Origin of the sequence: Enterobacter cloacae complex sp. SHL012 (assembly GCF_049237505.1) — a bacterium.
Lineage (GTDB): Bacteria > Pseudomonadota > Gammaproteobacteria > Enterobacterales > Enterobacteriaceae > Enterobacter > Enterobacter kobei.
In genome coordinates this window covers 1-55,782 of record NZ_JBMKIZ010000001.1, presented here as the reverse complement: position 1 = coordinate 55,782, position 55,782 = coordinate 1, and the positions used below count along the sequence as shown (strand labels likewise).

At 54.7% G+C, this 55,782-nt stretch carries 57 protein-coding genes (1 of these 57 only partly in view); 30 read left to right on the top strand and 27 right to left on the bottom strand.

Translation table 11 applies throughout. The features are described from left to right. The 5 genes in view from astE to ACOTY9_RS00265 are tightly spaced (at most 10 nt apart) and all read right to left on the bottom strand, a layout consistent with a single transcriptional unit that may run on beyond the window. Positions 1-848 carry the 5' portion of a succinylglutamate desuccinylase gene (astE, locus tag ACOTY9_RS00285; protein ID WP_348565583.1) on the bottom strand. The gene continues 118 nt to the left of window position 1, outside the view, so 848 of the gene's 966 nt are visible here — the first part of the coding sequence; the start codon lies at positions 846-848; its stop codon lies off the left edge, out of view. A gap of 10 nt (positions 849-858) precedes the next feature. Then, on the bottom strand, positions 859-2,184 hold the full coding sequence (gene astB, locus ACOTY9_RS00280) for an N-succinylarginine dihydrolase (protein WP_023332760.1): 1,326 nt from the start codon (positions 2,182-2,184) through the stop codon (positions 859-861). After that, positions 2,171-3,658 carry a succinylglutamate-semialdehyde dehydrogenase gene (gene astD / locus ACOTY9_RS00275; RefSeq protein ID WP_348565584.1) on the bottom strand — a complete coding sequence of 496 codons (1,488 nt, stop codon included), beginning with the start codon at positions 3,656-3,658 and terminating at the stop codon, positions 2,171-2,173. Before astD ends, astB begins: the two co-directional genes overlap by 14 nt. Continuing rightward, positions 3,655-4,689 carry an arginine N-succinyltransferase gene (astA, locus tag ACOTY9_RS00270; protein ID WP_023332758.1) on the bottom strand — a complete coding sequence of 345 codons (1,035 nt, stop codon included), beginning with the start codon at positions 4,687-4,689 and terminating at the stop codon, positions 3,655-3,657. The genes astD and astA overlap by 4 nt, the downstream gene beginning before the upstream one ends. After that, a complete protein-coding gene (locus ACOTY9_RS00265) occupies positions 4,686-5,906 on the bottom strand; it encodes a succinylornithine/acetylornithine transaminase (RefSeq protein ID WP_348565585.1) in 1,221 nt (406 codons plus the stop codon). The genes astA and ACOTY9_RS00265 overlap by 4 nt, the downstream gene beginning before the upstream one ends. Positions 5,907-6,339: 433 nt before the next feature. Between ACOTY9_RS00265 and xthA the strand changes: the two genes are divergently transcribed. The 6 genes from xthA (at position 6,340) to ACOTY9_RS00235 (ending at position 12,515) form a co-directional block, all read left to right on the top strand. Then, entirely contained in the window at positions 6,340-7,146 is an 807-nt protein-coding gene (gene xthA / locus ACOTY9_RS00260; protein WP_014883464.1) for an exodeoxyribonuclease III, read from the top strand. 6 nt (positions 7,147-7,152) lie between these two features. Beyond that, positions 7,153-7,836, top strand: coding sequence for a TVP38/TMEM64 family protein (locus tag ACOTY9_RS00255; RefSeq protein ID WP_348565586.1), 684 nt, complete (start codon positions 7,153-7,155; stop codon positions 7,834-7,836). A gap of 15 nt (positions 7,837-7,851) precedes the next feature. After that, entirely contained in the window at positions 7,852-9,012 is a 1,161-nt protein-coding gene (locus tag ACOTY9_RS00250; RefSeq protein ID WP_348565744.1) for an ABC transporter substrate-binding protein, read from the top strand. Then, positions 8,985-10,514, top strand: a complete 1,530-nt coding sequence (locus ACOTY9_RS00245; RefSeq protein ID WP_348565587.1) for a thiamine ABC transporter permease — start codon at positions 8,985-8,987, stop codon at positions 10,512-10,514. The genes ACOTY9_RS00250 and ACOTY9_RS00245 overlap by 28 nt, the downstream gene beginning before the upstream one ends. Further along, on the top strand, positions 10,514-11,134 hold the full coding sequence (locus tag ACOTY9_RS00240) for an ATP-binding cassette domain-containing protein (protein ID WP_023332753.1): 621 nt from the start codon (positions 10,514-10,516) through the stop codon (positions 11,132-11,134). The genes ACOTY9_RS00245 and ACOTY9_RS00240 overlap by 1 nt, the downstream gene beginning before the upstream one ends. Before the next feature lie 73 nt (positions 11,135-11,207). After that, positions 11,208-12,515: a sulfurtransferase gene (locus ACOTY9_RS00235; protein WP_014883460.1), complete on the top strand. Its 1,308-nt coding sequence runs from the start codon at positions 11,208-11,210 to the stop codon at positions 12,513-12,515. Here ACOTY9_RS00235 and ACOTY9_RS00230 read toward each other — a convergent pair. Beyond that, positions 12,512-13,129 carry a CDP-alcohol phosphatidyltransferase family protein gene (locus tag ACOTY9_RS00230; RefSeq protein ID WP_014883459.1) on the bottom strand — a complete coding sequence of 206 codons (618 nt, stop codon included), beginning with the start codon at positions 13,127-13,129 and terminating at the stop codon, positions 12,512-12,514. The genes ACOTY9_RS00235 and ACOTY9_RS00230 overlap by 4 nt on opposite strands. Next, positions 13,122-13,691, bottom strand: coding sequence for a carboxymuconolactone decarboxylase family protein (locus ACOTY9_RS00225; protein WP_014883458.1), 570 nt, complete (start codon positions 13,689-13,691; stop codon positions 13,122-13,124). Before ACOTY9_RS00225 ends, ACOTY9_RS00230 begins: the two co-directional genes overlap by 8 nt. 75 nt (positions 13,692-13,766) lie before the next feature. Here ACOTY9_RS00225 and ACOTY9_RS00220 point away from each other — a divergent pair, with 75 nt between their 5' ends. Continuing rightward, positions 13,767-14,183, top strand: coding sequence for a pyrimidine (deoxy)nucleoside triphosphate diphosphatase (locus ACOTY9_RS00220; RefSeq protein WP_014883457.1), 417 nt, complete (start codon positions 13,767-13,769; stop codon positions 14,181-14,183). Here the strand turns inward: ACOTY9_RS00220 and ACOTY9_RS00215 are convergent. Beyond that, complete coding sequence (locus ACOTY9_RS00215; protein ID WP_014883456.1) at positions 14,143-14,415, bottom strand: YnjH family protein; 273 nt, start codon at positions 14,413-14,415, stop codon at positions 14,143-14,145. The two genes, ACOTY9_RS00220 and ACOTY9_RS00215, sit on opposite strands and share 41 nt — an antisense overlap. Positions 14,416-14,642: 227 nt before the next feature. Between ACOTY9_RS00215 and gdhA the strand changes: the two genes are divergently transcribed. Then, positions 14,643-15,986 (top strand): NADP-specific glutamate dehydrogenase, encoded by a 1,344-nt coding sequence (gene gdhA, locus ACOTY9_RS00210; protein WP_014883455.1) that lies wholly within the window; start codon positions 14,643-14,645, stop codon positions 15,984-15,986. Positions 15,987-16,103: 117 nt separating this feature from the next. Here the strand turns inward: gdhA and ACOTY9_RS00205 are convergent, their stop codons facing one another. From ACOTY9_RS00205 to ACOTY9_RS00195, 3 genes are all read right to left on the bottom strand, one after another. Further along, positions 16,104-18,017: a DNA topoisomerase III gene (locus ACOTY9_RS00205; protein WP_063861582.1), complete on the bottom strand. Its 1,914-nt coding sequence runs from the start codon at positions 18,015-18,017 to the stop codon at positions 16,104-16,106. A gap of 4 nt (positions 18,018-18,021) precedes the next feature. Next, the gene (gene selD, locus ACOTY9_RS00200; protein WP_014883453.1) at positions 18,022-19,065 is read right to left on the bottom strand and encodes a selenide, water dikinase SelD; all 1,044 of its coding nucleotides are present in this window, start codon (positions 19,063-19,065) and stop codon (positions 18,022-18,024) included. Between the two features lie 116 nt (positions 19,066-19,181). After that, positions 19,182-19,733 carry an NAD(P)H nitroreductase gene (locus tag ACOTY9_RS00195; RefSeq protein WP_023332747.1) on the bottom strand — a complete coding sequence of 184 codons (552 nt, stop codon included), beginning with the start codon at positions 19,731-19,733 and terminating at the stop codon, positions 19,182-19,184. Positions 19,734-19,900: 167 nt separating this feature from the next. Here ACOTY9_RS00195 and sppA point away from each other — a divergent pair, with 167 nt between their 5' ends. The 4 genes from sppA (at position 19,901) to ACOTY9_RS00175 (ending at position 24,947) form a co-directional block, all read left to right on the top strand. After that, positions 19,901-21,757: a signal peptide peptidase SppA gene (gene sppA / locus ACOTY9_RS00190; RefSeq protein ID WP_023332746.1), complete on the top strand. Its 1,857-nt coding sequence runs from the start codon at positions 19,901-19,903 to the stop codon at positions 21,755-21,757. A 63-nt stretch (positions 21,758-21,820) separates the two neighbouring features. Beyond that, positions 21,821-22,837, top strand: a complete 1,017-nt coding sequence (gene ansA, locus ACOTY9_RS00185) for an asparaginase (RefSeq protein WP_014883450.1) — start codon at positions 21,821-21,823, stop codon at positions 22,835-22,837. Between the two features lie 9 nt (positions 22,838-22,846). After that, on the top strand, positions 22,847-23,488 hold the full coding sequence (pncA, locus tag ACOTY9_RS00180; protein WP_348565588.1) for a bifunctional nicotinamidase/pyrazinamidase: 642 nt from the start codon (positions 22,847-22,849) through the stop codon (positions 23,486-23,488). Between the two features lie 202 nt (positions 23,489-23,690). After that, the gene (locus tag ACOTY9_RS00175; RefSeq protein ID WP_096218205.1) at positions 23,691-24,947 is read left to right on the top strand and encodes a glycoside hydrolase family 18 protein; all 1,257 of its coding nucleotides are present in this window, start codon (positions 23,691-23,693) and stop codon (positions 24,945-24,947) included. 60 nt (positions 24,948-25,007) lie between these two features. Here the strand turns inward: ACOTY9_RS00175 and ACOTY9_RS00170 are convergent, their stop codons facing one another. Both ACOTY9_RS00170 and msrB read right to left on the bottom strand, forming a co-directional pair. Beyond that, on the bottom strand, positions 25,008-25,286 hold the full coding sequence (locus ACOTY9_RS00170) for a YeaC family protein (RefSeq protein ID WP_045135041.1): 279 nt from the start codon (positions 25,284-25,286) through the stop codon (positions 25,008-25,010). Positions 25,287-25,327: 41 nt separating this feature from the next. Then, positions 25,328-25,741, bottom strand: a complete 414-nt coding sequence (msrB, locus tag ACOTY9_RS00165) for a peptide-methionine (R)-S-oxide reductase MsrB (protein WP_023332742.1) — start codon at positions 25,739-25,741, stop codon at positions 25,328-25,330. 341 nt (positions 25,742-26,082) lie between these two features. Here msrB and gapA point away from each other — a divergent pair, with 341 nt between their 5' ends. Continuing rightward, positions 26,083-27,078: a glyceraldehyde-3-phosphate dehydrogenase gene (gene gapA, locus ACOTY9_RS00160; protein WP_014831506.1), complete on the top strand. Its 996-nt coding sequence runs from the start codon at positions 26,083-26,085 to the stop codon at positions 27,076-27,078. A 74-nt stretch (positions 27,079-27,152) separates the two neighbouring features. After that, a complete protein-coding gene (locus tag ACOTY9_RS00155) occupies positions 27,153-28,037 on the top strand; it encodes a D-hexose-6-phosphate mutarotase (RefSeq protein ID WP_058690425.1) in 885 nt (294 codons plus the stop codon). A gap of 78 nt (positions 28,038-28,115) precedes the next feature. On the opposite strand, the gene ACOTY9_RS00150 is transcribed toward ACOTY9_RS00155, so the two are convergent. Then, on the bottom strand, positions 28,116-28,862 hold the full coding sequence (locus tag ACOTY9_RS00150; protein WP_045269434.1) for a MipA/OmpV family protein: 747 nt from the start codon (positions 28,860-28,862) through the stop codon (positions 28,116-28,118). A gap of 431 nt (positions 28,863-29,293) precedes the next feature. Between ACOTY9_RS00150 and yeaG the strand changes: the two genes are divergently transcribed. The 3 genes from yeaG (at position 29,294) to ACOTY9_RS00135 (ending at position 33,186) form a co-directional block, all read left to right on the top strand. Then, complete coding sequence (yeaG, locus tag ACOTY9_RS00145) at positions 29,294-31,228, top strand: protein kinase YeaG (protein ID WP_014883443.1); 1,935 nt, start codon at positions 29,294-29,296, stop codon at positions 31,226-31,228. 74 nt (positions 31,229-31,302) lie between these two features. Further along, a complete protein-coding gene (locus ACOTY9_RS00140) occupies positions 31,303-32,586 on the top strand; it encodes a YeaH/YhbH family protein (RefSeq protein ID WP_014883442.1) in 1,284 nt (427 codons plus the stop codon). Positions 32,587-32,685: 99 nt separating this feature from the next. After that, on the top strand, positions 32,686-33,186 hold the full coding sequence (locus tag ACOTY9_RS00135) for a YbaK/prolyl-tRNA synthetase associated domain-containing protein (RefSeq protein WP_023332738.1): 501 nt from the start codon (positions 32,686-32,688) through the stop codon (positions 33,184-33,186). 16 nt (positions 33,187-33,202) lie between these two features. Here the strand turns inward: ACOTY9_RS00135 and yoaI are convergent, their stop codons facing one another. After that, complete coding sequence (gene yoaI, locus ACOTY9_RS00130) at positions 33,203-33,307, bottom strand: small membrane protein YoaI (RefSeq protein ID WP_023332737.1); 105 nt, start codon at positions 33,305-33,307, stop codon at positions 33,203-33,205. A gap of 144 nt (positions 33,308-33,451) precedes the next feature. Here yoaI and ACOTY9_RS00125 point away from each other — a divergent pair, with 144 nt between their 5' ends. Continuing rightward, complete coding sequence (locus ACOTY9_RS00125; RefSeq protein ID WP_348565589.1) at positions 33,452-33,898, top strand: DUF441 domain-containing protein; 447 nt, start codon at positions 33,452-33,454, stop codon at positions 33,896-33,898. Here ACOTY9_RS00125 and ACOTY9_RS00120 read toward each other — a convergent pair. Then, positions 33,882-34,673, bottom strand: a complete 792-nt coding sequence (locus tag ACOTY9_RS00120) for a helix-turn-helix transcriptional regulator (protein ID WP_348565745.1) — start codon at positions 34,671-34,673, stop codon at positions 33,882-33,884. The genes ACOTY9_RS00125 and ACOTY9_RS00120 overlap by 17 nt on opposite strands. Positions 34,674-34,772: 99 nt before the next feature. Here ACOTY9_RS00120 and ACOTY9_RS00115 point away from each other — a divergent pair, with 99 nt between their 5' ends. Continuing rightward, positions 34,773-35,960, top strand: a complete 1,188-nt coding sequence (locus tag ACOTY9_RS00115) for a CynX/NimT family MFS transporter (protein ID WP_348565590.1) — start codon at positions 34,773-34,775, stop codon at positions 35,958-35,960. Positions 35,961-35,992: 32 nt separating this feature from the next. Here ACOTY9_RS00115 and ACOTY9_RS00110 read toward each other — a convergent pair whose 3' ends face one another. Then, a complete protein-coding gene (locus ACOTY9_RS00110) occupies positions 35,993-36,700 on the bottom strand; it encodes a CTP synthase C-terminal region-related (seleno)protein (RefSeq protein ID WP_348565591.1) in 708 nt (235 codons plus the stop codon). Positions 36,701-36,801: 101 nt separating this feature from the next. Between ACOTY9_RS00110 and ACOTY9_RS00105 the strand changes: the two genes are divergently transcribed. Then, positions 36,802-37,146 carry a DUF488 domain-containing protein gene (locus tag ACOTY9_RS00105; protein ID WP_047344170.1) on the top strand — a complete coding sequence of 115 codons (345 nt, stop codon included), beginning with the start codon at positions 36,802-36,804 and terminating at the stop codon, positions 37,144-37,146. Here ACOTY9_RS00105 and ACOTY9_RS00100 read toward each other — a convergent pair whose 3' ends face one another. Continuing rightward, the gene (locus tag ACOTY9_RS00100; protein ID WP_045269430.1) at positions 37,147-37,452 is read right to left on the bottom strand and encodes a periplasmic protein; all 306 of its coding nucleotides are present in this window, start codon (positions 37,450-37,452) and stop codon (positions 37,147-37,149) included. It abuts the gene before it with no gap. An 80-nt stretch (positions 37,453-37,532) separates the two neighbouring features. Next, positions 37,533-37,787, bottom strand: a complete 255-nt coding sequence (locus tag ACOTY9_RS00095) for a DUF333 domain-containing protein (RefSeq protein ID WP_014883433.1) — start codon at positions 37,785-37,787, stop codon at positions 37,533-37,535. 163 nt (positions 37,788-37,950) lie between these two features. Between ACOTY9_RS00095 and ACOTY9_RS00090 the strand changes: the two genes are divergently transcribed. Together ACOTY9_RS00090 and ACOTY9_RS00085 are read left to right on the top strand one after the other, a co-directional pair. Further along, the gene (locus ACOTY9_RS00090) at positions 37,951-38,970 is read left to right on the top strand and encodes a sensor domain-containing diguanylate cyclase (RefSeq protein ID WP_213783730.1); all 1,020 of its coding nucleotides are present in this window, start codon (positions 37,951-37,953) and stop codon (positions 38,968-38,970) included. A 42-nt stretch (positions 38,971-39,012) separates the two neighbouring features. Next, positions 39,013-39,111: a YoaK family small membrane protein gene (locus ACOTY9_RS00085; RefSeq protein ID WP_014883431.1), complete on the top strand. Its 99-nt coding sequence runs from the start codon at positions 39,013-39,015 to the stop codon at positions 39,109-39,111. A 127-nt stretch (positions 39,112-39,238) separates the two neighbouring features. Here the strand turns inward: ACOTY9_RS00085 and ACOTY9_RS00080 are convergent, their stop codons facing one another. Both ACOTY9_RS00080 and ACOTY9_RS00075 read right to left on the bottom strand, forming a co-directional pair. Continuing rightward, positions 39,239-39,487 (bottom strand): GlsB/YeaQ/YmgE family stress response membrane protein, encoded by a 249-nt coding sequence (locus tag ACOTY9_RS00080; RefSeq protein WP_008500746.1) that lies wholly within the window; start codon positions 39,485-39,487, stop codon positions 39,239-39,241. A 280-nt stretch (positions 39,488-39,767) separates the two neighbouring features. After that, positions 39,768-41,252, bottom strand: a complete 1,485-nt coding sequence (locus tag ACOTY9_RS00075; protein ID WP_348565592.1) for a sensor domain-containing diguanylate cyclase — start codon at positions 41,250-41,252, stop codon at positions 39,768-39,770. 192 nt (positions 41,253-41,444) lie between these two features. Here ACOTY9_RS00075 and ACOTY9_RS00070 point away from each other — a divergent pair, with 192 nt between their 5' ends. After that, entirely contained in the window at positions 41,445-42,944 is a 1,500-nt protein-coding gene (locus ACOTY9_RS00070) for an EAL domain-containing protein (RefSeq protein ID WP_045281778.1), read from the top strand. Between the two features lies 1 nt (position 42,945). Here the strand turns inward: ACOTY9_RS00070 and ACOTY9_RS00065 are convergent, their stop codons facing one another. From ACOTY9_RS00065 to icd, 3 genes are all read right to left on the bottom strand, one after another. Beyond that, on the bottom strand, positions 42,946-43,191 hold the full coding sequence (locus tag ACOTY9_RS00065; protein ID WP_014883428.1) for a DUF2543 family protein: 246 nt from the start codon (positions 43,189-43,191) through the stop codon (positions 42,946-42,948). Positions 43,192-43,260: 69 nt separating this feature from the next. Beyond that, entirely contained in the window at positions 43,261-43,608 is a 348-nt protein-coding gene (locus ACOTY9_RS00060) for a DUF1304 domain-containing protein (RefSeq protein ID WP_348565593.1), read from the bottom strand. A gap of 77 nt (positions 43,609-43,685) precedes the next feature. Next, positions 43,686-44,936 carry an NADP-dependent isocitrate dehydrogenase gene (icd, locus tag ACOTY9_RS00055; protein WP_014883426.1) on the bottom strand — a complete coding sequence of 417 codons (1,251 nt, stop codon included), beginning with the start codon at positions 44,934-44,936 and terminating at the stop codon, positions 43,686-43,688. A 117-nt stretch (positions 44,937-45,053) separates the two neighbouring features. On the opposite strand from icd, the gene rluE reads away from it, so the two are divergent. From rluE to ACOTY9_RS00020, 7 genes are all read left to right on the top strand, one after another. After that, positions 45,054-45,707 (top strand): 23S rRNA pseudouridine(2457) synthase RluE, encoded by a 654-nt coding sequence (gene rluE, locus ACOTY9_RS00050; protein ID WP_014883425.1) that lies wholly within the window; start codon positions 45,054-45,056, stop codon positions 45,705-45,707. Between the two features lie 9 nt (positions 45,708-45,716). After that, positions 45,717-46,190 (top strand): NUDIX hydrolase, encoded by a 474-nt coding sequence (locus tag ACOTY9_RS00045; RefSeq protein ID WP_014883424.1) that lies wholly within the window; start codon positions 45,717-45,719, stop codon positions 46,188-46,190. A gap of 40 nt (positions 46,191-46,230) precedes the next feature. After that, entirely contained in the window at positions 46,231-47,343 is a 1,113-nt protein-coding gene (gene mnmA / locus ACOTY9_RS00040) for a tRNA 2-thiouridine(34) synthase MnmA (RefSeq protein ID WP_014883423.1), read from the top strand. Between the two features lie 26 nt (positions 47,344-47,369). Next, complete coding sequence (gene hflD, locus ACOTY9_RS00035) at positions 47,370-47,999, top strand: high frequency lysogenization protein HflD (RefSeq protein WP_014883422.1); 630 nt, start codon at positions 47,370-47,372, stop codon at positions 47,997-47,999. 19 nt (positions 48,000-48,018) lie between these two features. After that, on the top strand, positions 48,019-49,389 hold the full coding sequence (gene purB / locus ACOTY9_RS00030; protein WP_014883421.1) for an adenylosuccinate lyase: 1,371 nt from the start codon (positions 48,019-48,021) through the stop codon (positions 49,387-49,389). A gap of 645 nt (positions 49,390-50,034) precedes the next feature. Then, on the top strand, positions 50,035-50,817 hold the full coding sequence (locus tag ACOTY9_RS00025; protein ID WP_047363583.1) for a DUF2971 domain-containing protein: 783 nt from the start codon (positions 50,035-50,037) through the stop codon (positions 50,815-50,817). 152 nt (positions 50,818-50,969) lie between these two features. Then, on the top strand, positions 50,970-51,437 hold the full coding sequence (locus ACOTY9_RS00020) for a GNAT family N-acetyltransferase (protein WP_057056108.1): 468 nt from the start codon (positions 50,970-50,972) through the stop codon (positions 51,435-51,437). A 149-nt stretch (positions 51,438-51,586) separates the two neighbouring features. On the opposite strand, the gene ACOTY9_RS00015 is transcribed toward ACOTY9_RS00020, so the two are convergent. From ACOTY9_RS00015 to ACOTY9_RS00005, 3 genes are all read right to left on the bottom strand, one after another. Next, the gene (locus tag ACOTY9_RS00015; RefSeq protein WP_069601936.1) at positions 51,587-52,864 is read right to left on the bottom strand and encodes a DUF2254 domain-containing protein; all 1,278 of its coding nucleotides are present in this window, start codon (positions 52,862-52,864) and stop codon (positions 51,587-51,589) included. Positions 52,865-52,929: 65 nt separating this feature from the next. Further along, positions 52,930-54,927: a BCCT family transporter gene (locus ACOTY9_RS00010; protein ID WP_069601935.1), complete on the bottom strand. Its 1,998-nt coding sequence runs from the start codon at positions 54,925-54,927 to the stop codon at positions 52,930-52,932. Positions 54,928-55,129: 202 nt separating this feature from the next. Beyond that, a complete protein-coding gene (locus tag ACOTY9_RS00005; RefSeq protein ID WP_069602473.1) occupies positions 55,130-55,687 on the bottom strand; it encodes a recombinase family protein in 558 nt (185 codons plus the stop codon). Between the last annotated feature and the right edge of the window lie 95 nt (positions 55,688-55,782).

The following is a 55,782-nucleotide window of genomic DNA, read 5'->3' as shown; positions in this document are numbered from 1 at the left end:
AGCAGCGCTCCTTTGCGAAACGGCGTGAAGTTCAGGGTGTGCGCGGCCATATGAAGCTGGAAAGCATCGCTGCGGCGGGTGATCTGCTGTACGACGCGATACCGTTCAACGGGCGGATGCTCATGGTCGGGAGCCTCGCCCCCGAGCAGAGCCCGCAGCGCGAGATGCGTGGGAGCAAAACGCGTCAGATCGTTCTCACCGAAAGGAAGCGCTTTTCCCAGTTCCAGCGTACAGGCCAGGGCAGCAAAATGTTCGCAGGTAAAATGGGTAAACGTTCCGCCCGGCGACTGATGAAAGACCAGCGCCTCCAGCCCGGCGTCCCCCAGCCAGCGCAGAAAAGCTTCATCCCAGGGCTGATTCCGCTGCGGTAACACGCCAAAGCGCACATGGTAAGACGCGCGGATCGCGGTATGGAGATCAAGATGCCAGCGCACTGGCCCCGCCGTGGAGAAAAACGCGGTCACGACATTCTCAAGCCACGCGGCCCTTGCCGTTTCTTCACTTTGCGGAAACTGCGACCAGCGACCGCCAAACATGCGGTTAATGTCACTCACCAGGTAACGTTTGTTTTGCGCCAGCGCAGGCGGATTGCCCAGCACCACCAGTACGCGACACGTAAGGGTGATATCTCCGCGATATAACGCCCCCAGTAGCAAATCGACAATCTCAACGGGCGCCGTTTCATTGCCGTGAATGCCCGTTGAAAGCAGCAGCGATAGCTCGCTGTCGGTAATCGGCGTCAGCTCAAGCACCCCGCGCCCCAGCCACCGCCAGCGGAATGAGGGGCCGTCCCCCTCTGTCTGTTCCGGCGTTTCATCGGCCAGGGTCAGCGCCAGTAAATTTTCCATACCCACTCCTTTAGCGCTGGAACGGATAAACCGATCCCAGTTGCAGGATTGATGTCAACGCGTCCAGCGCCTCGCGCCCTTCACGCAGAAGCTGCGGGTCAATCAGATCCGCCTGCGTTAACCGGTCGCGATAGTAGCGATCCACCCAGTCATTAAGGGTGGTAAACAGCGCTTCGTTCATCATGACTGCCGGGTTAACGGCCTGCATTTCATTCGGCGTTAATACCACGCGCAGACGCAGGCAGGCAGGACCGCCGCCGTTAGCCATGCTTTCACGCAGATCAAACACGCGCAGTTCGTCAATGGGGTTATCGGCCTTAACCAGTTGCGTCAGGTATTGCCAGACGCCTTTATGATCCTGTGACTCCTGCGGTAGCACCAGCATCATGCTGCCGTCATCGCGGCTCAGCAGCTGGCTGTTGAACAGATACGTTTCAACCGCGTCCTGCACGCTGACGGCCTGCGTGGGCACCTGAATGGGCATAAAGCCGGGTACGCGTTCGCGCAGTGTCGCGAGCAGTTTCTCCTGATGCGCAAACGCCTGCTCATGGCAGAACAGCACCTGACGGTTGGAAACGGCAATCACGTCGTTATGGAACACGCCCTGGTCAATCACCTGCGGATTCTGCTGGGCAAAAATCACCTGTGAAGGATTGACCTGGTTCAGGCGAGCGACCGCCTGGCTGGCGGCCAGCGTCTGGCGGGCAGGATAGCGAACGGGGGCAGAATGACCGCCCTCCTCGCGCCCGTAGATAAACACCTGTACGCCAGGCTCGCCATAGTCGCCTCCGAGACGGTTATGGTTGGCCGCGCCTTCGTCGCCGAACATCGCCACCTGCGGCAGAGCCTGATGCACCTCAAAATGGGCGTCATGGTTGAAAATAGCGCGCAGCACGCGCTCGGTGGTTTCCGCTTCGGTGGCGCGGTGGAATTTGTTGTTCAGGTTAGCCACCGTCAGATGGACTTTGCCATCCAGCGTATCGGCTGACGGTGCGACGGTCGCCGCGTTCGCCACCCACATAGAGGAGGCGGAGCTCGCCGCCGAGAGCAGATGTGGCGTTTGCGTGCCCGCTTTTTCGACCACCTGCTCATCACTCCCGGTAAAGCCGAGCTGGCGCAGCACCGCCACGTTCGGCCGTTCCTGCGGCGGGATTACCGCCTGTGGAAACCCGGCATCTGCCAGCGCTTTCATTTTCTGCAGGCCCTGCTTCGCCGCCAGTTTCGGGTTGGAGACCTGAAACTGATGCTTCGTCGAGGCTTCATTACCAAAGGAGAGACCGGCATAGTGGTGGGTCAGCCCCACCAGCCCGTCAAAGTTGACTTCACGCGCTTTCATGACGATCCCCTTCGCTAAAATCCAGCCCCGGACTGAGCGTCTCCGGCAGCGTCAGCGCCGGGGTTTCCAGGCTCGCCATCGGCCATGCACAGTAATCCGCGGCATACCACGCGCTGGCGCGATGGTTACCCGACGCACCCACGCCGCCGAATGGCGCGGTGCTCGCCGCACCGGTCAGCGGTTTATTCCAGTTCACAATCCCGGCGCGCGCTTCCAGCAGCAGTTGATCAAACTTCTCGCGATGCGGCGAAATGAGTCCGCTCGACAGGCCATAGCGGGTGTTGTTTGCCATCGCAATCGCCGCATCAAAATCGTCGTAACGCCAGACGCACAGCAGCGGGCCAAAGACCTCTTCATCCGGCACGTTGCTCGCGCCGCTCATCTCAACAATACCCGGCGTCAGCAGCGAGGTTCCCGGCTGTACCTGCCTGGGTTCCAGCAGGGTTTTCGCGCCGCGCGCAACGTGGTTTTGCCAGGCGTTAAGCACATTCAGCGCGGCCTGTTCGGAAATCAGTCCCCCCATAAACGGCTGCGGATCGGCATCCCACGCGGCGGGGACCAGACGTGCGCTGACGTCGACCAGGCGTTTCAGGAAGGCATCCCCTTGTGCGCCTCGTTTCACCAGCAGGCGGCGGGCACAGGTGCAACGCTGTCCGGCGGTGATAAAGGCGGACTGGATCGTCAGGTGCACCGCGGCGTCAATATCATCGGGGTCTTCAACAATCAGCGGGTTGTTGCCCCCCATCTCCAGCGCCAGAATTTTTTCCGGCTGTCCCGCCAGCTGGCGATGCAGCTGATAGCCCGTTCCGGCGCTGCCGGTGAACAGCAGACCGTCAATATCGCTCAGCGCACTGAGCGCCTGACCGGTTTCACGACCGCCCTGCACCAGGTTCAGCACGCCCGGCGGCAACCCGGCCTGTTCCCACAGTTTCACCACCGCCTCGCCGGTTAAGAGGGTTAACTCGCTCGGCTTGAAAATAACGGTATTGCCCGCCAGCAGTGCGGGAACAATGTGGCCGTTCGGCAGATGTCCCGGGAAGTTGTACGGGCCAAATACCGCCAGCACGCCGTGCGGACGATGGCGCAGCGTCGCCGCGCCGTCCGGCATCTCGGTGTGTTGCTCGCCGGTGCGGGTATGGTATGCCTTTACCGAAATGGCGATTTTGTTGATCATCGCCGTCACTTCCGTTGCTGCTTCCCAGCGTGGCTTACTGGTTTCGAAAGCAATAATGCGCGTGAGCTCAGCTTTATTCGCCTCCAGCAGCCCGGCAAACGTTTCAACAATGGTCTGGCGCGTGGCGAAAGGCTGTTTGGCCCACGCCGGAAACGCACGACGCGCGGCATGACAGGCTTGTTCCACCTGGCTGGGGCTAGCGTCATTTCCCTTCCAGAGCACCTCATTGCCTACCGGATTGGTCTTTATGCGCAGCTCGCCTTCGCCCGTTACCCAGTCACCGTTAATCCATAATGTCATGCTGTTTTCTCCTCAGGGCAGAGACGCACCAGACGAACCGTATCGCCGGCGTTACATTTCAGGGCATCCAGTTCTGCAGCCGTCAGCACCAGACGTTCACATTTCGGGTTAGTCCGCACCAGCATGGCGCGGAAGTGGGTGTAGTTTTCGTTCGCCACCAGACATGCCGGCCAGTCACCTGGCGCGGGCTGACCTTCAGAGACCTCTACCAGGCGGCTTTTACGGATCGCGCGAACGCGGTCGATATCGCACTCAAGCGTCGGTCCGCCGTCAAAGATGTCGACATAGTTACGGTAGCGGAAGCCCTCTTTCTCCAGCACTGCGCGAGCTGGCGCGGTTTGCGGATGCACTTCGCCGATCACCGCCTGCGCTTCCGGGCTAAGGAAATGGGTATAGATAGGATGCTTCGGCATCAGCTCGGCAATAAAGGCTTTCTGGCCGGTGCCGCAGAGATAGTCTGCACGGCTGAACTCCATAGAGAAGAAGCGCTCGCCCAGGCTCTCCCAGAACGGCGAGTAGCCAGTGTCATCGATCACGCCGCGCATCTCGGCGACCACCTTTTCGTTAAAGCGATCGCGGAAGGCAGCCATAAACATAAAGCGCGATTTGGAGAGCAGATAACCGTTGCCCTCTTTGCGCCACGCCGGGTCAAGGAACAGCGTGCAGAGTTCGCTGGCACCCGTGTGGTCATTACAGAGAAACAGCGTCGGCAGCGCGTTATAGACGTTCAGCTCTTTCGACGCGTGAACCATGGTGCCGACGCGGTAGTTATACCACGGGTCGTTAAGACCGACGGCCACTTCAATGGCGCAGATCCCGGCCACCGTCCCCGTCTCGGTATCTTCCAGCACGAACACGTAGCCCTGTTCGCTTTTTGGCAACGTCCCCTGCCAGGTTTGCAGGGCGCGCTCAATGCGCGCCGACAGCGTTTTTTCATCGGCAGGAAGCGAGGTCAGCCCGCCTCCCGTCTTACCGGCAAGCTGCATGAGCCCGGCGATATCGCCGCGCTCAACGGGACGGATGACCATCATGATGACACCCCGGACTTCACTTTTTCACACGCCAGTGCAAATCGATCCAGACCGGTTTGCACCTCTTCCTCGCTGACAATCAGCGCGGGAGCAAAACGCACCACGTTGGCACCGGCAATCAGCACCATCACGCCCATTTTTGCCGCTTCCTGTGAAATAAGTTTAGCTTTTCCGGCAAACTCAGGGGTGAGCTCGCAGCCAATTAACAGCCCCAGGCCGCGAATTTCCTTGAACAGTCCGGTCTTGCCATTGATGGCGTTCAGGCGTTCAACAAACCAGTCGTGACGCTGCTTAACGCCCTTCAGCACCTGAGGGGTGTTAATGATGTCGAGAACCTGTCCGGCCACAGCGGTCGCCAGCGGGTTGCCGCCGTAGGTGGTGCCATGGGTGCCCACGGTCATCACGCTGGCGAATTTATCGGTCGTCAACGTGGCCCCAATCGGGAAGCCGCCGCCCAGCGCTTTGGCGGTTGAGAGAATATCCGGCGTCACGCCGTAGTGCATATACGCATACAGCTCGCCGGTGCGGCCGACGCCGGTCTGTACTTCGTCGAAAATCAGCAGCGCATTATGGCGATCGCACAATTCGCGCAGCCCCTGAAGGAATGCTTTTTGCGCCGGAAGCACGCCGCCCTCGCCCTGCATCGGTTCGACGATCACCGCGCAGGTGGTGTCGTTAATCAGTTCGCTGGCAGACTGCAGATCGTTATAGATGCCGTGGCGAATATCCGGCGGCAGCGGTGCGAAATCCTGCGAATAAGAGGGCTGACCGCCCGCGCTCACTGTAAACAGCGTGCGTCCGTGGAAGGCATTTTTAAATGCCACAATCCCGCTCTTGTGGGTACCGAACTTGTCGTGGGCATATTTACGTGCCAGCTTCAGCGCCGCTTCGTTGGCTTCCGCCCCGGAGTTACAGAAAAAGACTTTTTCGGCAAACGTCGCGTCAATCAGCTTTTTCGCCAGACGCAGCGCGGGCTCGTTGGTAAAACCGTTACCGGTATGCCAGAACTTCGCGGCCTGATCGTTCAGCGCCTGACGCAGCGCCGGATGCGCATGACCCAGCGCATTCACCGCAATCCCCCCGGCAAAGTCGATGTACTCTTTCCCCTGCTGATCCCACAGGCGTGAGCCTTCCCCGCGAACCGGAATAAACGCCGCCGGCGCGTATACCGGCATCATCCATTCATCGAAATTTTCACGCGTAATTGACAGAGACATAGCGACCTCATCCGGTAAATAAAAGGTTATTTGAATGTTAAATAATTGAGTGTTTGCACTGTGAATGTAGATTGCAGCCTTCGTGCCAGCCAGCGATAAAAATGCATAAACGGGTTGAGGCAACAGAATATCAATGAGTTATGATATGGAGTTATTCACTGTTACTGCATAAAAAGTGAATATTTTTACGATAAGCGGCGCTTTGCCGCATGAAAATAAGAAAGAGTATGCAAAGGCCAAATATAATTCTGGAATTGTGATCGCTCGCGAAATTTCCCGGCCATTTACGCCCTGTCCGGGGGCAAAACGCGTCATGATGGTGCAAATATTGCACCACCGGCATTATCTGTCGCAGTTATTGGTCGAACCCGGTAACAGTTGATGCAAATTCTGCTACCATCCATGCACTATTCACCTTGCACTGGCAGCGACTATGAAATTTGTCTCTTTTAATATCAACGGCCTGCGCGCCCGTCCTCATCAACTGGAAGCCATTGTTGAGCAACATCAGCCCGATGTTATCGGCCTGCAGGAGACCAAGGTTCACGACGACATGTTCCCCCTCGAAGAAGTCGCGAAACTGGGTTACAACGTCTTCTACCACGGTCAGAAAGGTCACTATGGCGTCGCGCTGCTCACTAAAGAAACCCCGGTTTCCGTGCGTCGCGGCTTCCCCGGGGACAATGAAGAAGCGCAGCGCCGTATCATCATGGCGGAAGTGCCCTCTGCACTTGGCAATATCACGGTCATTAACGGCTATTTCCCACAGGGTGAGAGCCGTGACCACGAGACAAAATTCCCCGCCAAAGCGAAGTTTTATCAGGATCTGCAGAACTACCTGACAACCGAACTGAAAAAAGAGAATCCGGTGCTGATCATGGGCGACATGAATATCAGCCCGACGGATCGGGATATCGGCATAGGCGAAGAGAACCGCAAGCGCTGGCTACGTACCGGCAAATGTTCCTTCCTGCCGGAAGAGCGCGAGTGGATGGAACGCCTGCTGGGCTGGGGCCTGGTGGATACCTTCCGCCATGCGAACCCTGAAACCCAGGATCGCTTCTCGTGGTTTGACTACCGCTCAAAAGGCTTTGACGACAACCGTGGCCTGCGTATCGACCTGCTGCTGGCCAGCTCGCCGCTGGCTGAGCGCTGCATCGAAACCGGGATCGACTACGATATCCGCAGCATGGAAAAGCCATCGGACCATGCGCCGGTGTGGGCTAAATTCAAGCTCTGATCGCGCGTGAACAGTCGAAAACTACTCTTCCTGTGCGCCCTTCTGGGCGCATTTATTCTGACGTTTGTCATGCTGCCACCAGGCACGCTCTCTCTGGAAGGGGTTAAAACTCACCAGCAGACGTTACTTTCCCATGTCGACCGCGCGCCGCTGCAGAGCGCTATGATCTTTTTTGCACTCTACGTAGCGGTCTCCGCCCTGTCGCTTCCCGGCGCGGCGATCCTGACCCTGCTGGGCGGAGCACTGTTTTCGCTGTGGGAAGGCACCGTGCTGGTCTCGTTTGCCTCTACGCTCGGGGCTACGCTGGCCATGCTTGCCAGCCGTTATCTCCTTCGCGACTGGGTTCAGCAGCGCTTTGCCCGACAGATGAATACGGTGAATACCGGTATGGCACGCGAGGGTACGGCCTATCTTTTTGCCCTGCGCCTGATGCCGCTGTTCCCGTTTTTTGTGGTGAATTTGCTGATGGGGGTGACCCGCATCACGGTGAGGCGCTACTGGTGGGTTAGCCAGGTCGCCATGCTGCCCGCCACGGTTGTCTTCCTCAACGCCGGGCGCGAGCTGGGAAAAGTGACATCGCTGCACGATATTGTATCGCCGGGTATGGTCTTCGCCTTTACACTATTGGGGTTATTGCCGCTGGCTACCCGCTGGCTGTATTCCCGTTACACCTCTTCGTTCAAAAAGTGAGGCATTATGCGCCGTGTGCGTTTTTGCACGTTTCTGACAGGCCTGCTGCTGGCCGCCCCCCTGTCTGCCGCCGACAGCTGGCAAAGTATCCAGCAACAAGCCAACGGGCAGACTGTCTGGTTTAACGCCTGGGGAGGCGATCCGGCGGTCAACCGCTACCTTGAGTGGGTGAGCGGCGAGATGCAAACGCACTACGCCATTACCCTTAAAATCGTCCCGCTGGCCGACGCTGCCGATGCGGTAAAACGGATCCAGACCGAAGCCGCCGCGGGGCGCAAAACGAATGGCTCGGTCGACCTGCTGTGGGTCAACGGCGAAAACTTCCGCACGCTAAAAGAGGCTAATCTCCTGCAAACCGGGTGGGCGCAGAGGTTGCCCAACTGGCGCTATGTCGATACCCGCAAACCTGTCACCGAAGATTTCGCCATTCCCACAGACGGCGCGGAATCGCCGTGGGGCGGCGCGCAGCTGACCTTTATCGCCCGCAAAACCAGCATGCCGACGCCGCCAGAAGATCCGCAGGCGTTGCTGGATTACGCAAGGCAGAACCCCGGCAAGCTCAGCTATCCCCGCCCGCCCGATTTTACCGGTACCGCGTTCCTTGAGCAGCTGCTGATGACGCTCACGGCTCATCCGGATGCGTTGCAAAAAGCACCCGATGACACCTTTGCCCAGGTGACCGCCCCGCTCTGGGCGTATCTCGATAAACTGCACCCGCTGCTGTGGCGTGAAGGGAAAGACTTCCCTCCCTCGCCCGCCCGGATGGATACCCTGCTTGCCAGCGGGAGCCTGAATCTGTCGCTGACCTTTAACCCGGCGCATGGGCAGCAGAAAGTGGCGAGCGGCGAACTGCCTGCCGACAGCTACAGCTTTGGTTTTCGCAACGGGATGCTCGGCAACGTCCATTTTGTGGCGATTCCGGCCAATGCCAGCGCAAGCGCTGGCGCAAAAGTCGTCGCCAACTTCCTGCTGTCACCGCGGGCGCAAATCCGCAAGGCCGACCCGGCCATCTGGGGTGACCCGAGCGTGCTGGATGTGAAAACGCTGCCCGAAGATGAAGCAAAACAGCTGCTGGCTCATACGCCGCAGGGGCTGCCGAAGGTTCTGGCAGAGCCGCAGTCCGCCTGGGTTAACGCGCTGGAGCAGGAATGGCTGCGTCGTTACGGCACCCGTTAAGCTGGCTTGTCTGGCTGGCGATGGCGATTATTTATCTGCCGCTCCTGCCCGCCGGTGCCATGCTGCTTGCTCCGGCATTTTCTGTCGTTAACTGGCAGCGGCTGCTGAACGACCCACAATTGCCTCAGGCAGCCATCGCCACCCTGGTTTCAACGCTTATCGCCACGCTGGGGGCGTTGTTTATCGCCCTTTCTCTCGTGGCCCTTTTCTGGCCCGGCAAACGCTGGCGGCATCTCAGTACACGCCTGCCGTGGCTGCTGGCCGTGCCCCATGTGGCTTTCGCCTCCAGCGCGTTGCTGCTGTTTGCCGAAGGCGGTCTGTTTTATCAGGTCTGCACCGTCTGTTCACCTCCGTATGACCGCTACGGTATCGGGCTGGGTCTGACGCTCGCGGTCAAAGAGAGCGCGTTTGTGCTGTGGGCGATTTACGCCGTGCTGCCGGAAAAACGGCTCGCACCGCAGAAGATTGTCCTGCAGACCTTCGGCTACGGGCGTTTTCAGACGCTTAACTGGCTGCTCCTTCCGGCGATCGCGCCGGTACTCGGCGCGGTGATGCTGGCGGTGCTGGCGTGGTCGCTGTCCGTCGTGGACGTGGCGATCGTTCTCGGGCCCGGTAACCCGCCGACGCTGGCCGTGCTGGCCTGGCAGTGGCTGAGCCAGGGAGACGTACAGCAGCAGGCAAAAGGGACGCTGCTGTGCCTGCTTCTCCTTCTGCTGCTGGCCGCGCTTGCTGCGCTGGGCTACGGGCTGTGGAAGGTGTGGCGTCGCACGTTTGCACATCCGACGGGCGCACGCCACAGGTCTCATCTCGCCCTGCCAGAGCGTGTATTCAGCGGCTTTCTGCCCGCGTGCGGGATACTTTGCGCCGCGGTGCTGTTGATGCTGGCCCAACGGGACGATGTTGGCCCGGTGAGTACCAGCCTTTCTTTCGGTCTGCTTTCGAGCCTTGTCGCCCTGATCGTCATTTTTCTCTGGCTGGAATGGGGGCCGCAGCGAGGCGCTCCGTGGGTGTGGTTACCGCTCGCGCTCCCGGCGCTACCGCTGGTCACGGGGCAATATGCCATTGCGTTACATCTGGGCCTCGACGGGCACTATGCCGCCGTGCTCTGGAGCCATCTGCTCTGGGTACTCCCCTGGATGCTGCTGGTGCTGCAACCGGCCTGGCAAAGGCTCGATCCCCGGCTTATTCTTACCGCCAGGACGCTCGGCTGGCGGCGGGCAAAAATCTTCTGCCTGCTGAAATGCCCTCTGCTGGTGCGCCCTGCGCTGCTGGCCTTTGCCACCGGTTTTTCAGTCAGCATGGCGCAATATATGCCGACGCTGTGGCTGGGCGCAGGTCGTTTCGCCACGCTGACCACCGAGACCGTCGCGCTCAGCAGCGGGGGCAGCATCCCGGTTCTCGCTAACCGGGCGCTGGGTTTACTGCTGGTCACGGGCACGGTGTTCGGTCTGGCCTCACTCTTCTCCCGGCTTGCGGGCCGCTATCGTCAGGGATTACGTTAATGTTGAAGGTAAAGGATCTCACCATCGAACCGCTTTTCCGCGAGGTTAATTTTTGCGTTCCCCGCGGGGAGATCGTCACCCTGATGGGTCCCTCCGGCAGCGGAAAATCGACCCTTTTTTCCTGGATGGTCGGCGCGCTGTCAGATGATTTTCAGGCACGGGGCGAGCTGTGGCTCGATGAGCGTCGCTGCGACGGCCTTCCCGTCGAATCTCGCGGGCTGGGCATTCTCTTTCAGGACGCGCTGCTGTTTGACGCGTTCAGCGTCGGACAAAATTTGCTGCTGGCGTTGCCTGAGCGGATCGCCGGACGCGCACGTCGGGAAGCCGTCGAGCTGGCGCTGAATTCCGCCGGGCTTGGCGACCGTTACGCCAGCGACCCGGCAACCCTTTCCGGCGGTGAGCGCGCCCGGGTGAGTCTGCTGCGCGCCCTGCTCGCTGAACCGCAGGCACTGCTGCTGGATGAGCCCTTCAGTCGCCTCGATAAAGCGTTACGCACGACGTTTCGGGCCTGGGTGTTTGACACCGTCCGGGCGCGCAATATTCCGGTGGTGCTGGTCACCCATGATGAGGACGATATTCCGCCCGCCGGCGAGGTGATTGAGATTTCTCGCTGGCAATAATGTGCTAACGCAATGTTTTCTGTTTCGGGAGAGACGACAATGCCCCCCTCTTTTACTGACGTCAGGTTATTCGATGAAACGTGTTTCTCAACTGACCGCGCTGGCCCTGCTCTGCGGCCTCGCTTCGTTTTCCTCTCAGGCGGCTGAAATGGCCAATTCACTCACGCTGTCCCAGCTTCAGGCGCAGCACGGTACGCCTGTCGACACCCGCGCCAGCGCGTTCTACAACGGCTGGCCGCAGACCCTCAGCGGTCCTTCCGGGCATGAACCCGCAGCGCTCAACCTTGCGGCCAGCTGGCTTGACGCAATGAGCGACGAACAGCTGGCGCGCTGGGCTAAACAGCATCAGCTTTCGCCTGCGACGCCTGTCGCGCTGTACGGCGACGATAGCGCCAACCTTGCGGTGAAAGCGCGCCTGGAGAAAGCCGGATATCACGCTATCTCGCTGCTCAGCGATGCCCTGCAAACCCCGGACCGCCTGCAGCGTCTGCCGCACTTTGAACAGCTGGTCTATCCACAGTGGATCCACCAGCTCCAGCAGGGTAAACCGGTGACAGCCGCGCCCGCGGGTGAATGGAAAGTCATAGAAGCGGCCTGGGGCGCGCCGAAGTTTTATCTGCTGAACCATATTCCCGGCGCGGGATACATCGACACCAACGAAGTGGAAAGCGAGCCGCTGTGGAATAAAGTCTCCGACGACAAGCTGAAAGCGATGCTGGCGAAGCACGGGATCCGTCACGATACCACCGTCATTTTGTATGGTCGTGACGTTTACGCCGCCGCGCGCGTGGCGCAGATTATGCTGTATGCAGGCGTGAAGGATGTGCGCATACTCGATGGCGGCTGGAAGGCGTGGTCAGATGCGGGTCTGCCGGTTGAACGCGGTACGCCAGGGAAAGTGAAACCCGCCCCTGATTTTGGCGCACCGATCCCTGGTCAGCCGCAACTGATGGTGGATATGGAACAGGCGCGCGGTATGCTGCACCGCCAGGATGCCTCTCTCGTCAGTATTCGTTCGTGGCCGGAATTTATCGGCGAAACCAGCGGCTACAGCTACATCAAGCCAAAAGGTGACATTGCCGGCGCCCGCTGGGGCCACGCGGGAAGCGATGCCACCCACATGGAAGATTTCCACAACCCGGACGGCACCATGCGCAGCGCCGACGACATCACCGCCATGTGGAAAACGTGGGATATCCTGCCGGAGCAGCACGTCGCCTTTTACTGCGGCACCGGCTGGCGAGCGGCTGAAACCTTTATGTACGCCCGGGCTATGGGCTGGAAGAACGTCGCCGTCTATGACGGCGGCTGGTATGAGTGGAGCAGTCACCCGCAGAACCCGGTCTCCCGCGGTGAGCGCGGGCCCGAGAGTACGCGTTAAGGTTTGAGTGACTTTAGCGTCACATAACCGCTCCAGATGCGCGTTGTGGTGGTCAGCCAGCACAACGCGCCAAATATCCACGCGAACACGGCAAAATGGGCCGGAAACAGGCAGCAGAGCACGAACAGCACGATGGTCTCCGTCCCCTCCGTTAACCCGCCGATGTAGTAAAACGACTTGTGCGCATAGCCGGGGTTGTCGATATTGTGCTTCGCCGCCAGTGCCGCAAAGGCCAGAAAGCTGCTCCCGGTGCCAATAAATGCGAACAGCAGCCAGGCGGCAGCCAGCGTATTCTGCTCAGGTGCCGCCAGCGCAAAGCCAAACGGCACCAGCGCGTAGAACAGGAAATCGAGTGCGATATCCAGAAACCCTCCCGCATCCGTGAGCCCTCTCCGGCGCGCCAGCGCACCGTCCAGACCATCCAGCAGGCGGTTCAGGACGATGGCGACCAGTGCTGCCGGGTACCAGCCGAGGGCCAGAAATGGCAACGTCAGCAGGCCGATGGCAAACCCCGCCAGGGTAAGTCCGTCGGGCGTAATGCCCGGCTTATCCAGCGCAGAGACCAGACGATTCAGCGCGGGTTTTATCCGTGGGTGCAGGTGACGGTCAAGCATCAGGCTTCCCTTTAAACGTGGCGCACAGCCCCTGCGCCGGAATATCCAGCGCGGCGTTAAAGCGGGCGGAGAGATTCTGAAAGGCGATGAGCGCCGTCATTTCAGTAATAACCTCATCGGTAAAGTGGCGTTTCAGCGCCGTTTTGATTGCTTCATCCACCCTGGGCGGCGTGGCGGTGACCGCCTCAGCATAGGCCAGCGCCGCGCGCTCTTGTTCACTGAACAGGTCAGAGTCTGGCCAGTCGCTCACGGCCTGGACTTTATCCAGCGCCCCGCTGCGCTCGGCCAGACGCAGGCTGTTAGCATCAATGCAAAAAGCACAGTGGCACAGCTGCGATACCCGCGTCATCAGCAGCGAGCGGAGTTGCGGCGTCAGGCGCGCGTTTCTTCGCTCCAGAAAACCGACAAACAATGCGACCAGCCAGAACAGACGCGGCATGCGCCCCCACCAGCGCGTGGGATTCAAGACTGCACCAAAGTGTTTTCGCTGCATGGCGGCAATCGGTTTTACGCTCGCCGGAAGGGTTGGGATGGGTTCTACCCAGGTGGACGACTCTTTCACCTGTTTCTCCTGATGACTGGACTCTTTGAAAGGGCACGATAATATGTCGTTTTTCGCTATCAAGTATTGACGACCATGCTAAAAACAGTCGATGTCGTTGCGGCCATCATCGAAAAAGACGACAAAATTTTACTGGCGCAGCGCCCTGCTCACGCCGATCAACCGGGAATGTGGGAATTCGCTGGCGGAAAAGTCGAGGCCGGTGAAACCCAGCCTCAGGCGCTAATCCGCGAGCTGCGTGAAGAGTTGGGTATTGAGGCGCAGCCCGTGCAGTATGTGGCAAGCCACCAGCGCGAAGTGTCGCAGCGGTTAATCAACCTGCACGCCTGGCATGTTCCTGCCTTTAGCGGAGCGTTAACCGCACACTACCACAGCGCGCTGGCGTGGTGCACGCCGGAAGAGGCGTTGAGCTACGACCTGGCCCCGGCGGATATTCCGCTGCTGGAGGCGTTTATTCTTTTACGCGCCGCCAGACCAGCGGGTTCGTGCTGATCGCGCGTTCATCACGCTGGCATTGCAGCAAAACCCCGTCCGCTTTTACCACTGCTCCTTCAGAATAATTTTGATCCTGATAGATACAGCACTGGTTACAGGGTTGCGCACGCTGGCCGCCGGAGCTAAAGACCTCCGGCGGGACATTCACCTCCACGTCCGGGCGAATGCGGTCAGCCTGCGCGCCAGCGGTCAACATCAACGAAAATGCAGCCATCACGTAACGATTCATAGACTTGTCTTCCTGTTATGTCCTGATAATGACTATAACGGTTAATCGGGCAGAATCTTTAATTTCACACATCATCGCTTTTTGTTATGACGCAGCGCGGGTCATTAATTTCCCTTTCACCCTACATTTCTGCTTGCTTCACAAAGCAGTACGGGTGGTATAGTCAAAAAAACAACACAAATCGCATAAGCAATATACATAAATGACTATAAGGGGTTCTTATATCTATGGATCAGACACGCTCTCTGGAAAGCTTTCTTGCCCATGTTCAGCAGCGCGACCCGCATCAGAGCGAGTTCGCTCAGGCCGTTCGTGAAGTGATGACCACCCTGTGGCCTTTCCTTGAAGAAAACCCGCGTTATCGTCAACTGTCGCTGCTGGAACGTCTGGTTGAGCCAGAACGGGTGATCCAGTTCCGCGTGACCTGGGTGGATGACCGCAATCAGGTCCAGGTCAACCGCGCCTGGCGCGTACAATTTAACTCCGCCATCGGCCCGTTTAAGGGCGGCATGCGTTTCCACCCTTCCGTGAACCTGTCGATCCTGAAATTCCTCGGCTTTGAGCAGACGTTTAAAAACGCGCTCACCACCCTGCCGATGGGCGGCGGGAAAGGCGGGAGTGACTTCGATCCTAAGGGGAAAAGCGAAGGTGAAGTGATGCGTTTCTGTCAGGCGCTGATGACCGAGCTCTGGCGCCACCTTGGTCCGGACACCGACGTACCGGCGGGGGATATCGGCGTGGGGGCCCGCGAAGTGGGCTTTATGGCCGGGATGATGAAAAAGCTTTCCAACAACAGCGCCTGCGTCTTTACCGGCAAAGGATTGTCGTTTGGCGGGAGTTTGATTCGCCCGGAGGCGACCGGATATGGTCTGGTCTACTTCACCGAGGCGATGCTCAAGCGTCACGGGTTAGGGTTTGAAGGGATGCGCGTGGCGGTGTCCGGCTCCGGTAACGTGGCGCAATACGCTATCGAAAAAGCGATGCAGTTTGGCGCCCGCGTGGTGACGGCCTCGGACTCCCGTGGCACGGTGGTGGATGAAGCGGGCTTTACGGCAGAAAAACTGGCGCGCCTGTGCGAAATTAAAGCCAGCCGCGACGGGCGGCTCGCAGACTATGCCCAGGAATTTGGGTTGACGTATCTGGAAGGCAAGCAGCCGTGGGGTGTTCCGGTGGATATTGCCCTGCCGTGCGCCACGCAAAACGAACTGGACGTGGACGCCGCGCGCACGCTGATCGGCAACGGCGTGAAGGCGGTGGCCGAAGGGGCGAATATGCCGACCACCATCGATGCGACGGATCTGTTCCTCGAAGCGGGCGTGCTGTTTGCCCCAGGCAAGGCCGCCAATGCGGGCGGCGTGGCAACCTCCGGCCTTGAGATGGCGCAAAACGCCGCGCGTCTTGGCTGGAAGGCGGAGAAAGTGGATGCCCGTTTGCACCATATCATGCTAGATATTCACCACGCCTGCGTGGAGTACGGCGGTGAAGCGTCGCAAACGAACTACGTGCGCGGAGCGAATATCGCCGGATTCGTGAAGGTGGCGGATGCGATGATTGGGCAGGGTGTGATTTAAGCTTTCACTGTGTTCTCGCCCTGTAGGCGCGGTAAGGCGTAGCCGCCACCGGGCTTTTTTTCAGGCCGCAGAGCTGCTTTTCGCCGGGTGGCGGCTACGCCTTACCCGGCCTACGGTTTAAGAAGCTGCCGCGCTCTTTTTCTTTTTAAAGGGCTTCTTCGCGCCGCTACCCGGCGCAACCATCCCTCTGAACCGCTTCACCGGCGTACTGCGTGCCTGATCGATCAACTGATACAGCGTCCCCACCAGCGGCTGCATAAAGTCCTGGTAGCGGCACTGCTTTTCACTGATTTGCGTTAGCACGGATTCCCAGTGCGCGGTCATGTCCGGCCTCGCGGCCAGCTCCGGAAGGGAGTGGATGAGCGCCCGCCCCGGCTCCGTGGAGTGGATATAGCGTCCTTTTTTCTCCAGGAAGCCGCGCTTGAACAACAGTTCGATGATCCCCGCTCGCGTCGCTTCCGTACCCAGACCGTCGGTGGCGCGCAGGATTTTCTTCAGATCTTTATCCTGCACAAATCGGGCGATCCCGGTCATGGCCGACAGCAGCGTCGCATCGGTGAAATGGCGTGGCGGCTGGGTCTGACGTTCAACCACTTCACCTTTCTCGCACAATAACTCGTCATCTTTGGCGACAACCGGCAGCGGCGTACCGTCGTTCTCCTCGTCACGCTCTTTGTTGCCGAGCAGCGTGCGCCAGCCCGCTTCCGCGAGGAAACGCGCTTTGGCGATAAACTTACCTTTGGCAATCTCAAGCTCAATGACGCATTTGCGGAACACCGCGTCCGGGCAGAACTGCATCAGATACTGACGGGCGATGAGGTTATAGACCTTCGCTTCGTTATCCGTCAGGTTAACGTGGCTGGCGCGTGCCGTCGGGATAATTGCATGGTGGGCGTCCACCTTTTTATCATCCCAGCAGCGGTTATGGGTGTCCGGATTCACCACCGGCTGCGGCAGGAGATCGGCGGCGTGTACGCTTATCGCATTCAGTACCGCGTGGCGACCGGCAAAATGTTCTTCCGGCAGATAACGGCTATCCGAACGCGGGTAGGTGATCAGCTTGTGGGTTTCATAGAGCTTCTGGCAGATATCCAGCACGTTTTGCGCGCTGAGGCCAAAGCGCTTCGCCGCCTCAATCTGCAAGGCCGAGAGCGAAAACGGCAGCGGTGCGGGTTCTAATTCCCGTTTATCGTTATAGCTGGTGACGATGGCAGGCTGACCGGTAATACGGTTAACCACATGCTCCGCCAGCGGACGGTGCAGCAAGCGCCCCTCTTCATCCTGGTACGATTCACAGGCATCGCTCGGCTGCCAGACGGCGGTAAAGCGTTCGTCCTTAGGCGTAACGATATGCGCTTTCACTTCAAAGAAATCTTTGGCGACGAAGTTCTCAATCTCTTCATCACGACGCACCACCAGCCCCAGCACCGGCGTCTGCACGCGGCCCACGGAGAGTACCCCCTGATAGCCCGCATTACGCCCGAGGATGGTGTAGGCGCGGGTCATGTTGATCCCGTACAGCCAGTCAGCGCGCGCGCGCGCAAGCGCCGAGACGCACAGCGGGATAAACTCGCTGTTGGCACGCAGACGCGAGATCGCACGCTCTACCGCCTGCGGGTTGAGGTCGTTTATCAGGCAGCGCTGTACCTGCTGGCGTTTTTCCGGCGCCAGCTCGAGATAGTCCAGCACTTCATCTACCAGCAGTTGCCCTTCCCTGTCCGGGTCACCTGCGTGAACCACTTCAGAGGCTTCGTGCAGGAAACGCTTGATCACGTTCAGCTGTTTGGTCACCGAAGGCCGGGGCTGCAGGCGCCATTTTTCCGGCACGATGGGCAGATCGTTGAGGTTCCAGCGGGCGTAGCGGCTGTCGTAGACGTCCGGCTGCGCCTGCTCGAGCAGGTGACCAATACACCAGGTCACCACCTGCCCGTTACCGCATTCGATAAAGCCGTCGCCCTTGCGGTGCGGCTTCGGCAACACGTCGGCGATGGCGCGCGCCAGGCTCGGCTTTTCGGCAATAAACAACCGCATCGAATTAACGGATCTCAATCATCGGTCGGCCACCGCGTGCGGTCACCAGCTCGCCGATCGCCGTCAGGGTAATGCCAAACTCGGCGGCCGTTGCCTGAACGTCAGCTTCGGCTTCCGGTGTGACCGCCAGCAGCAGGCCGCCGGAAGTTTGTGGATCGCACAGCAGGTTGCGCCACTCTTCAGGCATCTCGCCCATCAGGTGACCGTAGCTGGCAAAGTTGCGCTGAGTACCGCCCGGCACCGCGCCCTGCGCAATATACTCTTCCACGCCCGGCAGTTTCGGCACGTCCTGATACCAGACCTGTGCCTGCACGCCCGCGCCCTGACACACTTCGGAGAGGTGTCCCAGCAGACCAAAACCGGTCACATCGGTCATCGCCTTTACGCCGTCGATATTGGCGAATGCCGCGCCCGCAAGGTTCATCTGGCACATCACTTCCGTTGCCAGACCTTTGTGTTCCGGCTTCAGCAGGGATTTTTTCTCGGCGGTCGTGAGTACGCCAATGCCGAGCGGCTTGGTGAGGAACAGCTTGCAGCCCGCCTGCGCGGTGCTGTTGCGCTTCACGCGCTCGGTCGGCACCACGCCCGTGACGGCCAGGCCAAAAATAGGTTCAGGCGCGTCAATCGAGTGACCACCGGCCAGCGCAATTCCCGCCTGCTGACAGGCGAAACGGCCGCCATCAATGACGTCGCGGGCAATTTCCGGCGCGAGGGTATTAATTGGCCAGCCCAGAATGGCGATGGCCATAATCGGCTTACCGCCCATCGCGAAGATATCACTGATGGCGTTGGTGGCCGCAATGCGCCCGAAATCGAAGGGGTTATCGACAATCGGCATAAAGAAGTCAGTGGTGCTGATAATGCTGGTGCCGTTACCTAAGTCATAAACTGCAGCATCGTCACGCGTTTCATTGCCGACAAGCAGGTTCGGGTCGACAAACTTCGCCTGTTCACTGTGCAGAATGGTCTCCAGCACTTTCGGGGAAATTTTACAACCGCAACCGGCTCCGTGGCTGTACTGCGTTAAACGAATGGTTTGCTCGCTCATGGACGTCTCCTGTCATCTCAATCGCGCTATGGTAGCGCTCATTCCATAAAGAGGTAAGTATGACTGTCTGAATTCTGCGGCAGATGCTCAGAATCCAGACAGTTTAGCGTGGGTTATCAGAAACGGCTGACGAAAGGCGTAGTGTCCGGCACGCTGATGGTGCTGGAGGCTTTAAGCTGCGGCGTACCGAGGTAGAGGAAACCGACAATTTTATCGTGCTCACCGCAGCCAAAACCGTCACGGACTACCGGGCTCTCGGTCAGCGGACCGGTACGCCAGATACCGTTAAACCCCTGTGCGACAGCGGCCATTTGCATCGCCATTACCGCGCAGCCAGCAGACATTTCCTGCTCCCAAACCGGGACTTTGTGGCCAGCCTGACATTTCGCCACGACGGCGATGATCATCGGCGCACGGAACGGCGCATTGCGCGCTTTATCGATACCTTTCTCATCCTGCCCGACGGCAACCGCGCCCTGCTCCAGCAGCTGGCTGAAACGATCGCGGCCTTCACCTTCAATCACAAAGAAGTGCCACGGCTGCAGCGTGCCGTGATCGGGGGCACGCATCCCGGCACGCAGAATGTTTTCCAGCTGCTCGCCCGCCGGGGCAGGTTCGGCCAGACGTGACGCGCTGCGGCGGTTAACAAGCAGTTCAAGTGCGTCCATTGGTTAACTCCTTTATTGAAATTTACTCACAAAATTAACACGGCCGCAGATTTTGTTACAGCCTGGCAGGCGATTCCTGCTGACAAGTGGCGGTTGGGTCATTACGATAACCCAACATTACCGTCCAGTGGCGACGGAAACAGTCATTTTCTGGTTAGGGAGAATACATGCGAACCCTTTGGCGAATCTTTGCCGGTTTCTTTAAATGGACGTGGCGACTGCTCAACTTCGTCCGCAACCTGGTGATGAACATCTTCTTCATCCTGCTGGTTCTGGTTTGCGCAGGCATCTGGATGCATATCAGCAATGCGAATCAGGCGCAGCATTCAACTCGCGGGGCGCTGTTACTCGATATCACCGGCGTCATCGTGGATAAACCGTCCACCAGCAACCGTCTGGGGGTCATTGGCCGTCAGCTGTTTGGCGCGACGTCCGACCGCCTGCAGGAAAACTCCCTGTTCGATATTGTCGATACTATCCGTCAGGCCAAAGACGACCGAAATATCACCGGGATCGTACTGGATCTGAAAGATTTTGCCGGAGGCGACCAGCCTTCAATGCAGTACATCGGTAAAGCGCTGCGTGAATTCCGCGACAGCGGTAAGCCAGTGATCGCCGTGGGCGACAGCTACAGCCAGGGGCAATATTATCTGGCAAGCTTCGCCAACAAGATCTGGCTCTCTCCGCAGGGGACGGTCGATCTGCACGGCTTTGCCACCAACGGCCTGTACTACAAATCGCTGCTCGACAAGCTGAAAGTGACGACCCACGTCTTCCGCGTCGGCACCTATAAATCAGCCGTGGAGCCGTTTATTCGCGACGATATGTCCCCTGCTGCCCGTGAAGCGGACAGCCGCTGGATTGGCGAGCTGTGGCAGAACTATCTGGGCACCGTGGCCGCTAACCGTCAAATTACCGCTGAGCAGGTCTTCCCGGGCGCACGTGGCGTGCTGGAGGGTCTGCGTAAGGTTGACGGCGATACCGCGAAATATGCCCTCGACAATAAACTCGTTGATGCGCTGGGTACCAGTGCAGATATCGAAAAAGCCCTGACCAAACAGTTTGGCTGGAGCAAAGAGGACAAAAACTACAGCGCGATCAGTATGTATGACTACGCTGCGAAAAAACCGGACGAGAGCGGTGACAGCGTAGCCGTGGTGTTTGCCAACGGCGCCATCATGGACGGTCAGGAAACCCCGGGTAATGTCGGCGGTGACACCACCGCGTCGCAAATCCGTGACGCGCGCCTTGACCCGAAAGTGAAAGCCATTGTTCTGCGCGTAAACAGCCCGGGCGGCAGCGTGAGCGCCTCCGAAGTGATCCGCGCTGAGCTGGCCGCGGCCCGCGCTGCGGGCAAACCGGTCGTCGTCTCCATGGGCGGAATGGCGGCATCAGGTGGGTACTGGATCTCCACGCCAGCCAACTACATTGTGGCTAACCCAAGCACGCTGACCGGCTCTATCGGCATCTTCGGGGTGATTAACACTGTGGAAAACAGTCTGGATTATCTGGGCGTGCACACCGACGGTGTTTCTACGTCGCCGCTGGCAGATGTGTCGATAACAAAATCCCTGCCGCCGGAAGTGTCGGAGATGATGCAGCTGAGCATTGAGAACGGGTATAAGCGCTTTATTACGCTGGTGGCTGACTCGCGTAAAAAGACGCCAGAACAGATTGACCAGATTGCTCAGGGCCACGTCTGGACCGGTCAGGACGCGAAGAACAACGGACTGGTGGACAGTCTGGGTGACTTTGACGACGCCGTGAAGAAAGCGGCCGACCTGGCGAAGCTCAAGCAATGGCACATTGAGTATTATCAGGATGAGCCGTCATTCTTCGATATGGTGATGGACAGCATGTCTGTCTCCGTTCGCGCCATGCTGCCGGAGGCGCTGCAGGCTTACCTGCCTGCGCCGGTTGCCACTGCAGCGAAAGCGATGAAGACGGAAAGCGATAAGCTCGCGGCCTTTAACGATCCACAAAGTCGTTACGCGTTTTGCCTGACCTGCGCGAACGTCCGTTAAAAACCGTCCCCTCTTCCCGCGAAGAGGGGATTTTTTTCTTTTGAAGAACAAGAACTCACTACCATGCAGAAGAAATCGATTTATGTAGCCTACACTGGCGGTACCATCGGTATGCAGCGCTCTGAAAATGGCTATATTCCTGTCTCCGGCCACCTTCAGCGTCAGCTTGCGTTGATGCCTGAGTTCCACCGTCCGGAAATGCCTGACTTTACCATCCATGAATACGAGCCGCTGATGGACTCCTCCGACATGACGCCAGAAGACTGGCAGCACATCGCGGATGACATTAAAGCGCATTACGACCAGTACGACGGCTTCGTGATCCTGCACGGTACCGACACCATGGCGTTCACGGCCTCGGCGCTCTCCTTCATGCTGGAGAACCTGAGCAAGCCGGTTATCGTCACCGGGTCGCAAATTCCGCTGGCGGAGTTACGCTCCGACGGGCAGATCAACCTGCTGAACTCCCTGTACGTGGCGGCAAATTACCCGATTAACGAAGTCTCGCTGTTCTTTAACAACCGTCTGTATCGCGGCAACCGCACGACGAAAGCCCATGCCGATGGTTTTGACGCCTTCGCCTCACCGAACCTGCAACCGCTGCTGGAAGCCGGGATTCATATCCGTCGTCTGGGCACGCCGCCTGCACCGAATACCGCTGGCGAGCTGATTGTGCATCCGATTACCCCGCAGCCCATCGGCGTGGTCACCATTTACCCGGGTATTTCCGCCGACGTGGTCCGCAACTTCCTGCGCCAGCCAGTGAAAGCGCTGATCCTGCGCTCCTACGGCGTGGGCAACGCCCCGCAGAACGGTGAGTTTCTGAAAGAGCTTCAGGAAGCCAGCGAACGCGGAATTGTGGTGGTGAACCTGACCCAGTGTATGTCCGGCAAAGTGAATATGGGTGGCTATGCCACCGGCAACGCGCTGGCACATGCGGGTGTCATCAGCGGTTTCGATATGACCGTTGAGGCGACGCTGACTAAACTTCACTATTTACTGAGTCAGGATCTGGACATTCAGTCCATTCGCAACGCCATGATGCAAAATCTGCGCGGTGAACTGACCCCTGACGAATAAGGAGGCCTCATGACGCAACGCGCCCTGCTACTGGTCGATTTGCAAAATGATTTCTGCGCAGGCGGCGTGCTGGCCGTCGCCGAAGGTGACAGCACCGTTGACGTGGCGAATACGCTGATTGACTGGTGTAAAGCCCGCGGTGAATCGGTGGTCGCCAGCCAGGACTGGCACCCGGCTAACCACGGCAGTTTTGCCAGCCAGCACAACGTCGAACCGTTCACTCAGGGTGAACTCGACGGGCTGGCGCAAACCTTCTGGCCGGATCATTGCGTGCAGCAAACGGAAGGCGCGGCGCTGCATCCGCTCCTGAATCAGAAAGCCATCGACGCGGTGTTCCATAAGGGTGAAAACCCGACAATAGACAGCTACAGCGCGTTTTTTGATAACGGTCATCGTCAGAAGACCGCGCTGGACGCGTGGTTACGCCACCATGAAATCACGGAGCTGATTGTGCTGGGGCTGGCGACAGATTATTGCGTGAAGTTTACCGTACTGGACGCGCTCCAGTCAGGCTACACCGTCAGCGTGATCACCGACGGCTGCCGCGGGGTCAACATTCACCCTCAGGACAGTGCTCAGGCGTTTATGGAGATGGCTGCCGAAGGCGCGACGCTGTATACCCTGGCAGACTGGCTGGAAACGCAGGCGTAGTTTTTTAAGCCGGGTGGCGGCTTCGCCTTACCCGGCCTACTTTCTCTGGAGCGCAGCGCCACCCGGCATTTCTTCTCCAATCCCCATAAAGTGAACTCCCTCGCATCCTCAGCGAAGCGGCAATGCTATTCTCGTCAGGTTGTTTTTTCGCCACGCCTTTTCTGTGGCGTGGTTATTTTTATTAAGTCAAAGAGGAAATTATATGAAACGTTTGCCCTTGTTGGCAGCATTACCCTTGCTTTGCGCGTCACTGGCTTCCGCTGCGCCCCTGATGTCCGTCGGCTATTTCAACGGGGGTGGCGATGTCACCGCCGGACCGGGTGGCGACATTAATAAACTGGATGTCCGCCAGATCACCCACCTGAACTATTCGTTTGGTCTGGTCTACAACGACGAGAAAGACGAAACCAACGCCGCGCTGAAAGATCCGACGAAACTGCATCAGATCTGGCTTTCGCCCAAAGTGGCATCCGATCTGGCCTTAATCCCCACTCTGCGTAAACAAAACCCGCACCTTAAAGTGCTGCTCTCTGTTGGCGGCTGGGGTGCGCGTGGTTTCTCTGGCGCAGCGGCCACCAAAGAGAGTCGTGCGGTGTTTATCCGATCCGCTCAGGAGGTTGTCGACAAATACGGTCTGGACGGGATTGATCTCGACTGGGAGTACCCGGTCAACGGCGCGTGGGGACTGGTTGCCAGCACGCCAGCCGACAGGGACAACTTCACCGCGCTGCTGAAAGAGATGCGCGACGCATTCGGGCAGAAAAAGCTGGTGACCATTGCGGTAGGCGCCAATGCGGAAAGTCCGAAAAGCTGGGTGGATGTCAAAGCCATCGCTCCCCTGCTCGACTACATCAACCTGATGACCTACGACATGGCGTATGGTACCCAGTATTTTAACGCCAACCTCTATGATTCCAGCGCCTGGCCGACGGTGGCTGCTGCCGATAAATACAGCGTGGACTTTGTGGTAAATAACTATCTGGCCGCGGGACTGAAACCACAGCAGATGAACCTCGGGATCGGGTTTTACGGTCGCGTACCGAAACGCGCCGTTGAGCCGGGTATCGACTGGAGCAAGCCGGACGCACAAAAAAATCCGGTCACCCAGCCCTACTTTGGACCGCAGGAGCTCGGCTTGTTCAGGTCGCTCGGCTATGACCTGTCCAAAGATACCTACGTGAAGTACAACGATATCGTGAAAAAGCTGCTGAACGATCCGCAGAAGCGTTTTACCGAGCACTGGGACGACCAGGCGAAAGTGCCGTGGCTCTCCGTGGAAGCAGCCGACGGCAAGGCGCTCTTTGCGATTTCGTATGAGAACCCACGTTCCGTGGCGATCAAAGCGGACTACATTAGACAGAAAGGTCTCGCCGGGGCGATGTTCTGGGAGTATGGCGCGGACGATAACAACCAGTTAGCGAAGCAGCTGGCAGAGTCATTAGGGATCCCGCAAAAGTAGCGACGCATTCAAGCCCTCTCCCCGTGGGAGAGGGTTGGATGAAGGCATCAGCCCGCACGGTTATTGCATTTTCAGCGTCGCAATTGGCTTCGGCGTGATGCCAAAATCTTCTTTCAGCTCTCGCTTGCTCTTCATCACCATCTGGCCGTTGGTATCGATCGTCATGTGCTGCGCGTCAGTATTGTTGCGCGCCTGCCACAGCATCACCAGCTGCAAACTGTTCTCTTTTTGCTCAGGGGTAAGCGCCACGCCATCCGGCCATTTTCCTAGCTCAACGGCGGTGACCAGACGCTGATAAACATCCTGGGTCATCCCGTTAATCATGTCATCAATATTCACGATCTCTCCTTTTCAAAGGAATAATTTGCTGAATCGTTTTTTCAACCCTTGATCTGGTCGCCGTTTTCATCATCCGTGAAGCTCATGGAGGCCGAATTGACGCAGAAACGCTCCCCCGTTGGCTGTGGACCATCCGGGAAGACGTGCCCCAGGTGCGCGTCGCAGGTCCCGCAACGGATTTCCGTGCGCACCATGCCGTGCGAGGTGTCAGTCAGATAGCGGATGGCCTCATCGCTCACCGGCTCGTAAAAGCTCGGCCAGCCGCAGCCGGAATCGAATTTCGTTTGTGAGTTAAACAGCGGGGCATCACAGACCAGACAGTGATAGACGCCGTCTCGCTTGTTGTGCAGTAAACGCCCGGTGAATGGCGGTTCCGTGCCGTGGTTCTGCGTCACGTAAAACTGCATTTCTGTGAGGTTTTTTTTCAAATCGTCAGGGTTACGTTGGTTCGACATATGCTTACATCTCGCTGTAGAAACAGACATCTTTTAACCCGGATTCTAACAAAACATTAACACCCTTGCGTGCACTTTTGTTCTAAACTTATGTGTCGCGAAAAGGCGGTCAGGCAATTGTGATCATGTTCACATTTTTATCCTGCGAGGACTTTAAAATTCCGGGCGCAGCCCCCATGTGGTTGCAAGCTCAAAGGGAAAGTGAGGCGAGTCAGTCGCACAAACGTTAGTCACAGGATTGATTTGTCGCAATGATTGACACGATTCCGCTTGACGCTGCGTAAGGTTTTTGTAATTTTACAGGCAACCTTTTATTCACTAACAAATAGCTGGTGGAATATATGACTATCAAAGTAGGTATCAACGGTTTTGGCCGTATCGGCCGTATTGTTTTCCGTGCTGCTCAGAAACGTTCTGACATCGAAATCGTTGGTATCAACGATCTCCTGGACGCTGAATACATGGCGTACATGCTGAAGTACGACTCAACTCACGGTCGTTTCGACGGCACCGTTGAAGTGAAAGACGGCCACCTGGTTGTTAACGGCAAAACCATCCGCGTTACTGCTGAGAAAGACCCAGCTAACCTGAAATGGAACGAAATCGGTGTTGATGTTGTAGCTGAAGCTACCGGTATCTTCCTGACCGACGAAACTGCACGTAAACACATCACTGCAGGCGCGAAGAAAGTTGTTCTGACTGGTCCTTCTAAAGACAACACCCCAATGTTCGTTCGTGGTGCAAACTTCGAAACTTACGCTGGCCAGGACATCGTTTCCAACGCATCCTGCACCACCAACTGCCTGGCACCGCTGGCTAAAGTTATCAACGACAACTTCGGCATCATCGAAGGTCTGATGACTACCGTTCACGCTACCACCGCTACTCAGAAAACCGTTGACGGCCCGTCTCACAAAGACTGGCGCGGCGGCCGTGGCGCGGCTCAGAACATCATCCCATCCTCTACCGGTGCTGCTAAAGCTGTAGGTAAAGTACTGCCAGAACTGAATGGCAAACTGACTGGTATGGCGTTCCGCGTTCCAACGCCTAACGTATCCGTTGTTGACCTGACCGTTCGTCTGGAAAAAGCTGCTTCTTATGAAGAAATTAAGAAAGCAATCAAAGCTGCTTCCGAAGGCGCAATGAAAGGCGTTCTGGGTTACACCGAAGACGACGTTGTATCTACTGATTTCAACGGCGAAGTGTGCACTTCCGTGTTCGATGCTAAAGCTGGTATCGCACTGAACGACAACTTCGTGAAACTGGTTTCCTGGTACGACAACGAAACTGGCTACTCTAACAAAGTACTGGACCTGATCGCTCACATCTCCAAATAAGTTGAGATGAGTGTTTGATCCAAAAAGGCGACTTCGGTCGCCTTTTTTATTGTTTTTAGACAGAGGATTGCTTAATGATTAATAAAATATTTGCACTTCCGGTAGTCGAACAACTTACCCCTGTGCTCTCCCGCCGCCAGATTGACGGCGCTGATGTTATCGTCGTTGACCACCCGCGCGTGAAAGCCTCCGTGGCGCTGAATGGCGCCCACCTGCTCTCCTGGAAGCCTGAGGGCGAAGAGGAAGGACTGTGGCTGAGCGAGGCCACCTCGTTCAAAAAAGGGGCTGCTATCCGTGGCGGCGTCCCCATCTGCTGGCCATGGTTCGGCCCGTCCACACAGCAGGGTTTGCCGTCTCACGGTTTTGCCCGTAACCAGCAGTGGACGCTGAAAGCGCACAATGAAGATGACAACGGTGCCGTGCTGACCTTTGAGCTGCAGGCGAATGATGAAACCCGCGCCCTGTGGCCGCATGATTTCACCCTGTACGCCCGTTTCAAGCTGGGTAAAACCTGCGAAATTGAGCTGGAAGCGCATGGCGAGTTCGAAACCACGTCTGCCCTGCACACCTACTTCAACGTGGGTGACATCAACGCAGTGAAGGTGAGCGGCCTCGGCGATACCTTTATCGACAAAGTTGATAATGCGAAAGAGGGCAAGCTAAGCGACGGCGTTCAGGCTTTCCCCGATCGTACCGACCGCGTCTATCTCCACCCGGAAGCCTGCAGCGTGATCCACGATGGTGCCCTGAACCGCGGCATTGAGGTCGTTCATCATCATCACAGCAATGTGGTGGGCTGGAACCCAGGTCCGGCATTGTCTGTCAGCATGGCCGATATTCCTGATGACGGTTACAAAACATTCGTTTGTGTAGAAACAGCCTGCGTGACCACGCCGCAGAAAGCGAGCGAAGAAAAACCGTCTCGTTTAGGGCAGACGATCCGTATTGTTAAGCGATAATCGCCCTGCACCACAAAAAAGCAAACGGGGCGCAAGCGCCCCGTTTTGATGCAATGATTGCACTGAATTAATGCACAATCAGAACTTGTAGGTCACACCCACAGAGAAGATACCCGCCCAGGACTTATCGACCATCGGGCTATCTTTCACTTCATCGCTCAGACGCTCATAACGGCCAGTACCGTAGACGCTCCAGTCGCCAAGGAAGTTATAGCTCGCGGTCAGCTCCAGGTAGGGATCCCAGCCATCATCTGCGCTGTAGCTTTTCAGACCACTGCGGCGAGACTCGTTTTTAGAGACGCCGTAATAGTAGTCGTTGTAGTTCTCGCTGCTGTACAGGACACCGATGCCCGGCGTCAGGGTGAGCCCGCCGTTGGTATAACGGTACAGCCATGCCAGATCCCAGATAAAGCCGTTGCTGTTGTCCAGCGTATCACCTGCCAGAGCCGTACGCAGGAAGCCATACTCGGTGTTATGCACGTATGAAAGCCCGGCCATCATGCTACTTTTGCGCTTATCGAGCTGGCGAAGCGCGTGGCTGTCGCTGTCTCCCGGCTTGAAGTGCGTTGGATCGTAGTAGGCCATGATCGAGAGCTTGTCGGCCGTGTCGTTCCAGAGATAGTAGCCGCCGCCGAGACCGCGGAACCAGACGTTCTCGCCTTCATAGGTGATAACGGGAACAGGATATACGTCACGATCGTACTGTTTGTATGGGCTGTTAATGACGCCAACACCCGCGCCAACCGTCCACTGACTTTCCGCCTGAGCGGTGCTAACTGCGGTCGCGGCAAGGATGCCCAATGCCAGAAGTTTGAGTTTGGTCACAATCCATTCTTTCCTGTAGTCAAATAATCAGCGGGAGAAGTGTAACCGCCATTCCCGTACAACCCAAAATTTTTTGCCTGCTAATCAGTCTGATTAACCCGTTATTTTTCACTTTTCAGATGACAGCACGCTTTCATTTATATGACCACTGAATGAAAAACGTGCTTAAGCCTTATAACCCAGGTGGAAATTTTTGGATGAGTTATTGATATGTCATTGAAATTAGATTTTCTCAGCATGCAAGTTTGGCAAATGCCATCTACGCTTAATTTTAAGAAGAGTTTTCCTGAACGCCCTGCGGTTCTTAGCCTCTGACCTGGCACACAGGTTGCTGCTCTGGCAGTGAGGTGCGAGAGATTCTCTTCCGGGAGCCTCCACTACTCATACGAACGGCTCTTATCCTGTGCTAAAAAACGAAAGGACGGCATGCCATGAATATATTCGATCACTATCGCCAGCGCTATGAAGCTGCCAAGGACGAAGAGTTCACACTGCAGGAGTTTCTTACCATTTGTCGGCAAGATCGCAGTGCCTATGCCAATGCGGCAGAACGGCTATTGATGGCTATTGGTGAGCCAAACATGGTTGATACTGCCCTGGAGCCACGGCTTTCCCGTCTATTTTCGAATCGGGTGGTCGCCCGATATCCGGCGTTCGAAGAGTTCTACGGCATGGAAGATGCCATTGAACAGATTGTCTCCTATCTGAAGCATGCCGCTCAGGGTCTGGAAGAGAAGAAACAGATCCTCTATTTACTCGGCCCGGTCGGTGGCGGTAAATCCTCGCTGGCTGAACGCCTGAAGTCGCTGATGCAGCGCGTGCCGATTTATGTGTTGAGCGCTAATGGCGAACGCAGCCCGGTGAACGACCATCCGCTGTGCCTGTTTAATCCACAGGAAGATGCGCAAATTCTGGATAAAGAGTTTGGCATTCCGCGCCGCTACCTCGGCACCATCATGTCGCCGTGGGCGGCAAAACGCCTGCATGAGTTTGGGGGCGATATCACCAAATTCCGCGTGGTGAAAGTGTGGCCGTCTATCCTTGAGCAGATCGCCATCGCCAAAACGGAACCGGGTGATGAGAACAACCAGGATATCTCGGCGCTGGTGGGTAAAGTTGATATCCGTAAGCTGGAAAACTTCGCACAAAATGACCCGGATGCCTACGGCTATTCCGGTGCGCTGTGCCGCGCCAACCAGGGGATTATGGAATTCGTGGAGATGTTTAAAGCACCAATCAAAGTGCTGCATCCTCTGCTGACGGCGACCCAGGAAGGGAACTATAACGGGACGGAAGGTATCTCCGCCCTGCCGTTTAACGGGATAATCCTCGCCCACTCGAACGAATCCGAATGGGTGACCTTCCGTAATAATAAAAACAATGAGGCCTTCCTTGACCGCGTGTACATCGTCAAGGTGCCTTATTGCCTGCGGATCTCCGAAGAGATCAAGATTTACGAGAAACTGCTCAACCACAGTGAGCTGGTGCACGCTCCCTGCGCGCCAGGCACGCTGGAAACGTTGTCGCGCTTCTCTATCCTTTCGCGTTTGAAAGAGCCGGAAAACTCCAGCATCTACTCAAAAATGCGCGTCTATGATGGCGAAAGCCTGAAAGACACCGACCCGAAAGCGAAATCCTATCAGGAGTATCGTGATTACGCCGGGGTCGATGAAGGGATGAACGGCCTGTCCACCCGTTTCGCGTTTAAGATCCTCTCCCGCGTCTTTAACTTCGACCATGCGGAAGTGGCGGCCAACCCGGTTCACTTGTTCTACGTGCTGGAGCAGCAGATTGAACGCGAGCAGTTCCCGCAGGAGCAGGCTGAACGCTATCTTGAGTTCCTGAAAGGCTATCTGATCCCGAAATACGCCGAGTTCATTGGCAAAGAGATCCAGACAGCCTACCTGGAATCCTATTCAGAGTACGGACAGAATATTTTCGACCGTTATGTCACCTACGCTGACTTCTGGATCCAGGATCAGGAGTACCGCGACCCGGATACCGGCCAGCTGTTTGACCGTGAATCCCTGAACGCGGAACTGGAAAAAATCGAGAAGCCTGCCGGGATCAGCAACCCGAAAGACTTCCGTAATGAGATTGTGAACTTCGTCCTGCGCGCCAGAGCGCATAACAACGGACGCAATCCGAACTGGACCAGCTACGAGAAACTGCGCACCGTTATTGAGAAGAAAATGTTCTCCAATACCGAAGAGCTGCTGCCGGTTATCTCGTTTAACACGAAAACCTCAACCGATGAGCAGAAGAAACACGACGATTTTGTCGACCGTATGATGGAAAAAGGCTACACCCGCAAACAGGTTCGCCTGCTCTGCGAATGGTATCTGCGCGTGCGTAAATCGTCCTAAAACAAGTGCCCGGCAGCGCTAGCGCCTGCCGGGCCAACAAAAACGCAAGTTGGCAAATGCAGTACGGGGGGTATATGACCTGGTTTATTGACCGGCGTCTTAACGGCAAAAACAAGAGCACGGTGAACCGCCAGCGCTTCTTGCGCCGTTACAAAGCGCAAATTAAACAGTCGATCTCCGAGGCCATCAACAAACGCTCGGTGACCGACGTCGACAGCGGCGAGTCTGTTTCCATCCCCACCGATGACATCAGCGAACCGATGTTTCATCAGGGGCGAGGCGGTCTGCGCCATCGCGTGCACCCAGGTAATGACCACTTCGTTCAGAACGACAGAATTGAGCGTCCTCAGGGCGGCGGCGGTGGTTCAGGAAGCGGTCAGGGACAGGCCAGCCAGGACGGTGAAGGTCAGGATGAGTTCGTTTTCCAGATTTCAAAAGATGAATACCTCGACCTGCTGTTTGAGGACCTGGCGCTGCCGAATCTGAAAAAGAATCAGCATCGTCAGCTTAACGAGTACAAAACCCATCGCGCGGGCTATACCGCCAACGGCGTCCCCGCCAACATCAGCGTCGTGCGTTCGTTGCAGAATTCGCTGGCGCGGCGCACGGCCATGACGGCAGGCAAACGTCGTGAACTGCGCGAACTTGAGAGTAGCCTGAAGGTCGTGGAAAACACGGAGCCGGCGCAACTGCTGGAAGAGGAGCGCCTGCGCAAAGAGATTGCCGAGCTAAGAGCGAAGATCGATCGCGTTCCGTTTATCGACACGTTCGACCTGCGTTACAAGAATTATGAAAAACGCCCAGAGCCCTCAAGCCAGGCGGTGATGTTCTGTCTGATGGACGTCTCCGGCTCCATGGACCAGGCCACCAAGGATATGGCGAAGCGTTTTTATATCCTGCTCTACCTGTTCCTGAGCAGAACCTATAAGAATGTGGAAGTGGTCTATATTCGCCACCATACGCAGGCTAAAGAGGTCGACGAGCATGAGTTCTTCTACTCGCAGGAGACCGGCGGCACCATCGTCTCCAGCGCACTGAAGCTGATGGATGAAGTCGTGAAAGAGCGTTACGACCCGGCGCAATGGAATATCTATGCCGCGCAGGCGTCCGATGGTGATAACTGGGCCGACGACTCACCGCTGTGTCACGACATCCTGGCGAAGAAAATTCTGCCGGTGGTGCGTTACTACAGCTATATCGAAATTACCCGTCGCGCGCATCAGACCCTGTGGCGGGAATATGAACATCTGCAATCGATGTTTGATAATTTTGCCATGCAACATATCCGTGACCAGGATGATATTTATCCGGTGTTCAGGGAGCTCTTCCACAAGCAGTCTGCTAACAGCAACGCATAATCTCACAGCCAGCGAACGCGCTGGCTGTTTTCTTTCGACGCCGTTCTTCTCGTGCTAATGTAGCCATCTGCATACTGGATTATCACCGGGAAAATCACGATGACTGACGACGTTATGGGGACAGGAACCCACCAGCAACTGATAACCTTACTCACCGGGCAAGGCGCACGTTTTCGCGTTATGGAGCACGAGGCGGTCGGGAAATGTGAAGCGGTAAGTGAAATACGCGGGACCGATCTGCGTCAGGGAGCAAAAGCCCTGGTCTGCAAAGTGAAGGGAAACGGTGTTAAAAAACATGTTCTGGCGATCCTGGCCGCCGATCTGCAGGCAGACCTGAGCCGGCTTGCCAGCCATTTCGGCGGGCTTAAAGCCTCCCTCGCCAGCCCGGCCGAGGTAAGTACCCTTACCGCCTGCGTATTCGGCGCTATTCCGCCTTTTAGTTTCCACCCCGATCTGACGCTGGTCGCCGACCCGCTGCTGTTCGAGCGTTTCGACGAAATCGCGTTTAACGCCGGCCTGCTGGAAAAATCCGTGATCATGGATACCCAGGATTACCTGCGCATCGCCCGTCCTGAGCTGGTGACTTTCCATAAAGTCTAACCGTGAAGGCTGACTGTCAGCCTTTTCTCTCCAGCAACAGCACGGAGGCGACGAGAATCGCGGCAATGGCGAAAAACGATGATGAGATAATCAGCGTTTCAACAAACATGTGATCGTTCATGATAGCGACCCCTTTGCGATATCTGCCTTCGTTTTAAACCGCGTAAATGACAAGGTTATGACAGCGGTAAAATCTTTTTAAAACTGTTCTCCGCCCTTTTTCCGCGTACAGTAAGCAGGACGATTATTTTGGCAAGGATTCCCTATGGTTGACCCTACTCTGCTCATTCTCCTGGCACTCGCCGCGCTGGGTTTTATCAGTCATAACACCACCGTCGCCATCTCGATTCTGGTGCTGATTATCGTGCGCGTCACGCCGTTAAATACCTTTTTCCCGTGGATAGAAAAGCAAGGCCTCACCATCGGGATAATCATTTTAACCATCGGGGTGATGGCGCCCATCGCCAGCGGTACGCTTCCCGCCTCAACGCTGCTGCACTCGTTTGTCAACTGGAAATCGCTGGTCGCTATCGCGGTAGGTGTTTTTGTCTCATGGCTCGGGGGGCGCGGCGTTACGCTGATGAGCAGCCAGCCTTCGCTGGTTGCGGGTCTGCTGGTGGGCACGGTGCTGGGCGTAGCGCTCTTTCGCGGCGTGCCGGTGGGCCCGCTGATTGCAGCCGGGCTGGTCTCCCTGTTTATCGGGAAGTCGTAGTCAGGCTGGCCATGTAACGCGCTGGCGTCTGACCCAGCCCCTTCTTAAACATGGTAATAAACGCGGTGGTCGAGTCATAACCCAGTGACTGCGCCACCTGCTGTACCGATTTCCCGCCGATCAAATGCTGTAACGCCACAATAAGTTGCAGCTGGTGACGCCAGCGACGAAAGCTTAATCCGGTCTCTTTTACCACCAGTCGCGCCAGGTTGCGTTCGCTCATGGCGAAGTGGCTTGCCCATTGTGCCAGCGTCTGCCAGGCCGCGGGCTCTTCCGCCATCTTCTCGCTCATCAGCCGGATTTTTGGATGGGGCGAGACGGGTAACTGTAAATGCTCCTGACGCTGGAGCGGCAGTTCATCAAACAGGACATCGACCAGTCGGGATGTGGCCGCAAGCTGAAGCTGTGCCTGCGATTTTTCTGCCAGAGATAAAATGAGCTCCCGCACCAGAGGGGACATTTTCAGCGTACAACAGCGGTCGGGCAGACTGGCGGCGCCGGGCTCAATGAACAAAAAGCAGAGCTGCGCCCCCGGCGTGGCCCTGTTACTGTGCGGCATCTTCCCGGGGATCCAGACCGCGTACTGGGGCGGTACCATCAACATGGCATTTTCCACTTCACAGGTAATCGCGCCGCCAAGCGCCAGAATCAGCTGTCCCTTGCGGTGATGATGCAGGGGTATATATTGTTCCTCCGCCACCACACGGATGCGAAAGGCGACGGCCGCATCATGCTGGCTATCAGGATCGTAGCCGTCCAGTCCCAGTCCAATCATCATGTTGTCCGATTTTAGCGATAAACTGTCATTTTAGCCTGATTTCAACCGCCGGAAAAATCGGTATTGTGTGCGCTCGCTTGAACGTATGAGAACATAATGACTATTGCTATTCGCACCTCAGGAAAACACGGCGCGCTGTTGATTGCAGGCATCCTGATGATTGCCACCACGCTTCGCGTCACCTTTACCGGCGCAGCCCCGCTGCTGGATACCCTTCGCCTTGATTATGGCTTAAGCACGGCGCAAACCGGTCTGCTGACCACCCTGCCCCTGTTGGCTTTTGCCCTGATCTCCCCGCTCGCCGCAGGTCTGGCCCGACGTATTGGCATGGAGCGTAGCCTGTTTATCGCCCTGTTGCTGATTTGCGCCGGGATAGCCATTCGCTCCCTGCCTTCCGCTGCCCTGCTTTTCATCGGCACGGCAGTGATTGGCTGCGGGATCGCGCTTGGGAACGTGCTGTTACCGGGTTTAATTAAACGTGACTTTCCGGGCCAGGTGGCGAAACTCACCGGTGCCTATTCCCTGACGATGGGGGCAGCCGCCGCGTTAGGCTCGGCGCTAATAGTGCCGCTGGCCCAGGGTCATGCGGGCTGGCAGGGCGCGCTGCTGATGCTGATGGTGTTTCCGCTGCTCGCCTTGCTGCTCTGGCTGCCGCAGTGGCGTCAGAAACATGTTGCGACGGTAACAGGCGCAGGCGCGCTACATAACCGCGCAATCTGGCGTTCTGCTCTCGCCTGGCAGGTGACGCTCTTTCTGGGGATTAACTCTCTTATCTATTACGTCATCATCGGCTGGCTGCCGGCGATACTGCTTAGCCACGGCTACAGTGAGGCGCAGGCAGGTTCGGTGCATGGTCTTTTACAGCTGGCGACAGCCGTGCCGGGACTTGCCGTTCCGCTGATCCTCCATCGGCTGAAAGATCAGCGGACGATCGCCGGTGCAGTGGCGCTGATGTGCGCGGTAAGCGCAGCGGGATTGTGGTTTATACCGGATATGGCGGTGATGTGGACGCTGGTGTTTGGCTTTGGCTCCGGGGCAACGATGATCCTCGGCCTGACGTTCATCGGTCTGCGCGCGAGCTCTGCGCATCAGGCGGCGGCATTGTCCGGTATGGCACAGTCTATCGGCTACCTGCTCGCTGCCTGCGGACCGCCGTTGATGGGTAAAATCCACGATTCGGTAGGAGACTGGCGCATCCCCCTTCTCGCCTGTGCGCTGGCCGCGATCGTCATGGCCGTCTGCGGGATACTTGCCGGGCGCGACCGGGAAATCGCGCCCCGCTAAACACGAAGGCAGACCATCGGGTCTGCCCTGTTTTAGCCCCGCGCCGCGCGAAGCATTGCCTGTACGAGAACCACCGGACGTCCTTCCAGCGCAGCACGCTCGTGCTGGAACAAAGTGATCACAAAGAACGGGTGGGTTATCAGCTCCGCCGCACGGATTTCCCCCTGTTCGTCCCAGCCCGTCACGCGCATATCACCGCTCTCCAGCGCCTGAGCAAATTCCGGCGACACACCATAGTTGCAGTGATATCCCTCTTCAATTTCGGGTTTGCCGTAGGCTTTGGCGATCAGCGTATTGCTGCGCAGTTCAATGGCATCGGATATTTCCACCAGCGAGCAGGTCAGCGGCGCGATCACCATAGTGCCTTCGGTATCCGTCTCAGCATGTGCCGCATCGTGCCAGCCCAGCACGTTACGGGCATACTCAATCAGCGCATGCTGGAACCCACCGCAGGTCCCCAGGAACGGAATACTGTTTTCACGGGCGTAGCGTGCGGCGATAAAGGCGGCCTCTGTGTTTTTATAGGGGCTCGCAGGAACCAGCCAGATGGCATCGTAGCCCACCAGATCCTCAGAACTGGTTAATTCCTGGGTAGCAAGCCAGTCGTAATCGGCGGTGAGGTCAAGAACGGCCGCAGCATCGTCAATGGCCAGCGGGATCGCCTTGTGTGCAATAACATCAGGATTGTAATCGCCAACCAGCGCAATGCGGAGCGTCGTTTTAACCGGGAGGTGTTCCATGAAAGTTTCCTTATGCCAGAGTATTATCAGATAACATAAGGAACCTCAGACTACCGATCTTCTGCAATTATCACAATACCTTAAATTGGGAGGGTGGAATTATGATTCAGTGCAAACGCGTCTATGAGCAGGCAAGCCAGGACGATGGCTATCGGGTGCTGGTGGACAGACTCTGGCCGCGCGGGGTTAAAAAAACGGACCTCGCCCATGACGAATGGTGTAAAACACTCACGCCATCGAACGCATTACGTCAGGAGTATCATAGCGAAGCTATTGATTTTTCGACTTTCAGTAAAGCCTATCAGGAGGAACTGGCGCAGCATAAGGACGAGGGAAGGCGTCTTGCGGCGCTGGCACACAAGCAGACTCTCACCCTCCTCTATGGCGCGAAAAACACGGAACAGAATCACGCCCTGGTTTTAGCCGACTGGCTACGCCATTTGTGATCAGCTGATTGTCAGCTCATCCCGCATTTGCGGGGCTTGATCAGGGGTGAGCGGCATCAGATGTTCGGCGCGAACAAACGCAAAGCCGTGCTGATTGTCAAAGGCGTAGACGTCTCCGGTGACCAGCCAAAGCGCGCGATCCGCACTTGCGGGTAATTGCGTCATCACGCCGTTAACCGGGTTTACAAAACGCAGGCCAGGCTGGCAAAGACCAAACAACTCAACAGATTTACCAATATTGCGACGGCCAGACGCCGTGCGGGCACCGATGATCATCGCCATGCTGCCCGGTTTAAGCTGAAACATACTTCTCTCGCGGTAACAGTAGCCAGATACTGGCTAAGAATAATCCTAAAGAGAAGTGTATCGCAGCACCTGCCCTTCTGTCACCTGGTGGGTTGCGGATGATCGCGACGATAGAGCGTCCATTCGTCGATCACTTCACCACCCGGCAGCTTGCATTCGGTACGAACACCCTGCGGGCTTTGAATCGGGATCTGTTCCCCGCCCTTTTCCAGACAGTAAACGGAAGCCGGGTTCGCCATACCTACGGCCTGTGGCGGTTTGGGCGCATCGGGTGGGGTTGTTTTTGCGGTACAGGCGACCAGGGGAAGCGTCAGCGCCAGAAGCAGAAATCTCATCGCATCGATCCTTGTGACATCATCTTTGCCTAAGGGTAACGGCTCAGCGCCGCTTTCTCCATATATAAAATTTTCTGCATTCATGTTTTACTATGCCTGAAGCCTAAGAATTCAGCATAACATGCAGATGCAGACGTCTTCTGCCTGGGAGTCTTTCTACGTCATGTCGGATATTATCCTTGCCCGTGTTTCAGAAACCCTCGTTACTGAGCAATCCCTTGAAAGTCTCGTTCGTCAGCTGCTGGAGATGCTGGAAATCGTCACCGATATGGAGTCGACTTACCTGACGAAGGTGGATATCCAGGCGCGGCTGCAGCATATCCTTTATGCCCGAAACAGTAAGCAGATGACGATCCCGGAGGGGCTGAGTGTGCCCTGGGATGAGACGCTGTGTAAGCGCGCGCTGGATAGCGACACCATCTTCAGTAACGATGTCCCCGAGCGCTGGCCGGAGTGCGAAGCGGCGAAAGCTCTCGGTATTACCACTTACATGAGCATTCCGGTTCATCTCGCCGATGGCTCGCTTTACGGTACGCTTTGCGCCACCAGCACGGCTAAAAAGCCGCTCAGCGAGCGCGGTGAACAGATATTAAAATTATTCGCCGGGTTGATTGGTCAGTACATTCAGAAAGAATCTCTGGTGAATCAGCTTCGGGAAGCTAACGCGGCGCTCATCGCACACTCTTATACCGATGCCCTTACCGGCCTGCCCAATCGTCGCGCCATCTTTGAGGATCTGACTACTCTGTTTTCCCTGGCTCGGCACATGAAACGTAATGCCATCATTGCGTTTATCGATCTGGACGATTTTAAATTGATTAACGATCGGTATGGGCATGAAGCAGGCGACCAGTTCCTGATTGAAGTGGGCAAGCGTTTGACCGCAGAAAAACAGCAGGACGATATCATTGGTCGGCTGGGCGGCGATGAGTTTCTGGTGGCCTCTCTGAGTCATGTCGACAATGAGGAGCACATGAATCAGCTCAAAGCGCGCTTCAGCGCACGCATTGCAGGGGAATACTGGCTGGGTAACATTAACCTTATTTATCCGGGAGCCAGCCTCGGCGTTATCGAAGTGGACCCAGACGTAACCGATCCGGACAGCGCATTACGTGCTGCTGATGTGGCGATGTATCAGGATAAGAAAGGAAAAAGCAAAACACGCTTTCTCGCGATGGATTAACCCCGTACACTCTACGGCGTTATAAAAAGAAAAGGTGATGATATGAGAATAGGGATCCTCTTCCCTGTCGTTATTTTTATAACGGCGGTCGTGTTTCTGGCGTGGTTTTTTGTCGGTGGTTACGCTGCACCGGGGGCATAAATGAGAAAAACCACGCTCATTATGTTAATCATCGCCATTGTGGCCTTTGCAGGCACGCAGCTTGGCTGGTGGTGAACCCGTGATGTAAAAAGGCCGCCATCCGGCAGCCTTTTTTAACGCTTCAGTTTTAGCTTTTGATCTTTCTGTAGATAAACAGCACAACCAGCGCGCCGATCACCGCAACCGCAAAGCTGCCGAAGTTAAAGCCATCTACTTTCCCGAAGCCGAACAGCGTACTGATCCAGCCGCCGACTACCGCGCCGACAATACCCAGTATTACGGTGACGATAAACCCACCGCCATCTTTGCCCGGCATGATCCACTTCGCCAGAATACCCGCAATAAGCCCAAAGATAATCCAGGATAAAATTCCCATAACTTTCCTCTCTGTATGGTTTTTGTCATTAAATCAACGACACAAAAAAGGATAGCACAGGATTTGAGAAAGGAAATTTGTGATAAGCCTCACACTGAGCGGATGCGCATTTTGCCATCAAAATGCCCTTCCCCAGGAAATGTGGGGTTGCATCTTTTATTGAGAAAGATTATCTTTCTCAACGCTGAATAGTTGAGAGAAATACTCAGGTATTCAGTACGACATTGCTCACATTGCTTCCAGTATTTCTTGCCCACGCTTTCGTGGGCTTTTTTTTGGGTTATACCCCAACAAAAGCGTGCCGGTTACGGCCTCCGCGTTTTGCCTGATAGAGCGCCTGGTCCGCGGCAATAATAATATTCTGCTGACTGCCCGCGATGTCGACAGCACGCGCAGTGGAGATGCCTACGCTCACCGTGACCCGCCCGAAAGGACTGAACGCGTGTTCAATGTGGAGAGAGAAGACATTGCGAATAATCGTCTGTGCAAGGCGGAGCGCCTCCTGGATATCCGATTCAGGCAATATCAATGCAAACTCCTCCCCGCCATATCGCGCCACAAGCTGGTTGTCGCGAGTGAGGCTTTCCCTGAGGCAGTTTCCCAGCAATGCCAGACACCTGTCCCCTTCCGGGTGACCATAGTTATCGTTGTACTTTTTGAAGTAGTCCACATCCACGAGGAGGAGCGAAATCGGCGCGTCCTCTGCCGCGCACATCGCGATGTCGGAGAGAATTTTTTCATCGAAAATACGTCGGTTATAAAGCCCGGTCAGGGCATCCTCCGAGGCAATAATCTTTAGCGCTTTGTTATCCCGTGTTTTTCTGGATAAGTCGGAATACAGGAAATAAGACGCCACGATGAGTATCGCGGTAAAAACGAAAATAAGTAAGGCAAGCTGAATCGCCTGCTTGCGCCAGGGGGAAAGGGCTTCATCCGCGCTGACCGCCACCGTCGTGACCAGTCCGTAGCGGCTGTTTTTCTCATAGGCATAAATGCGTTCGATTTTATCAAACCGGGAAACGGAGCTGGCTATCCCTGTATTTTGTACTTTTAGGTATTTCCTGAAGAGAGGAGAATCTGAAAAAATCGTACCGATATAGGTATTCTTAAAGGGGTAGCGAATCAGTAAAACGCCTGTTTGTGTCGTTAAGCCAATAACGCCCGCGTGTCCGATATTGATCTGTCCATAAAGGGTCAGAAAGTTTTCGATACCCAGCGTCACCACCACGACGCCGTTAAATGCCCCCGTGTGAGTCTCAAGGCGTCGGCTTATGGTAATAACCCATTTACCATTGGTTCTGCTTATCACTGGCTCGCCAATAAATATCTGCTGGCTTTTATTTTCCTTGTGATAGACAAAGAATGACCGGTCCGCGCCTTTACGGGGACCTGCAAAATTTTCATGCAAGGCGGTGAAGATATCCCCATGCGCATCATAGACAACCACATTATTAATCTGGGTAAGAAGGTTATCCTGATTGCTTATCATTCGCTGAATATTGGTCGCCTGTTGCGGGGTCATGCCATAAATTTCAAGGGTGTCGGAAACGGTGGTAATCAACATTTCACTTTGGCGTATGATCCCTTCTGTATAGACATTCAGGGTATGGCTCAGGTTGGCAACGCTGGTATTGATCTGCTGGATTGACTGCTGTCGGGAGGTTGCAATCTGCACGGCAAGCGACAATGAAATGATCAACGAGACAATGATGACGGTAATGGTTGTTGTGTAAAAAGTATTTTTGACATGCACGAGCTTTTCCACCTTATCACGCCTGACATCCCTGGCTGACAACTCTTGTCACTGTAACAAAGCTCAGGTTAAGAGGAAAATGAATTGCACTTAAGCATAGTTCATCCGCCTGGATTAGGCTGACTACCCATATTATCGGGGTTGTAGCAAGCCCAGCCTGTGATAAGATTTGAAAAATCAGGGAGCGGACAAGGTATCTGGAAAATGAAAAAGATCGTTGCCGTTACTATCGTTTCAGCGTTTCTGGTCTTTCTGTCTCTCTATACGGTCAATGCGGTTATCATGGGCCAGCAGAAAAGCAAACTGCGTGAGATTTCCCAGACCCTTTTACAGTATTCAGAAGGCCTGTCTCAGAGCGTGGCGCAGACACTTAAAGGCCTGACCACTCAGGGATGCGACAAAGCCAGCCTTGATCGCTACAGACAGATTAAGCTCGACAGCCTTTATTTTGCAGACATCGGTTTTATAGAGCAGGGAAAAATAATCTGTACCGCTTTTTGGGGAAAACTCGCTAACCCTGTCCCCCTGCCAGAAGAACTCCATAAAACACCCAGGGGATTCCTGCTCGCGCAATTTTCCAGAAAAGATTTTTTCACGGGCAATGCGGCCATCTACAATAATCTTATTATCTTCTCCTCCCGCTACGCTTACGATAAATTCACCCCGGTTACCAACAATTACTCACTCAGCGCAACCACCAAAGACTTTGCCAGAATATTTTTTTCAGCAACCCATGAGGTAAAAGAACAGGATGGGGTACATTCCACGTTATTTACCCTCACCCTCACACAGTGCAGCACTTCCTGGGATTTGTGCGTCATTGTGAAGCATCACCATGCAGGACTGGCCTCGTTATCTCCCGCGGTGTTTGCCTTTCTCGTGGCTATTTTATGTTTTATCTGGATTGCGATAACGTTATTTTTCTTTCGACTCAATGAAGACCGCTTTTCACTGGAACGGACGTTGGTTAAAGCCGTCTTAACCAACACTATTGGCGTTCACTACCAGCCCATAATTCGCATTCAGGATAGCAAAATAGTGGGCGTGGAGGTTTTATCGAGATGGCGCGACGCAAAACACGGTGACGTCTCGCCGGAATTGTTTATTCCATTAATCCAGAAAATTGGTTTGTATAAAAAATATTATACCCATATTCTTGAGAAATCCCTTAAGGACATCGCACCGCTGGTGCTTAAGCATCAACTGGTCGTTTCGCTCAATGTTGGTCGAACGGAAATTGAAGATGGACAATTTATCAGCATTTTGCGCCGTGGATGTTTAGCCAACAACATTCCGCTGTCTCTGGTAAAAGTCGAACTCTCTGAAAAAGCCGTTTCCACCGCGAATATTCTGGAGGGCTTCTGTCAGAAGTTAAAATCCCTTGGTGTCAGAATATCCATTGATGACTTCGGTGTGCAAAACTCCAACCTGGCCAGGCTTTCGCTTCTTGAATATGATGAGATCAAAATCGACAAGTCGCTGGTCGATGGCATCAGTGAGCATTATAAGCAGAACATTTTTGTGATCTTTAGCGACGCCCTCGCAAAACTGAATAAAACGCTGGTTTTCGAAGGCGTTGAGAACGAAATACAATTCCGCTTTATTGCTGAACGATATCCTGAGGCTCTGGTTCAGGGATGGTATTTTTCAAAATCTGTTTCCCGCCGTGAGCTTGCGAAGCGGCTCCTGGGTCTGGCGCGGTAGGCTATTCATTTCCCCACTGATTAAGGAAGTTCGCAATATCATCAATACGTTCAGCATGAACCCCGGCTTCACGCGCCATCTCTTGCTGAGCTTCCTCATCAATCTCCTCATTATTTGATAACCGCGTGAGCAGCAGCTGGAAATAATGCGCCAGTGGGTCCTGCTCTGACTCACTGACAGGCTTTGCGGCTTCCGTCGCGTATTCTTCGACGATGTCATAATACTTCAATGGGATGTCGTTATTCATAACTGTCTAAACCTCTCAGGATGAAGTCACAAGTATATCGGACGACGCACGGTTGACCAACGCGTTGCTTCAGATAAGCAGCGCAAGCAGGGCGGCAAGCGCAGGTAAAGCCTGAACATACAGAATCTTCCGGCTGGCGGTCACTGCGCCAAAGAGACCGGCAATCAGCACGCAGGCCAGGAAGAAGATGGCCACATGAACACCCTCTTCACCGAGCCAGAGGCTCCAGAGCAAACCCGCCGCAAGAAAACCGTTGTATAGCCCCTGATTCGCGGCCAGCGCGCGGGTTTCACGCGCAAATTCCGGGCTGAGATTAAACGCCTTACGCCCGGTTCTGGTGTCCCACAGGAACATTTCCAGCACAAGGATGTAAAGATGGATAAATGCAACGACAGCGATAAGAACAGTGGCTAGCATCGTGTTATTTCCTGCAGGCAGAGGCAAAAAAAACGGGAACCCTCAGGCCCCCGCTCTTGTTTAACCCAGAGTCTGGATTACATGTTCGCGATGATCGCGTCGCCAAACTCTGAACATTTCAGCAGTTTAGCGCCTTCCATCAGACGTTCGAAATCGTAAGTTACGGTTTTGGCGTTGATCGCGCCTTCCATACCTTTCACGATCAGGTCTGCGGCTTCGAACCATTCCATATGACGCAGCATCATCTCTGCGGACAGGATGATAGAGCCTGGGTTCACTTTGTCCTGACCTGCATATTTAGGAGCAGTACCGTGGGTCGCCTCGAACAGAGCGCACTCGTCACCGATGTTTGCACCAGGGGCTATACCGATACCGCCAACCTGTGCTGCCAGGGCGTCAGAGATGTAGTCACCGTTCAGGTTCATACAGGCAATCACGTCGTATTCAGCAGGACGCAGCAGGATCTGCTGCAGGAACGCATCGGCGATCACATCTTTAACGATGATCTCTTTGCCGGTGTTCGGGTTCTTGATCTTCTGCCACGGGCCACCGTCGATCAGCTCACCGCCGAACTCTTCTTTCGCCAACTGGTAACCCCAGTCTTTGAAGGCACCTTCGGTGAACTTCATGATGTTGCCTTTGTGAACCAGAGTCACAGAGTCACGGTCGTTGGTGATCGCGTATTCGATAGCTGCGCGCACCAGACGTTTAGTCCCTTCTTCGGAGCATGGCTTGATGCCGATACCGCAATGTTCAGGGAAGCGAATTTTCTTCACGCCCATCTCTTCGCGCAGGAATTTAATCACTTTTTCTGCGTCTGCAGAGTCTGCTTTCCACTCGATGCCCGCGTAGATGTCTTCTGAGTTTTCGCGGAAGATAACCATATCGGTCAGTTCAGGGTGCTTAACCGGGCTTGGGGTGCCCTGATAGTAACGCACCGGACGCAGACAGACGTACAGGTCCAGCTCCTGACGCAGTGCCACGTTCAGGGAGCGGATACCGCCGCCGACTGGGGTGGTCAATGGGCCTTTGATAGCAACGCGGTAGTCGCGGATCAGGTCCAGCGTTTCTGCTGGCAGCCAGACGTCCTGGCCATAAACTTGAGTCGATTTCTCACCGGTGTAAATTTCCATCCAGGAAATTTTACGCTCGCCTTTGTAGGCTTTCTCAACAGCGGCATCAACCACTTTCAGCATTGCCGGGGTAACGTCTACACCGATACCGTCACCTTCAATGAACGGGATAATCGGATTGTGAGGAACGTTAATCTTGCCGTTTTGCAGGGTGATCTTTTTACCTTCCGCCGGAACAACTACTTTGCTTTCCATTAACCTCTCCTTCGAGCGCTTCTGGTTGTTACTGATCTTATGTTAATAAATTGTAATGAGCCCTTCGATAGTACCTGAATGTCCTGCGCCATGAAAGGTCTTCGTTATTAGGCTATAATGCGGCAATTGATAACGCCTGAAAATACCATGAAGAAAACTTCTTTTACAAAACACCGGGTTGAGCGATTCAGCTCGCGACAAGCCGCCAGAAGACCGCAAGAAACCCAGCCGAAGCGGGTTATTTTGTTCAATAAACCCTACGATGTTTTGCCGCAGTTCACCGATGAGGCCGGACGCAGCACGCTGAAGGATTACATTCCCGTTCAGGGCGTGTACGCCGCCGGGCGTCTGGACCGGGACAGCGAAGGACTTTTAGTTTTAACCAACGACGGCGCTCTGCAGGCAAAGCTCACACAGCCGGGAAAACGCACGGGCAAAATTTACTTCGTGCAGGTCGAAGGCGAACCGGACGAAGAAACGCTGGAGAAATTACGCCGCGGCGTAACGCTGAACGATGGCCCAACCCTGCCTGCAGGTATTGAACGCGTGAATGAACCGGAGTGGCTATGGCCGCGCAATCCGCCCATCCGCGAACGCAAATCCATTCCGACAAGCTGGCTCAAAATCACCCTTTATGAAGGCCGCAACCGTCAGGTTCGGCGCATGACCGCTCACGTCGGCTTCCCTACTCTGCGTCTGATTCGCTACGCCATGGGCAGCTACACCCTGGAAACGCTGGCAAACGGTGAATGGCGAGACGTTACCGCTTAAGGAGTCACTATGTTTAAACCTCATGTTACGGTCGCCTGCGTGGTCCACGCCCAGGGTAAATTCCTTGTGGTCGAAGAGAGCATTAACGGTAAAGCGCTGTGGAACCAGCCAGCCGGGCACCTTGAAGCCAATGAGACCTTACTGCAGGCAGCAAAACGCGAGCTGTGGGAAGAGACCGGCATACACGCCGAACCCCAGCACTTTATCCGACTGCATCAGTGGATTGCGCCCGATAGCACCCCGTTCCTGCGCTTCTTGTTTGCCGTCGAGCTTAGCGAAATGTGCGCCACAGAGCCGCAGGATGACGATATCGACCGCTGCCTGTGGGTGACTGCCGAGGAGATCCTTAACGCGCCAAACCTGCGCTCGCCGCTGGTTGCGGAAAGCATTCGCTGCTGGCAGTCTGCTGGCCGCTTACCGCTGGAAGTCATCGGCGCATTTAACTGGCCGTTTACAGAGGGTGCCAATGGTGGGGGGGCGTGATAGAATACGCCGCCTTGAAGTTCAATGTCGTGAGTATTCCATGTCAGATAACAGCCAGAAAAAAGTGATCGTCGGCATGTCCGGCGGTGTCGATTCCTCCGTTTCCGCCTACCTGTTACAGCAACAGGGCTATAAGGTGGAGGGCCTGTTCATGAAGAACTGGGAGGAAGATGATGGCGAGGAATACTGCACTGCCGCTGCGGATCTCGCCGATGCGCAGGCCGTGTGCGATAAACTCGGCATTGAACTGCACACCGTTAACTTTGCTGCAGAATACTGGGATAACGTCTTTGAACTGTTCCTGGAAGAGTACAAAGCGGGGCGCACCCCGAACCCGGATATTCTGTGCAACAAAGAGATCAAATTTAAAGCCTTCCTGGAATTCGCTGCGGAAGATCTGGGCGCAGACTACATTGCGACCGGCCACTACGTGCGTCGTGCAGATGTGAATGGCAAAAGCCAGCTGCTGCGCGGTCTGGACGGCAACAAAGATCAGAGCTACTTCCTTTATACCCTGAGCCACGAACAGATCGCCCAGAGCCTGTTCCCGGTTGGCGAGCTGGAAAAGCCGCAGGTACGTAAAATCGCGGAAGAGCTGGACCTGATCACCGCAAAGAAAAAGGACTCTACCGGCATCTGCTTCATCGGTGAGCGCAAATTCCGTGATTTCCTTGGCCGCTACCTGCCTGCACAGCCGGGTAAAATTGTCACCGTTGATGGCGATGAGATCGGCCAGCACCAGGGGCTGATGTACCATACTTTAGGCCAGCGCAAAGGTCTGGGTATCGGTGGAACCAAAGATGGCAGCGAAGATCCGTGGTATGTGGTCGACAAAGATGTCGAAAACAATATTCTGGTTGTCGCCCAGGGGCACGACCATCCGCGTCTGATGTCCGTTGGCCTTATCGCGCAACAGCTGCACTGGGTCGATCGCGAGCCGCTGAAAGGCACGCTGCGCTGCACGGTGAAAACGCGCTACCGTCAGACCGATATTCCTTGCACCGTTACCGCGCTCGATGACGATCGCATTGACGTGCGTTTTGACGAGCCGGTTGCCGCCGTCACCCCGGGTCAGTCTGCTGTCTTCTACAGCGGCGAAATCTGCCTGGGCGGCGGGATCATTGAACAGCGCCTGCCGCTGCCCGCTGTTTAACAGAGTGCACACATAAAGGAGACCATGTGGCGAAGAACTACTACGACATCACCCTGGCGCTGGCAGGAATTTGCCAGTCTGCCCGTCTGGTGCAACAGCTGGCGCATCAAGGTCATTGCGATGCCGATGCCCTGCACGTTTCACTCAACAGCGTTATCGACCTTAACCCCGGTTCAACTCTGGGTGTATTTGGTGGGAGTGAAACCAATCTTCGTCTCGGTCTTGAAACCCTGCTTGGCGTGCTTAACGCCAGTAGTCGTCAAGGGTTAAACGCAGAACTGACCCGTTACACCTTAAGCCTGATGGTACTTGAGCGTAAGTTGAGCGCGGCGAAAGGCGCGCTCAATACCCTGGGCGATCGTATCGGCGGGCTCCAGCGTCAACTCGACCATTTTGATCTGCAATCCGAAACGCTGCTGAGCGCGATGGCCGGTATTTACGTTGATGTCATCAGCCCGCTGGGCCCACGTATTCAGGTCACCGGATCCCCTGCCGTGCTGCAAAGTCCACAGGTGCAGGCAAAAGTACGTGCGTCCCTGCTGGCAGGGATCCGCGCCGCCGTGCTGTGGCATCAGGTTGGCGGTGGCCGTCTGCAGTTAATGTTTTCTCGTAATCGCCTGACCACTCAGGCAAAACAAATTCTTGCTCATTGTTAACCTCCCGGAGTTGCGAATTATGGAATTATCCTCACTGACCGCCGTATCCCCTGTCGATGGACGCTACGGCGATAAAGTCAGCGCGCTGCGCGGGATCTTCAGCGAATATGGTTTGCTGAAGTTCCGTGTTCAGGTTGAAGTACGCTGGCTGCAGAAGCTGGCCGCCCAGGCAGCAATCAAGGAAGTTCCTGCTTTTGACGAAAAGGCAAACGATTACCTTGATAAAATCGTTGCTGAGTTTAGCGAAGAAGATGCCGCGCGCATTAAGACCATTGAACGCACCACCAACCACGACGTGAAAGCGGTTGAGTACTTCCTGAAAGAGAAAGTGGAAAGCGTCCCTGCCCTGCACGCGGTGTCAGAGTTCATTCACTTCGCCTGTACCTCTGAAGATATCAACAACCTGTCTCACGCGCTGATGCTCTCTACCGCGCGTAAAGAGGTTGTGCTGCCTTACTGGCGTAAGATCATCGACGCGGTGAAAGCGCTCTCCGTGGAATACCGCGACATTCCGCTGCTTTCCCGTACTCACGGCCAGCCAGCCACCCCTTCCACCATGGGTAAAGAGATGGCGAACGTGGCGTACCGCATGGAGCGCCAGTACCGCCAACTGGAACAGGTTGAAATTCTTGGCAAAATCAACGGTGCAGTCGGTAACTACAATGCCCACATCGCCGCTTACCCGGAAGTGGACTGGCACCAGTTCAGCGAAGAGTTTGTCACCTCCCTGGGTATTCAGTGGAACCCGTATACCACGCAGATTGAACCGCACGACTATATCGCTGAGCTGTTTGACTGCATCGCACGCTTCAACACCATTCTGATCGACTTCGATCGTGACGTGTGGGGCTACATTGCGCTGAACCACTTCAAGCAGAAAACCATCGCCGGTGAAATTGGTTCTTCCACCATGCCGCATAAAGTGAACCCAATTGACTTCGAAAACTCCGAAGGCAACCTGGGCCTGGCGAATGCCGTGCTGCAGCATATGGCGAGCAAACTGCCGGTATCCCGCTGGCAGCGTGACCTGACCGATTCTACCGTACTGCGTAACCTGGGCGTGGGTATTGGCTACGCGCTGATCGCGTACCAGTCCACCCTGAAAGGCGTGAGCAAACTGGAAGTGAACCGCGATCGTCTGCTGGACGAACTGGATCACAACTGGGAAGTGCTGGCGGAGCCGATTCAGACCGTGATGCGTCGCTACGGCATCGAAAAGCCGTATGAAAAACTGAAAGAGCTGACTCGCGGCAAGCGTGTAGATGCTGAAGGCATGAAACAGTTTATTGACGGTCTGGCACTGCCAGAAGAAGAGAAAACGCGCCTGAAAGCCATGACGCCGGCGAACTACATTGGCCGCGCCATTACCATGGTCGACGAGCTGAAGTAACACCCCTTCCCCCCTTTCCGCCCGGAAAGGGGGTTGCTTTTCCCCGGTTTACTGAATGTTTATCCCCACGGCAACATAATCAGCGTTAGACTGCACAGCCAAAATCACAACCGTCTAAATAACAATAACTTAGTTATAATTCAAAGACTTAACCAAATCCCTATACGGACATTATCGGACAATAAAGGCCGATTTAGTGCCCCAAAACACGCCCCCAGCGCAAATTTGCCCCCAAATTTGCCCCCAAATTTTCATCAGCCCCCTTCTCATTCCGCATCCATTTTTTTGCTACCACTGGAAATTTTTTATACGCCGTATTATTGCCACGCCATAAATTATCTCTCCCTGTATCCTGTCAAGGCAGTTCTCGATTAGTCGACATGCCTGGGGCCATTGCTCTACCGGATAAAGATTCAACGCTGCAGTTTATAAGTGGTAGCCCTGAGTTGATCTCACGGTTATCACTGGCAACACACAAACAAATCTGAAAGTCTGCTTTGAGCGAGGAGAGGTAGTTCACTTTCGGGAAAACTCATCCACGTGCGATAGTCTCTAAATGAGAACAGGTCGTTAAGCTGGATACTTACACCCACCTCGGCGAAAGGCTGTACACTGATAACACTTATAGATGATTCTGAGTATTTTATGATTTTATACAAATACATAGACAATGCTTCATTAGATCGATTCTTCAAAGATGGATACATCTCCATAAAATTTACCCCGCACAGTGAGTTTAATGATCCTTTCGAAAGTTATGGATATGCACTTGATGATGCGTCAATTGAATCATTAACGATGAGGCATGAGATCAATAAAAACCTTGCCTGCTTATGTCTTTCAAAAAATCCACTCAACGTCTTGATGTGGTCACACTATGCTGAAAAACATCAAGGATTTGTTGTAGCAATCGACATTGAGAAAGCAGGATACGATGATGAAGCAAAATGCCTGATTACAGCTCAGAAAGGTGATATTGATTATTTAGGAAATAGAATAAAAAGCAAACTAAAAATCACGCAGGAAAATATCTATGATACTGATGTGATTAGTAAGCTATTGCTTACTAAATCATTGCATTGGAAATATGAAGAAGAAATCAGAATAATAAAAAAGACAGATTCATTACAGCAACAAGGTGCTGTTTTAATTGACAAAATATATGATCTTAATTCTATAGTCAGTATCTATATCGGGATTAACAACAGAGGAGTTGATGAAATCATTAGAAACAACAATGCATTAGAGACATTGATTTTAAACAAGACAGTACAGTTATATCAGTGTGAATTTAAGAAAAGTACATGGGATCTCGACATAGAAGCTTATGAATACACCAAATACCCGCATGATATGCAGAGAATGGATGTATTTGATTCTGTCGCGAAGGTGTTGAGAGCAATGGAACGTAACCATATAGGCGATTGAGATTATTGATGGCGATTATCGTGTCAGAAATGTCCGCTCCTGGCACGGAACGGACTGGCTAACTGGGCAGGGGCCCACTTTGAGAGAGGAGATGACAACCTAGTTCACAAAAAGTAGTATTGTTCTAAAAGCAGCTTTCATAATGAGGTTTTATGAAAATAAGAAGGTTCTGTAATGGGGATGAAATCTCATTATTTAACGTGTTTTATTCTTCTGTACATACCATCGCATCACACTACTACACACATGAACAAATTGATGCTTGGGCCCCGGCAGAAATCGACCAGGAACAATGGGCCAATCACATGAGGGAACTATGCCCTTTTGTTGTAGAACTTGATGGTGAAATAGCTGGATATGCAGATCTCCAACCAAATGGGTACATTGACCATTTTTATGTCTCAGGAACCTATTCAGGACAGGGGGTAGGGACATTACTAATGAATTGCATTCATGAGGAAGCGAGGCAACATGGAACTAGTGAGCTTACTTCAAATGTAAGTAAGGCTGCGGAAGCGTTCTTTCTACGACACGGCTTTCATGTAGTGGAGAGGGCTCTTCCTATTTGCCGTGGAATTACATTAGAAAATGCACTGATGCGAAAACATTTGGCTAAATAATAAATAACCTGCAGCAGGCAGCATTGTTTGCCTAGTTGAGCTCAACAAACCTGTACAATGAATGTCCGCTTCTGGCACAAAGCAGACACCCATTCTCACGCGAATGCTTTGCCCTTACCTAGCCAACGACCGAATCGCTTGCCCCGTAACTATGGTTTTTTATTGGAACCCTCGTCATAAAATAAATTATAATAAATTGATTTTATTAGATATCTGTCAGTGTCTATATGATCAGCACGAGTTGCATGCTCTAATGTTTCAAATGCTAAAGTATGCGCGGCCTCAGCAAATATCCCAGGCCAACCAGTGCTCAGCATAGAGAGTCCTTTGAGGACTCTTATCTGAATCTCCCTCATACTGGCACCATCACGGGCAATAGGTAAAAAAAAGTCTTCAAGTAGATCGCTGTTCTGAAGTGGCGCAACATGTATTGAAGGATATGTCACATCAATTTCGTCAGATTTATTATGCGCATACGCCGATAGAATCCGTACACCTCTGCCAATGACATCAATTGCGGTGCCAGGATCGTTCACTGCCGGTGAAAGGGCTCTGCAGGCTATTTCAGCCATAACGCTAAGACAGAATCGTGGATCCTGAGAAAAGGAGCGTACATCCGAGACAATGATCGTCTCGAGCAAATCGGTTCTGATTGATGGCCCCTGCCCCTGACTCAGATACAATACTGGCATCGACGGATGAATGAAACTGCCCGGTTGCGCCACAAGATAAACATGTCGAGGATCCTCAGATAACAGCTTGCCGAGTTTCACCATATCAATATATTCAACATAGCCAATCATCTCCGGATAAACTGCAACCGTTCCGTTTGGCTGTTCATTGTTCTCAAGCCATGGATATCCGCCCAGATATGGGCTTTTTGCTCTTTCAACAAATGCTTCGATTGCCGCCTGCTCAACCTTTGCAGTCGTCTCTCCTACCCTTCCCAGAGAGGTCAAATGCTGTATCCAACGAAGCAATGTGATGAGAATTAAACCAATTACCACCAGTGTGACAACGAATAAAATGACTCTCCCCCTTTCTCCGTAGGCTCCCATATTAAGAGCAATGATCCCTACCAGGCTGAAGAGAAATGAACCGATGAATGTGGCCAGTACATTTTGTGTGGTTACGTCTTCAACAACTAATCGTGTAGCTCTTGGTGTCACATTAGTGGTAGCTGATCCGTACGCTGTGACCATGATACTAAGCGAAAATGTGGTAACTGCTAGCATACTCGATGCCAGTATATTTAGTATGTTATCCACGGCTTCTGCGCCAACCTTCACCGATACCGACTCAGGGATCATTGATTTAAACAGAATTGATAAAAGAGCCGTCATTATCGCTACAATTGCGAATAATGCAGCCCTGAACCATAACTTTTTAAATACCTGCTTCAGAATCCATTGCCAGCGTGAGATCATTTGCATTCCCTCGTATTATGGCCAAGATAAATTAATGCCGCCCTCCAGGGCGGCATTTGATTGTATTAACGAACCAGGTGCAGGAAGTGCAGATGTTTTTCGTACTGGTCCAGTATGTCATTAATCAACTGTTCCTGGTTCCAGCCCATCACATCATAATTTTGACCGCCTTCTTTGAGATAAACCTCTGCGCGATAATATCGATGTTGCTCAGCCTGCTGCTCATCACTATCCATAGCAGCCAGGGCGAAGGTTGGCGAGTTATACCCGCGAAGCCTCACTTCATAAATATAGTTCAGTTCGTTACCCAGATCGACTTCAAGGCGAATACGATCGTCGGCAGCGTCATTAATGTGGCTAATCGTTCCCTGCTTGTTGAGCTCTTCCTGAACCAGCGTCATGGCGGGCTGGATAACGTCGTCCATAAAACGTTTCACAAGAGAACGCTTAGGCAGATAAGCGATATTACGCAACCTTCTCTGCCAGGGAATCGGGTTACGTGCAGCCGTCGGCGCAATAGTTGCCATGCTCAGGCTTTCACGCTTTGTCAAATCCCGTCTCAGGGCTTTTAACAGTCCGTATATGGATACCAGTAAGATCACTGAGAAGGGCAATGCACTCGCGATTGTCACCGTTTGCAGTGCGCTTAGCCCACCCGCAATCAGAAGTGCAATTGCAACAATCCCCATGAGCGACGCCCAGAAGATGCGTTGCCAGACGGGTGTGTTTGCCACCCCACCTGATGCCAGAGTATCCACAACCATTGCCCCGGAGTCAGCAGACGTGACAAAGAAGACGATGACCATAGCCATTGCAATGAATGACAGCACGGAGGAGAACGGGAAATGCTCCAGGAAATTAAACAGGGCCAGCGCAACATCCTGCTGAACGGTATTGGCGAGGTCAGTCGCCCCCTGGTTCATAATGAGATAGATTGCGCTGTTACCAAACACCGTCATCCACATGAGTGTAAAGCCGGCGGGAACAAACAGCACACCGGTAACAAACTCGCGAATGGTTCGACCGCGAGAGACCCTTGCGATGAACATCCCCACAAACGGCGACCATGAAAGCCACCATCCCCAGTACAATAATGTCCAGCCCCCCAGCCAGTTGCTCGACTTAGGTTCATATGCGTAAAGGTTGAAGGTTTTACTCACCAGCTCCGAAAGATAACCGCCCGTATTTTCCACAAATGACTTCAGCAAAAGCACGGTTGGTCCCAGACACAGGACCAGCGCCAACAGCAGCACCGCCAGGCCCAGGTTGAGCTCAGAAAGAATGCGTATTCCCTTGTCCAGGCCGGACACCACCGAAATCGTCGCTAACCCCGTGATGACAACGATCAGAATGACCTGCACAGTTTCATTGATGGGCACCCCGAAAAGATGATTCAAACCAGCATTCACCTGCAAAACACCGTACCCCAGCGAAGTCGCAACGCCAAAGACCGTGCCGATAACGGCGAAAATATCTACCGCATGGCCTATAGGCCCATATATGCGATCGCCAATAATGGGATAGAGTGCGGAACGCAGCGTTAAAGGCAGGCCGTGACGGTAACTGAAAAAGGCCAGGATCAACGCCACGATGGCATAGATTGCCCATGCATGCAGGCCCCAGTGAAAGAACGTCAGGCGCATTGCTTCCTTCGCTGCCGCAACTGTCTCTGGGGTGCCAACGGGAGGTGAAAGATAATGCATCACCGGTTCAGCAACGCCAAAGAACATCAGGCCGATCCCCATCCCTGCCGAGAAAAGCATCGCAAACCAGGAGTGATAGCTGAAATCAGGCTGCGCATGGTCCGGACCCAGCTTAATATCACCGTAGCGTGAGAGTCCCAGGAAAGTGACGCTCAGTAAAATGAGGGCCACCGCAAGGATGTAGAACCAGCTGGCATTCGTGAAGATTTGCTGCTGTAGAAGTTTAAAATTTTTGTCGGCAATATCCGGGAATACAGCGGCAAAGGCGACAAGAAGGAAAATTAACAAAGCAGATGTAAAGAATACCGCTTTGTTAATCTGGCTTTTGGACTGCTTTGGGATTGTATCATTTTCACTCATAATTATTCATTCCATTAACTTAGATCCACTTAAGATGACAGGCATTGCCTCTCATAGAGTAGCAAAAACTAGCAGTAAATGGGGCATATAATCAGAAGTCATGTTGTGGTTATATTCTCATATGCTTTCTCCGATTTGGTCTGCTGTAATACTCTCTCATCATAATTGTTGAAAGTCACAAGACTGAGGCACGTAGATAGACTTAAATCAGCTTAGATACAGGAAATTTTTTATATAGCGTGCAAACTGCCACGTCATAAATTATTGCTACCTGCTTTCTTTCAACACCATTTGAAATGAGCCGCCCGGCCTGCGCCCATTGTTCAGCAGTTAACTTCGGACGCCTGCCGCCGATCCGCCCCTTTTCCCTCGCAACCGCCAAACCCGCCCGAGTGCGTTCCACTATCAACTCCCTCTCCATTTCTGCTAGAGCTGACATAATATGAAATATGAAACGCCCCATCGGACTTGAAGTGTCAATGCTGTCAGTTAGACTCTTGAAGTGAATGCCCCGCTGACGGAGTTCGTCAACCAGTAGCACCAGATTACGCATGCTTCGCCCGAGGCGATCCAGCTTCCAGACCACCAGCGTGTCCCCCTCATTCAGTGCCTTGAGAAGTTTTTTGAGTGCTGGTCGGTTTGCCGCTGTTCCGCTCATTTTTTCTTCGAAAATCTGCTCACATCCTGCGCGTTCGAGCGCCTGTCGCTGAAGATCTGTATTTTGGTCATTTGTTGACACCCTGACATAGCCAATTTGCATATTTTTCACCCAGTTATTTCTGCAAAAAATCAGGTGAAGTTATCGGCCAGGCAGCCCCAGGGCAATCTATAAAACGTCGGTTTGGGAAGTAGCGC

Excerpts from the sequence above, each read along its gene's own strand:
- mnmA (WP_014883423.1), top strand. The coding sequence starts at position 46,231 with ATGTCAGATAACAGCCAGAAAAAAGTGATCGTCGGCATGTCCGGCGGT.
- ACOTY9_RS00155 (WP_058690425.1), top strand. The coding sequence starts at position 27,153 with ATGATTAATAAAATATTTGCACTTCCGGTAGTCGAACAACTTACCCCT.
- ACOTY9_RS00175 (WP_096218205.1), top strand. The coding sequence starts at position 23,691 with ATGAAACGTTTGCCCTTGTTGGCAGCATTACCCTTGCTTTGCGCGTCA.
- ACOTY9_RS00115 (WP_348565590.1), top strand. The coding sequence starts at position 34,773 with ATGACTATTGCTATTCGCACCTCAGGAAAACACGGCGCGCTGTTGATT.
- ACOTY9_RS00010 (WP_069601935.1), bottom strand. The coding sequence starts at position 54,927 with ATGAGTGAAAATGATACAATCCCAAAGCAGTCCAAAAGCCAGATTAAC.
- ACOTY9_RS00220 (WP_014883457.1), top strand. The coding sequence starts at position 13,767 with ATGCTAAAAACAGTCGATGTCGTTGCGGCCATCATCGAAAAAGACGAC.
- ACOTY9_RS00060 (WP_348565593.1), bottom strand. The coding sequence starts at position 43,608 with ATGCTAGCCACTGTTCTTATCGCTGTCGTTGCATTTATCCATCTTTAC.
- ACOTY9_RS00205 (WP_063861582.1), bottom strand. The coding sequence starts at position 18,017 with ATGCGGTTGTTTATTGCCGAAAAGCCGAGCCTGGCGCGCGCCATCGCC.
- ACOTY9_RS00065 (WP_014883428.1), bottom strand. The coding sequence starts at position 43,191 with ATGAATAACGACATCCCATTGAAGTATTATGACATCGTCGAAGAATAC.
- ACOTY9_RS00015 (WP_069601936.1), bottom strand. The coding sequence starts at position 52,864 with ATGATCTCACGCTGGCAATGGATTCTGAAGCAGGTATTTAAAAAGTTA.
- ACOTY9_RS00215 (WP_014883456.1), bottom strand. The coding sequence starts at position 14,415 with ATGAATCGTTACGTGATGGCTGCATTTTCGTTGATGTTGACCGCTGGC.
- yeaG (WP_014883443.1), top strand. The coding sequence starts at position 29,294 with ATGAATATATTCGATCACTATCGCCAGCGCTATGAAGCTGCCAAGGAC.
- ACOTY9_RS00090 (WP_213783730.1), top strand. The coding sequence starts at position 37,951 with ATGTCGGATATTATCCTTGCCCGTGTTTCAGAAACCCTCGTTACTGAG.
- pncA (WP_348565588.1), top strand. The coding sequence starts at position 22,847 with ATGACGCAACGCGCCCTGCTACTGGTCGATTTGCAAAATGATTTCTGC.
- xthA (WP_014883464.1), top strand. The coding sequence starts at position 6,340 with ATGAAATTTGTCTCTTTTAATATCAACGGCCTGCGCGCCCGTCCTCAT.
- ACOTY9_RS00085 (WP_014883431.1), top strand. The coding sequence starts at position 39,013 with ATGAGAATAGGGATCCTCTTCCCTGTCGTTATTTTTATAACGGCGGTC.
- ACOTY9_RS00045 (WP_014883424.1), top strand. The coding sequence starts at position 45,717 with ATGTTTAAACCTCATGTTACGGTCGCCTGCGTGGTCCACGCCCAGGGT.
- ACOTY9_RS00230 (WP_014883459.1), bottom strand. The coding sequence starts at position 13,129 with ATGCTTGACCGTCACCTGCACCCACGGATAAAACCCGCGCTGAATCGT.
- ACOTY9_RS00105 (WP_047344170.1), top strand. The coding sequence starts at position 36,802 with ATGATTCAGTGCAAACGCGTCTATGAGCAGGCAAGCCAGGACGATGGC.
- ACOTY9_RS00140 (WP_014883442.1), top strand. The coding sequence starts at position 31,303 with ATGACCTGGTTTATTGACCGGCGTCTTAACGGCAAAAACAAGAGCACG.
- selD (WP_014883453.1), bottom strand. The coding sequence starts at position 19,065 with ATGAGCGAGCAAACCATTCGTTTAACGCAGTACAGCCACGGAGCCGGT.
- ACOTY9_RS00080 (WP_008500746.1), bottom strand. The coding sequence starts at position 39,487 with ATGGGAATTTTATCCTGGATTATCTTTGGGCTTATTGCGGGTATTCTG.
- purB (WP_014883421.1), top strand. The coding sequence starts at position 48,019 with ATGGAATTATCCTCACTGACCGCCGTATCCCCTGTCGATGGACGCTAC.
- astA (WP_023332758.1), bottom strand. The coding sequence starts at position 4,689 with ATGATGGTCATCCGTCCCGTTGAGCGCGGCGATATCGCCGGGCTCATG.
- ACOTY9_RS00100 (WP_045269430.1), bottom strand. The coding sequence starts at position 37,452 with ATGTTTCAGCTTAAACCGGGCAGCATGGCGATGATCATCGGTGCCCGC.
- ACOTY9_RS00070 (WP_045281778.1), top strand. The coding sequence starts at position 41,445 with ATGAAAAAGATCGTTGCCGTTACTATCGTTTCAGCGTTTCTGGTCTTT.
- rluE (WP_014883425.1), top strand. The coding sequence starts at position 45,054 with ATGCGGCAATTGATAACGCCTGAAAATACCATGAAGAAAACTTCTTTT.
- ACOTY9_RS00265 (WP_348565585.1), bottom strand. The coding sequence starts at position 5,906 with ATGTCTCTGTCAATTACGCGTGAAAATTTCGATGAATGGATGATGCCG.
- ACOTY9_RS00240 (WP_023332753.1), top strand. The coding sequence starts at position 10,514 with ATGTTGAAGGTAAAGGATCTCACCATCGAACCGCTTTTCCGCGAGGTT.
- ACOTY9_RS00245 (WP_348565587.1), top strand. The coding sequence starts at position 8,985 with ATGGCTGCGTCGTTACGGCACCCGTTAAGCTGGCTTGTCTGGCTGGCG.
- gdhA (WP_014883455.1), top strand. The coding sequence starts at position 14,643 with ATGGATCAGACACGCTCTCTGGAAAGCTTTCTTGCCCATGTTCAGCAG.
- astB (WP_023332760.1), bottom strand. The coding sequence starts at position 2,184 with ATGAAAGCGCGTGAAGTCAACTTTGACGGGCTGGTGGGGCTGACCCAC.
- ACOTY9_RS00020 (WP_057056108.1), top strand. The coding sequence starts at position 50,970 with ATGAAAATAAGAAGGTTCTGTAATGGGGATGAAATCTCATTATTTAAC.
- ACOTY9_RS00120 (WP_348565745.1), bottom strand. The coding sequence starts at position 34,673 with ATGATTGGACTGGGACTGGACGGCTACGATCCTGATAGCCAGCATGAT.
- ACOTY9_RS00195 (WP_023332747.1), bottom strand. The coding sequence starts at position 19,733 with ATGGACGCACTTGAACTGCTTGTTAACCGCCGCAGCGCGTCACGTCTG.
- icd (WP_014883426.1), bottom strand. The coding sequence starts at position 44,936 with ATGGAAAGCAAAGTAGTTGTTCCGGCGGAAGGTAAAAAGATCACCCTG.
- ACOTY9_RS00095 (WP_014883433.1), bottom strand. The coding sequence starts at position 37,787 with ATGAGATTTCTGCTTCTGGCGCTGACGCTTCCCCTGGTCGCCTGTACC.
- ACOTY9_RS00005 (WP_069602473.1), bottom strand. The coding sequence starts at position 55,687 with ATGCAAATTGGCTATGTCAGGGTGTCAACAAATGACCAAAATACAGAT.
- gapA (WP_014831506.1), top strand. The coding sequence starts at position 26,083 with ATGACTATCAAAGTAGGTATCAACGGTTTTGGCCGTATCGGCCGTATT.
- ansA (WP_014883450.1), top strand. The coding sequence starts at position 21,821 with ATGCAGAAGAAATCGATTTATGTAGCCTACACTGGCGGTACCATCGGT.
- astD (WP_348565584.1), bottom strand. The coding sequence starts at position 3,658 with ATGACATTATGGATTAACGGTGACTGGGTAACGGGCGAAGGCGAGCTG.
- ACOTY9_RS00125 (WP_348565589.1), top strand. The coding sequence starts at position 33,452 with ATGGTTGACCCTACTCTGCTCATTCTCCTGGCACTCGCCGCGCTGGGT.
- msrB (WP_023332742.1), bottom strand. The coding sequence starts at position 25,741 with ATGTCGAACCAACGTAACCCTGACGATTTGAAAAAAAACCTCACAGAA.
- ACOTY9_RS00235 (WP_014883460.1), top strand. The coding sequence starts at position 11,208 with ATGAAACGTGTTTCTCAACTGACCGCGCTGGCCCTGCTCTGCGGCCTC.
- ACOTY9_RS00135 (WP_023332738.1), top strand. The coding sequence starts at position 32,686 with ATGACTGACGACGTTATGGGGACAGGAACCCACCAGCAACTGATAACC.
- yoaI (WP_023332737.1), bottom strand. The coding sequence starts at position 33,307 with ATGAACGATCACATGTTTGTTGAAACGCTGATTATCTCATCATCGTTT.
- ACOTY9_RS00025 (WP_047363583.1), top strand. The coding sequence starts at position 50,035 with ATGATTTTATACAAATACATAGACAATGCTTCATTAGATCGATTCTTC.
- ACOTY9_RS00110 (WP_348565591.1), bottom strand. The coding sequence starts at position 36,700 with ATGGAACACCTCCCGGTTAAAACGACGCTCCGCATTGCGCTGGTTGGC.
- sppA (WP_023332746.1), top strand. The coding sequence starts at position 19,901 with ATGCGAACCCTTTGGCGAATCTTTGCCGGTTTCTTTAAATGGACGTGG.